Here is a 57671-nt window from a genome sequence, read left to right on the forward strand (position 1 = left end):
TTTTCGCTAATTTCTTTTCTTTGCGGCGATCGCGCAATGCCAGTAGCGTTGGCGTTAATACTAAGGTTAAAACGGTCGCAAACGCTAAGCCGCCAGCAATTGCCGTTGCTAACTGTGCCCACCATTGCGTTGACGGCGCGCCAACCACAGCAGTGCGGTTAAAGAAGTCTAAATTAACCTGCAATACCATCGGCATTAACCCCAAAATGGTTGTAATCGTGGTTAACATAACTGGGCGTAAGCGCTGTGCACCGGTGCGTAAAATCGCATCGGTAATTGGGAAACCTTGGCGACGCAGTACATTATAAGTGTCGATCAGCACGATATTGTTATTCACGACAATGCCTGCCAGTGAAATTACGCCAATACCGCCCATCACAATACCGAACGGCTTTTGCACTATCATCAACGCCAAGAACACGCCAACGGTTGAGAAAACAACGGCACTTAAGATCAAAAATGCTTGATAGAAGCTATTAAACTGGGTGACCAAAATAATCGCCATGACAAACAAAGCAACACCAAACGCATTAACCAAGAACTCTTGCGATTCTTGCTGATCTTCATTTTGGCCTTTAATGGCTATATCCACCAAGGGATCTAATCCTAAGGTCGGCAACTGGGCTTCAAGTTCAGGTAGCACTTGGATCAACTGAGCGCCGGGTATTAAGTTCGCTTGTACAGTCACCACGCGTTTGCCATCCACGCGGCGGATGGTATCAACTTTTGGCGCTGCGGTACGTTCAACAAAACTGCCAACTGGCACTAAGCCTTCATTAGTTTTGACACGAATGGTATCTAAACGGCCTAAGTTACGTTTGTCTTCAGGGAAGCGAACACGAATATCTAACTCGTCATCAGTGTCATCAGGACGATATTCCCCTAACTTCAAACCATTCGTCACCATTTGTACAGTTGAACCTAATAGCGCGGCATCTGCGCCGTAAATCGCGGCGAGTGCACGGTCAATATCCAACTGCCATTCAATACCCGGTTTAGAACCCGTATCTTCAATGTTGGTAAACTGGCCATTGGCAGCTAGGGCGTTGCGAACAATACGAACATTGTCATCTAGCTTGTCAGGGAAACGAGAGCTTAGCTCGACTACTAAGTCTTTACCTGACGATGGACCCGGCTCGTTTTTACGAGCTTCGATTTCGACACCGGCCATATCGGCGGTGCGTTGTTCAATATCTTTAATCACCTCGTCAGCAGTGCGACGCAACTGCCAATTCTTAAAGTTCAATCGGAAAGTACCGACTAAATCATTACCGCCGGTGCGAGTATATAAGGTTTCAATATCGTCAATCGGCAAGATACGTGTTTCAATTTCACGCATGATCTCGTCTTTTTCATGGATAGATAAATCACCATGTGAGCGCACCATCATCATCGCACTGGTCGGCTCTACTTCTGGGAAGAAAATCGCCCCTAAGCCTGATTTGCCATACCCCCACATCACAAGCATCGCGATGACAATAGTGCCAAGTAATACTTTAACTGGGTTGCGAATGGCTTTTGACAACACGCCAACGTATTTGCCAGTAAAACCTTTAAGCTTAGTTAGGTCGCCTGCTTCAGCTTCAATCATTTGCGCTTTTTCTTCAGCGCTAATCGCCCGCGATTTACCAAATACCGCGCCAATTGTTGGCACAAACACTAACGCCATAGCCAATGATGCCGTTAATACCGCAATCAAGGTGAACGGCAAGTACTTCATAAATTCACCCATAATGCCCGGCCAGAACATTAGCGGTGCAAAGGCAGCCAGCGTGGTTGCTGTTGAAGCGATAATCGGCCATGCCATGCGGCGCGCCGCCATTTGGTAGGCTTTAACTCGCTCGACCCCTTCGCTCATTTGGCGATCGGCAAATTCAGTAACCACAATGGCGCCGTCAACCAGCATACCAACCGCCATGATCAAACCGAACAGCACAACGATATTGACGGTTAAGCCGGCGATTGCAATCACTAAAATACCCGTTAAAAATGCGCCGGGAATCGCTAAACCTACCAGCATGGCACTGCGTGTGCCGAGCGCAGCGATGACCACGATCACGACCAGTAAAACGGCCGACAATACGTTGTTTTGTAGGTCGCTTAAGGTGTCTTTAACATCGACAGACTGATCGCCAACATAGTCCACCATCACTTGATTCGGCCATTTAGCCCGTTGCTCTTCAATTAAGGCTTTAACCTTATTGACGGTTTCAATAATGTTCTCGCCAGAGCGCTTTTTCACTTCCAATGAAATCGAACGCTCGCCGTTTAATCGGGCAAACGAAGAGGGATCTTTATACGCACGGCGAACAGTAGAGACATCGGCAAAAGTGATAACGCGATCGTCATTCACTTTAATTGGCAGTTCTAGTAAGTCATCAATAGTTTCAAATACTGACGGGACTTTAACAGCGAAACGCCCTTTGCCCGTATCCATAGTGCCGGCGGGCACTAAACGGTTGTTACGTTCAACTAAGTTAAAAATATCGTTTTGATCTAGGCCGTAGCTTTCCATTAGCAACGGATCGACAATGATTTCCACCATGTCTTCACGATCACCGCCGATTTCTACTTCCAGTACTTCTTGCAAGCTTTCAATGCGATCGCGCATATCACGCGCGAGTGTTACCAAGCCGCGCTCCGTCACAGGACCCGATAAAATCACGGTCACCGCTGGCTCTTCATTGGCCATGGTCACTTCGTGCACTTCCGGCTCTTCCGAGTCAGACGGCAATTTCGCTTTCGCTAGGGTGACTTTGTCGCGCACATCTGCCAGCGCTTCTTTTGGATCGAGGCCAGCGAGAAACTCTAGTGTTACTGAGGCATGTCCTTCACTGGCATTGGCGGTCATTTCCTTCACACCAGCAATCGATTTAAGCTCGCTTTCCATTGGCCTTACGAGCATGCGCTCAGCATCTTCAGGTGAAATGCCGTCGTGCACCATAGACACATAAATAAATGGAATGGTAACGTCAGGGTTCGATTCTTTGGCAATATTCGCGTAAGTAATGGCGCCAGAAATCAAAAGCAACACAAACACCATCAACACCGAACGGGTACGGGTTAACGCAGCATCTATCATAGATAACATAATGGTTAGCCCTTGTTCATGTCGCTAGATTGCTGAGCAAGCGCTTGTGCTGTATCAAAGACAGCTTCAACCATATCGCCCGCACGGACAAAACCTTGGCCAAGCACGATAATGTCAGCTTGTTTACCTAGCCCAGTTAGCCAAATACCATCGCTTTCACTTTTCACGATATTAATGCCAGTAAACACCACCTGGTTATCAACCACGGTTTTAATACCGATGTTGCCTTGTTCGTCTAACGCTAATAAGGCAGGCGATACTTTAATGGCATCTACTTCAGCTAGTGGCAAGGTCACTTCACCACTCATGCCCGCAAGTAGCTGGTTGTCAGCATTTTCAATCGCAACTTCAATTTTGAAGGTGTTTGTTGCATCATCGGCAACACTGGCAATGTAACGAATTTCGCCATCCGCTTGTTGATGGCTTAGCAGTTCAATATGCGCAACTTGCCCTGTTTGTAATTGGGTAATTTGATTTTCTGTGGCATGAGCACGAACAATCAAGGGATCGAGATCCGCAATCATCGCAATTTGATCGCCGTCTTTTACATAGTCACCTTGTTCGACATAACGGGTGTTCATTACGCCATCAAATGGCGCGCGAATCACAGTATTAGCAATATCAATTTCCAAGCGTTGAATGGTTGCTTTCACTGCTTCTAATTCAGCCACTGCACGTGCTAATTGTGCACGACCTTGGTAACCGTCTTTATGAAGTTTAGTGGCACCTTGGTGCTCAATTTCCCGCTGTGCACGCAACGCCTTGGCTTCTGTTAATCGCGCCTGTAAATCGTTGATGGCGATACGAGCAATTACATCACCTTGTTTTACCGTCGCACCACGTTTCGCCAATACTTCAACAATTTTACCGTCGACTTCTGCTTTTAACGTAGCGGTGCGATCAGGCTCAGTACGACCGTACAGCTCAACCGTGTCAAACACTGGCACTGCCATGCGTGTTTCAACTTTGACTTTAGGGATAGGTGCTTGTTGAGCTTTTTTAGATGTCTCTGCTACTACTGAGCTACTGTTGCCCTCAATGTTGGTTTGAAGCTTATTATCCTGACCTATACCTGACGCCATCCAAAGTACCAATAGCAAAGCGATGATAATAGCAATGACATAGGGACGTTCGGCGAACCATTGGCGATTTAACATGAGAGTTCTCTTATTAACTGTTAGCTATGGGCAATTCAAAAACTTACGGCGAAAGCACAAGAAAAGCGATATTACCCGACAAATACACTAGACCGTATAGTCTAAACGAGTATTAAATCGCATTCAAAATACGGTTGCTACAAAATGTTTCGACAATTGATTTTTGTACAGATTCAGTTACGTCATCATTTAATAGCAACGGAATTAACAAGGATTGTAGCTAAACAAAAGAGTAGCCATAGAAAAGAGCAGCTAAAGAAAAGGCTAACCCAGAAAAGAAACGAACTCGGGAAAACAAAAAGCCCGCTAATGTTAGTTAGCGGGCTTTTTATGTAACCTCAGGTTTGGATAAGAAATAGTGGATAACAAATCATTTCAAATGCTTATATTAATCGTTGTCTTCTAGCGAGAAATTTTTGCTGATATCAAGGCAAATTTGCGCGTCAATAGCTAGTCTATTGCAAGTAAATTTAACGCTGGTAGCAGTAAAAATAGCCGCTAGAAGCACATTAGTTATCCAGGGCTGAGGTTATTTAAAAAACTGAATTTCTGTGATGTGTTTAAATTGAGAACGATGAACCACAACCACAAGTTGTTGTTGCATTTGGGTTGCTCACAATAAAGCGGCTACCTTCTAAGCCTTCAATGTAGTCCACTTCGCCGCCGACCAAATATTGTAAGCTCATTGGATCTACCACCATAGTAACGCCCTGTTTTTCAATGGTCATATCCCCTTCATTAACTTTTTCGTCGAAGGTAAAGCCATATTGGAATCCCGAGCAACCACCACCGGTTACATAGACGCGCAGTTTAAGTGCAGGATTCTCTTCCTCTGTAACTAGCGCCAATACTTTTGTTGCCGCTGCATCGGTAAATTGGATCGGTAAATCAGGATTAGACATTGGACATAATTCTCACACAATATTTCAGGGGCGGATTATCTTAAACCTGAGTACTTTAATCAAGTATTAGCCCGCCTGAAAGGATTAGACTAAGTTGGTTTAACTAATGCCGACCAAGGATAACTTTCATTTAACTCGCTGTATTTTTGCCATTTTCCTTTCGGCAACACGGCTTTAATTTCCAGTGATTCAGGAATAAAGTCAGCAGGTACAGTTAAATCACCTTCAATACGTTGAAAGTACTTTAAACTAAACGAACGCTGTTCTTTGGAAAGTTGGCTAATTTGTTCAAGCTTTAATGTCGCTGGACGATTTGCTTGGCTGCCTTTTAACGAAAATTCAATATACCCTTTGGCATAGCGCTTTTTCAGCGTTTGCTGGATAAGTACGACACTTAATCGATAGTGGTTTTCACTTTCCGTTGGCTCCAACGCGACTTGATCAATAACGAGACCATCTGCCTGCTTCTCTGGTGCCATCACTTTTTCATAAAACGCCAACTGTTTTTTAACCGCAAAATGATCCACTTCCATGGCTTTAATGGTTTGCTGGGCACGCTGATTGGCAATGCGCTCAACTTCAAGTTCAAGCTCTAGTGTATGAATATGTTTGAGGTTTTCATTTTGCTGATGATAAAGTTCATCTAAGCGCAATTTTTGTTGACTGATTGTTTGCGTTTGGAAACTATGAAAATAGTTGCCAATTCTATAGCCAACGAATAGACACAAGGCAATTGTTGAAAACAATAAAAGTGCAGACTTGAATGCACCTAAGCGCTTCGCGACAACAGGTAGATTTATTTTTGCTAACCAATTCATTTATCAAGTATTATTGAAATTAAAAACAACATAAAAACGATTTTTCTTTGCTAAATATAACGCGCTTTAAAAACACGGTTAACTATCTAGACATTGCGATGCGCAAGCGTTTAGCACTGCCCATTACCTCATGGCAATTGTGTTTACTCGCCATCATTGGCGGCACGATATCGTCCTTACTGATTGCCTTATTTATTGGTGCGATTAATAGCATTCAACAATGGTTACTCGCAGATATCGGTCATTATACCAGCTTAACCGAGTTAAATCGTTTATTCTTGCCAATCATTGGCGCCTTGGCAATTTTATTAACGGCGTGGTTAACAGGTTACCAATATATTCGAACTGGTATCCCGTTTGTACTGCACCGCTTGAAAGTCGCCTACGGTGTGATTCCGTTGCGCAATACCATCAATCAGTTTTTCGGTGGCATTATCGCCCTTGCCAGCGGTTTTTCCGTGGGTAAAGAAGGTCCTGCCGTACATTTAGGTGCGGCCAGTAGTGCTTATTTAGGCAGCCGCTTTAATCTGCCTTCCAATGCGACTCGAACCTTGGCAGCATCAGGTGTTGCTGCGGGTATCGCGGCGTGTTTTAACACCCCTATTGCGGCGGTAATTTTTGTGATGGAAGTGATTCTGCGCGAATACAAAATTCACATGTTTATTCCGATCATGCTGGCCGCAATTGTTGGCTCTATGGTGACCAGCACGATTTTTGGTCCCGCCCATGGTTATGAATTTTTTAGCCCGGTTGCCTTAGATTTTGAGCACTACCCTTGGCTTATTCTATTGGGCTTAATGCTAGGTACACTGGCTGCTATTTTTAATCGTTTTATCGTTGCAGCCATTGAAAACGCTAAGCATTTTCACGTGGTTGCGCGCTTATTAATTGCCGGCCTAATTACCGGCTCAGTCGGCTTTATTATTCCCTATGCAATGGGTACAGATTTAGGCGCCATGCACTTTACCATGAGTGATGATGCCAGCACGGCGTTATTACTCGGCTTACTAGTAGCTAAATGTGGCTTAACTATTGTGGCGGTTGGTATGGGGATTCCTGGTGGCGTAATTGGCCCAATCTTCAGTATTGGCGCAATTGCTGGTGCTGTTGCTGCGGGCATGATGGGCATCGCCTTTGAAGATAAAATGACCAGTGACTTTGCCTTAATGGGCATGGCTGGCTTTATGGCAGCAACGCTCAATGCCCCGCTTGCCGCCTTGTTGGCCGTTGTTGAACTATCAAACCAGCTAGAGATTATTGCACCATCCATGTTGGTAATATCAACCGCTTGTCTATGCGCTGGTCAGCTATTTAATAATCGCTCCGTGTTTATTATGCAACTTAACGTTCAAGAGCTCTCGTATCGAACGCCACCATTGGAAAACACTCTCCACAATATTGGTGTATTAGGCATAATGCGCACTAATTTAGCCTTACTCGATGCCAGAGACACTGAGCAAGAAATGCAAGAAAAAGCGATGAAAAGCGAATACTTGATCATGCAAAGCAATGGCGAATTTTACTGGAATGAAGTGGTTTACGAGCCAGGCAAAGAGCGACGCTTCAGGCAACATAAGCTGATTCCAATTTCCAGCTGCGCAACACTTGCTGAAGCATACTTACAACTGAATGAGCAGCGTTTGGGTGGCGTGTACATTTATGACAAATCACCGGATAATATTATTGGTTTATTAACCTTCGAGCAGATTCGTGCGTATTTAACGAAAGGAAAAATTTAGTAATGACCACAATATTATGGCTTAAGGCTTTTCATGTAATTTTTATGGTTGCCTGGTTTGCCGGTATTTTCTATTTGCCTCGCTTATTTGTAAATCACGCTGAATCAAATAATCCCGATGTGATTGAACAGCTAAAAGGTATGGAGCGACGCCTACTCTATTTTATTACACCGTTTGCGATACTTACCTTAGCACTGGGGTTAGCCTTGATTATGGAATATGGTCGTGATTGGTTTGTGGCAGCTAAGTGGCTACATTACAAGCTGACCTTAGTGATTATATTATTCGCTTATCACGCCTATTGTTTTAAATTGCTGAAAGATTTTAAGCTAGATCGAAACACTCGCTCAGGCCGCTTTTACCGCATTTTTAATGAAGTTCCCGTACTGATTTTATTTGCTGTCATTATGCTTGCTTACGTCAAACCTATGTAATCTGCTCCAGTCAAATTCAACATTGGTATTTATACCTGCAAGCGATTTAAGTTAGCGTTAACCGCTCGCAAACACATTCAATTGTTTTGCTAACTATGCTATATTTCGCGCCGATAATTTTAGAGGCGCTAATGGCTGGTTAGCACACCGCATTCAGCGCAACCACTCATATCATGGCTGGATAAGCGTTATGATGAAATTCCAAGGTAGTCACATCTTGTCGGTATCGCAACTTGACCGCGATGCTATTGCTAAAATTCTTGATGTTTCCGCACAAATGGCACCCTATGCGGCACGCCAAAAGCGTTGTCATGTTCTTGATGGCGCCATCTTAAACAACCTATTTTTTGAACCGAGCACTCGCACACGCGTCAGCTTTGGTACAGCGTTCAATTTACTCGGCGGTTTTGTTCGCGAAACCGTAGGTGAGGAAAACTCGTCGCTGAGCAAAGGTGAGTCTTTATACGATACCGCACAGGTGATTAGCGGCTATTCCGATGTTATCGCGATGCGCCACCCGAAAATGCACTCTGTTGCAGAGTTTGCCGAAGGCTCTAGTGTTCCGGTGATAAACGGTGGTGACGGTGCAAATGAACACCCGACCCAAGCCTTATTGGACTTGTTTACCATTCAGTCTGAAATGTCACGATTTGGCAAAGGCTTAGACAATTTAAACATAGTGTTGATGGGTGATCTTAAGCATGGTCGCACCGTACATTCACTGTCTAAATTGCTGAGTTTATACAACAATGTGAAAGTGACGATGGTCTCGCCGGCAGCGCTACAAATGCCAGACAGTGTTATCTCAACGCTAACCAATGCTGGCCACCAAGTGATTGTAACTGACAAAATCGCTGGCAACCTCGCCTGTGATGTAATTTATCAAACTCGCATTCAACAAGAGCGCTTTGCCAGTGCTGATGAAGCTGATTTATATCGTGGTCACTTTAGCCTTAACAGGCAGGTTTATCAGCAGTATTGCAAAGAAAACACTGTGATTATGCACCCATTACCTCGCGACTCACGCCCAGAAGCTAATGAGCTAGACACTGATTTAAATGACTTAGCCAACTTAGCAATTTTCCGCCAAGCACAAAATGGTGTGCTGGTACGAATGGCGTTATTCGCACTAACCTTAGGTGTTGAAGATAAATTAACTGCATACGAAAAACCCGTGCTTTGGCATAGCAATAAAGCTTACTAGATGGCGGTTAATCCGCTCGCGCACGTATTGAAATAGAATTGACAGGAAACCACATGCAAAAATCTGCAGAACTTTTTGAACAAGCAAAATCCATTATCCCAGGCGGGGTGAACTCACCAGTACGTGCATTTAATGGCGTTGGCGGCACACCGTGTTTTATTGAACGTGCTGACGGTGCCTATATTTTTGATGCTGACGGCAAAAAGTACACAGATTACGTTGGGTCTTGGGGACCAATGATTCTAGGTCATAACCACCCTGCGATCCGCAACGCCGTACTAAAAGCGGTTGAAAACGGTTTGAGCTTTGGCGCGCCAACAGCGCTAGAAATTGAAATGGCTGAGAAAGTACGTGAAGTCGTGCCATCAATGGAATCGCTGCGTATGGTAAGTTCAGGCACCGAAGCGACCATGAGTGCCATTCGCCTAGCACGTGGCTACACAGGCCGTGATAAAATCTTAAAATTTGAAGGTTGCTACCACGGTCACGCAGATTCGTTATTAGTTAAAGCGGGCTCTGGCGCCTTAACCATGGGCGTACCAAACTCACCGGGTATTCCTGAAGACTTCGCTCAGCACACACTAACGGTTAGCTTTAATAACCTTGACGAAGTTAGGCAGGTATTTGCAGAGCTTGGCGATCAAATTGCCTGTATTATTGTTGAGCCTGTGGCCGGCAATATGAATTGTATTCCTCCAGTTGCTGGCTTCTTGGAAGGTTTACGCCAAGTCTGTGACGAACACGGCAGTGTGTTAATTTTTGATGAAGTAATGACGGGCTTCCGCGTTGCCCTAGGCGGCGCACAAGCACACTACCAAGTACAACCTGACTTAACAACGTTAGGTAAAGTCATCGGTGGTGGTATGCCAGTAGGTGCCTTTGGCGGCAAACAAGCCATTATGGATTACATTGCACCAGTAGGACCTGTTTACCAAGCGGGTACACTTTCAGGTAACCCTATTGCTATGGCTGCTGGCTTAGCTTCATTGAATGAATTATGCCAAGGTGATAAGCACCAGCAACTTGCCGCAAATACCGAAAAAGTGGCGAAAGGCTTTAAGGCCGCTGCTGAAAAACACGGTATTGCGTTAAGCATCAACTATGTCGGTGCAATGTTTGGCTTCTTCTTTACCGAGGAAGAAACTATTACTAGCTATGCGCAAGCGACAGCGTGCGACGGTGAGAAGTTTAAGCGCTTCTTCCATCTAATGTTGAAAGAAGGTTTCTACTTAGCGCCTTCAGCATTTGAAGCTAGCTTCTTATCGACTGCCCACACAGATGAAGATATCGAGAATACGATCGCGGCAGCGGAGCGCTGTTTTGCTAAATTAGCGGCCTAATTAGCAGCTTGCAAAGTAAAACTTAAAAGCAGCGCTAAGCGCTGCTTTTTTTATTGTCTAATTTGTTGTCTAAAGAAAGGGGTTACCCCTCGTCACGACCAAATAATTTTTCCAGCCAAGAGCGTTTATCAACAATCTTTTCCATACAGTTAGAATAGTTAAGCTCAATAGTAACCGCAGGGTAATACGCCATTTGCTGGCAAGTTTCTTCAACCGCGTTGCCCGTAGTTAGTTCAAAGCCAACGTCTTTTACATCATTAGGCACAGACCAGTTAAGATTGTTAACGCCTGCTTGTTTGAGGTAATTGGCAAACAGTACTAAGGCGCCGCTACTTCCTGTCAGTTGCATTGGTTTATTATCGTCATGCCCTATCCAACTGGTGATTAATTGCTGTTGATCATAACCAACAAACCAACTGTCTCTTTGGTCATTGGTTGTGCCGGTTTTACCCGCAACCTCAGCACCTTTTAAGCGCCAGCTAAGCGATTTTGCCGTGCCTCGCTCGGTCACTTGCTGCAACGCATAATTCATTAAATAAGCGCTTTGCGAAGAAATACGCTGCTCATGGCGAGGGCGATACTGCCACAAGGTTTCGCCGTTATGTGCGATAACATGAGTAATGGCATGAGTCCGCTCATAGTACCCTTGATTGGCAATGGGTAAATACAACTGGTTAATTTGATAGGGCGACATATTAACCGCACCCAGCAACATCGAGGGGCGCTCTGTCAGCGGCTTTTCATAACCCAGCATCGCCATGGATTGCACCACATTATCCAAGCCTAATGACATGCCTAAATTTACAGTTGGAATATTCAGTGATTCTACCAAGCCATCAATCAGTGGCACTTGACCTCTAAACTTTCCATCGTAATTTTTAGGGCGCCACTCTTTGCCTTGCTCAGAGCCAAGGGTGATCGGTTTATCTTCTATCGGACTGGCAAAGTTAAATTGCTGGTATCGCTCTAGCGCGGGCAAGTAAACCGCTGGCTTAATTAACGAGCCGATTGGTCTATGGGCATCTAACGCACGGTTGAAGCCGTTGTTATCAATATTTCTATCGCCCACTAGCGCCATAATCTCGCCAGTGTTCGATTCAGTCACCATAGCAGCAGCTTGCAGTGCACTTTGTTTATGTTTTCGTTCAAGCTCGGATAACGTCTGCGCAGTTGTTTGCTCTAACAATAACTGAGCTTTCATTGAGAAGCCGGTAAAGACTTTAATGCCTGCATTTTGTTGCTGATTTCCGAGCAACTCTGGCAATTCGCGCTTAACAAGCTGCATGTAATTGTAAAAGTGTTGGCGTGTCATGCGACGCTTACCGCGAATACCAAGGTTGGCTGCCATCGCTTGCTCGTATGTCGGCACATCAATCAAATGATGCTCAACCATAAGCTTGAGCACAAGATCACGACGCTTTCTAGCATTGTCTGGTTTGCGCCAAGGGTCGTAGTAGCTAGGCCCTTTAATAATCCCGATAAGCAATGCCATTTGCGCCGGGGTTAGCTGGTTAAGCGAGCGACCAAAATAAAATTCCGAGGCCAAACCAAAACCATACACGCCATTGGCAAAGTGTTGCCCTAAATAAACCTCGTTAACATAGGCTTCAAGTAGTTGATCTTTGCTATAGCGATATTCGAGCAACAATGCCATTAAGGCTTCATTAACCTTGCGAACGATGGTTTTTTCACGGGTTAAGTACATATTCTTAACCAGCTGTTGGGTCAGGGTACTGCCGCCCTGCACAGTGCGCCCAGCAACAATATTACTGTATAACGCTCGCAAAATGCCGAGTGGCGAGACACCGCTGTGAAAATAAAAATCACGGTCTTCAACCAACAACAGAGTATCTAACAAAGCTTCTGGCACTTGCTCTAAGCCGACTAACACTCGGTCTTCTTTACTGGATGGAATAATCCGTGCCACCAGCTGCGGTGCTAATGTCACCGACTTAGCTAGGCTGTTACCGTGGTAAACTTTAATTACCTTTCCATTAGCAATGTCGATGGTTAGTCGCGCCGCAGAAAATTCTTGGCCGCGATAACTAAATTCTGGCTGAAAAATAATGATGCGCGAAGACGATAAGGCAAACTGACCTGGTCGCCACACTTTCGAGACTTTTTGATAGCCGCCACGTGTTAATGATTTAGCAAGGTAAGTGAGCGATAGTGGTTCCCCTGCACTTAACAATTCAGCACGGCTAAACACTTGCACTGGTACTTGCCAGCGTTGCCCTTCGAATTTTTCTCGTACTTTAGCATCAAGATAAACCACATAAATGACTAAGAAACACAGCACAAATAAGCCTAGCTTAAAGCCAGTTGATAATAGCCAGCGGCCTATTGATTTACGTTTAGAACTGTTATTTGCAGGCTTAGATTGAGAAGAGCGAGAAGACTTTGACGACGATGACTTTTTAGCAGCGCCAGCAGATTTTACTGCTGGCTTGTCTGATTTCTTGGGCATGATAGCGGCTTATCAATTAACCGGTTAGCGGAGGTTAAGACTTTTCAGACTTAGCAGAAAATTTAGCTTTTAAACGGTGGCGATAATTCGCCTTGGCAAGTTTTTGCATATCTTCCACCTGATCACTTTCATCAACGATTTCACGACCTAAGAAAGTTTCAATACAGTCTTCCAAGGTGACAATTCCAGCAGTTTGACCAAAGTGATCTTCCACTAAAAAGATGTGTTCGTGACGCTTAATAAATACGTCTAACAAGTTCAATACAGGGAAGCTTTCTGAAATTCGATAAAGTGGTGAGGCAACTTCCTTGACGGGAATATCGCCTTTGCCTTGGCGCTCACTTTCATATAAATGAGCTTTTAGCAGTACCCCAGTAATATTGTCGATTGATTCGTGATACACAGGAATTCGCGTAAAGTTTGCGGTTTTGTCTGCACTTAATGCTTCACTTACCGTGATATCTTCCGGTAAAGCGTGAACGACACTACGAGGCGTTAGAATATCTTCTGTTTTCGCATCGCGAAGCTGCAAGATGTTTTCAACTAGCTGATTTTCCTGACCAACAATCGCCCCATCTTTATGGCTCAATGCCGCTAGTGCTAACACTTCTTCTCGGCTGATCACTTCGTTTTTGCCCTTGCTAAATAAACGCGTTAGGAACGAAGAAACCCATACCAGCGGATAGACTAATTTCACTAAAAAGCCAATGATATACGCTGAAGGCACAGCTAAATTACGCCAAAATGTTGCACCTAAGGTTTTTGGAATAATTTCAGAAAAATACAGAATGGCGAGCGTTAGTAAGAAAGCGACTAATGTTTCTTTTGACTCACCAAACACTTGAATAGCCTGCGCACCAACGCCGGCAGCGCCCATGGTATGGGCAAAAGTGTTTAAAATTAAGATACTAGAAATTGACTGATCTAGGTTAGTTTTCACATTTTCAAGCACTTTACCGCCGCGCGGCTTATTTTTTAGCACCTGCGCTACATAGCTCGGCGTAACCGATAATAAAACTGCTTCTAAAATGGAACAAAGAAAAGATACGCCAATGGCGACAGTAAGGTAGATTAAAAGTAGTGTCATTAATCCGAGAAAATAAGTTAACTAGTGAACCAACAATATACCTAAACATGATAGCTATTAATAGCGTAATCGCATAACAGGTTAGCGTAATGCTAATTGAATCAACGCATTGAAAGGCAAAATAGGGCTGAAAGAGAAGCTTTGGCTGAGCTATTTGCCAGCCGTTAACAACGTGGTGGCATCTTCACCTGCCATTGGTTTAGCAAAATAATAGCCTTGCCCATACAAGCATCCCATTTGGGTTAAGATGTCTGCCTCTTCTTGACACTCGATACCTTCGCTAATGGTTGCCAATTGTAAGTTAGCTGCCAAATCGATAATGGTTTTGATGATCGCTCGGTTACTCGTTTTTAAGTGAGCATCGGTAATAAACGAGCGATCAATTTTCACCACATCGAGAGGGAAACGGTGCACATAGCTTAAACTAGAGTAACCCGTGCCAAAATCATCCAGCAGCAGCTTGATGCCTAATTGTTTTAGCGCTTTCATATTGGCGAGCACAACTTCATTTTCCTCTAATAGCACGCGCTCGGTTAACTCAATTCTTAGGTGGGCCGGCTCTAACCCCGCGGAGTTAAGAATATGGCTAATGTCATCAGGTAGTGTCGGATTATAAAAATGATTACCAAATAAGTTACAGCTTACGTATTGTCGCTCACACAGGCCCTCCGCTTGCCACTGCTTAAGCTGGTCGCATGCTTTACGCATGATTTGTAAATCGATATCAACTACTAATCCTGTTTCTTCCGCCACCGGAATAAATTGGTTGGGCATCACCATGCCGCGCTTGCTGCTTTGCCAACGCGCAAGGGCCTCAAAGCCTATTACCTTTGCTGAATCCAATTGATAAATTGGCTGAAAATACGGTGTAAACTCGTCTTGCTCTATGGCTTGGCGAATATCGGCTTCAAGCGATAACTCTTCTTGAATCTTCTGGTGCATACTGGCGTCAAATTCTTCAAAACGCCCTTTACCACTGTCTTTAGCGTGATACATCGCAGTATCAGCATCGCGCAACATAGTTTCTGCTGATTCATAGCGATCATCGCTGAACAAAATACCAATGCTGGTCCCAATAAATACCGGCTGGTTATCGATGTTAAACGGCTGCGCTAGCGTAAAGGTAATACGCTGAGCAATTTCATACACTTCGCTTTTGTCGTCAATGTCTTCTATCAAGACCACGAATTCATCACCGCCTAAACGGGCGACGGTATCGTTGGCTCGGATTATACTTTTTAACTCTTTGGCAACCACCTTCAACAGCAGATCACCCGCGTGATGACCTAAACTGTCGTTAACCATTTTAAAGCGATCTAAATCGAGAAACAGCACCGCAAATTCCATCTCTGGACGACGCTTCATGTTATTAATCGCATGATCGAGCAGATCTAAAAACACCACACGATTTGGCAACCCGGTTAAATCATCATGTGAAGCGTTGTGCTTTAACATCTGCTCCACCTGTTTACGTTGGCGAATTTCTTCTTCCAACGCCTCAGTGCGCATTTTCACCTGCTTTTCGAGCATTTCATGTGTACGACGCTCATAGTCGAGAGTTTCGCGACGTTTAATTGCCATACTGACATGGTGAGAAACAAAGTTAAGTAATTCAGCATCTTGCTGATTGTAAGTGATGTGCTTTTGATAGCTTTGTAGCACTAGTACGCCAATAACATCATCATCGGCGATCAAAGGGACACCTAACCAAGAATTCGTTTCTTTTTGCGGTTTCTTCGTTTCGCCTTGGCGATAAAGCTCATACATTTCATCGTACGACAGCAAGCATGTTTGCTTACGCCTAATCACCAAGGCGGTATAAAGATCAGCTGACTTCTGCGGTAAGAAATCGCTGGCGGTATTACGCGAGTTTTGATCGAGGTAATAAACGAAGTCTATGGTATCGCTTTCTCTGTCATACTTGGCAATAAAGAAGTTTTCGGCGTTTATGAGCTGGCCAATAATATTGTGAACTTGCCCGTAAAAGTCGTTGATATCTAAACCAACTCTGTTGGTTAGCTCTGAAATCCTGTACAAAGACTCTTGCAATAATTCTGCTTTTTCACGTTCGCGAATTTGCTCCATTAACTCGCGAGTTCGAGAAGATACCGCTTTTTGCAATTGTTCATGATCTTGCAAGCGCACCAACGCCGACACCACATGCTGTGCGGTATAGGTTAATAGAGCTTTGTCTTCTTCCGTGTAACGGGTATTTTCGGTATAGCTTTGAATCGCCATTACACCGATAACATAACCGTCTTGCAGCAAAGGTACGCCAAGCCAGTCCATACCCGCAGTACCGATATGATTGAGCACGCCATCGTTTGCCATTTGCTTGATCATATTAGGCGTCGCCAAAAGCGGCTCTTTTGACTCAATCACATGGCTGGTTAATGAACCTCTAAAGCTTTCATAAGGTACCGGATCTTCAGGCACCTCATCTTCTTCATCTACATGATAAACAAATTCTAAGGTTGATAAGGTTTGGTCATACATGACGATATAGAAGTTTTCAGCCGTCATGATCGCTTTTATCACCCGATGAACTTGGGCGTAAAAGGTACTCAGTTCTTTACAGTCTTGGGAAAGTTGGTTGAGTTTAAATAACGCCGTGTGGCGTTGTTGTAGATTTTGGTAGGCGACTTTATATAACTCTAGCTCATCGTTCTGAAGCGATTGATCAGTATTAGACAACTTATCATCGGATGAATTATTCATGAATTTACACCTACCACCATACCTAAGAGTTTTTACAGCTACTTACTTTCTTTTTCAAGTGCTTCTTTCGCTTGCTCTAACTTGTCTTTATTACCGCAGATCGCTGGTTGTTTATCGTCTCGGTAATAACGCACTTGCACGCAGTCTTGTTCATAGCGGCGCTCTAATTCAGTACGTAGAATAGGTCGATCTTTAGCTTGTGTAATTTGGCGCTGTAATACTTGGCATTGCTGCACTTGCTCAGCTGCTAAGGTGACATCTTCACAGGCATTTTCATTAGCTGCACAGGCCGATAGCAGCGTTAAAACACCTGCTGATAGTAGTAAATTTCTTGTCATTTGTTGAATTTATCCCCAGTTACAACAAGCATTTATTATAACCAGCCTAGTTTATAAGTCATAGTACAAACAAAAAAGCTGACCATATGGTTAAGTAATGATATAATCAAAATCAACTATAGTTATCACATAATGCCTTAGCAGGAGAAAGCGATGCAAGTACAAGTTGTGGATTATCAATCACCTGATGCACCTGAACAATTTGTAAAAAGTTTACGAGAAACAGGTTTCGGTGTACTCGTTAATCACCCGATCAAACAAGAAGTTGTTGAGTCTATTTACAAAAATTGGTACGAGTTTTTCACCAGTGACGAAAAGCAGCAGTTTGCTTTCGATCCAGAAAAGCAAGACGGTTACTTTGCGCCAGAAATTTCTGAAGTTGCCAAAGGCCACACCAAAAAAGACATCAAAGAGTACTATCACGTGTACCCTTGGGGCCGCATTCCTGCGTCGCTTAAAGATGAGATTATGGCCTACTACGAGCTTGCATCGAACTTAGCAACTGAGCTACTTGATTGGGTTGAAAAGCACAGTCCAGCCGAAATTGCAGCTAAGTACTCTGAGCCGCTTTCAAACATGATCAAAGATACACCGAACACATTGCTACGTGTATTGCATTACCCGCCGTTAAAAGGTGATGAAGAGCCAGGCGCAATACGAGCGGCGGCACACGAAGACATTAACTTGCTGACTATTTTACCTGCAGCTAACGAGCCAGGTTTACAAGTTAAGCTAAATGACGGTACTTGGTCAGACGTTCCATGTGACTTCGGTAACTTAATTATCAACATTGGTGATATGCTGCAAGAAGTGACTGGTGGTTACTTCCCATCAACAAGTCACCGAGTGATCAATCCAACGGGTAAAGGTTCTGAGAACTCACGTATTTCGTTGCCACTTTTCTTGCACCCGCGTGACGAAGTTGTGTTGTCTGAACGCCACACCCAACGCACATACTTAGATGAGCGTTTAAAAGAGTTAGGTGTTAAGTAAACCAAGTATGGCTCACTTGTATTGAACTGCGCTTTTAAACGAGCAATAAAACTAAAAACCAGCATTATTTGCTGGTTTTTTTATATTTAATATTTGCTTATTTTTCACAAGCTTGTTCGGTAGTTTTCCAAATAACCGGCCCGGTATATTTACCCAGCGCTAAATCTGTGCCCCAATCATCGACCCAAGCTTTATTGTGTGTATAAGCAATGTAGTAGTTAGTGTTGGGGGCAACATAAAGGCTGAAGTCTCTAAAATCTCTTGGTGTATCGTACTTATTCCCCACTTTTAATCGATGCAAACCAACATCAACCCGCACGCGAGAGCTATCTTTCATCCACGGATGACCATCGATTTCTTTGATCTCAGAGGTATTTTTCAAACCACTATATTTTGATGGTGATATCGACAAACTGTTCACTAGAATTATGCGACCACAGTTTCCTTGGCTCGCCGTAATGTCACTATGCTGTTCTAGCCGGCTGGCAAAAATCGGGGCATTTTCCTCTAATTGCCAGTACGGTAAGTGACTACTATTTTTGTTATCTCCACTGCCGAGCGACTCCGCACTCATGAGTTGCCACTGCGGCAAATACTTAGCTTTAAGGTGGGTTTGCAAGCTTAGCGTTTTATCGCCACGCTTAACCTCCACCTTTACCAAAGAACCATTGGGTAAATACTGTAACTTGCGCGCTGCACCAACAACGCCATCATCAAATGGCATATCATTGATTGAAACAATAATATCGCCGCTCTGGATCCCCAATTGACTCGCTTGGCTGCGCGGTGTTACTGAGACGACACGCCCAGGCTGACTAGCATCTAGAATGGCACCAAAACGACCGCTATCAAAGCGCATACCTTGACTCAAATTCACTTTGATATCCTTAATTGGCACACCTTCAGCTACTTCCAAGGCAGTGATTTCAGCAAGTTTCTGGTTAATCGTTCTAACTAGCTGATCAGCGATCTGCTGTGCTTGAGCCGACTTCAATTCATTCGCATACGAGTTGGCCGCAACCAACAATAATACAGTAGCCAAATACTTCATTGGGCTTCCTCAAATCTCATACAAATCAAGTGGTCGAGTATAAAACTCAACCATCAACTTCAATAAACTAGTGCGTCGTTGCCAAAGCTCGACGTTGTATAAATTACCTTTACCGCGTTCTAGTGTTTGGTCTATTACCGACAACTCATGGTGCCAGTTAGCCATTATCGCGCTATGACGTTCTGATAATTCAACATCGGCATATTGCGCTAGTTGCTGTTCATACTGATGGCTCTGGGTAATATAGTCCGGCATAGCCATCGGCGTTTGCCCCCAATGATACCACCATAGGCTAAGCGCAATGAATGCCGCTAACACAGCCAAACCGACCGTTTGCGACAATTGTTTAAGTTGGTGAATGCGCCAAATGTCTTCAGCCAGTAGCGGCGCCTTGCTGTTCTCCAACATGTGTTCAGCGCTTTCAATACGCCATTCTAATTGGTCATTAAAGCGCGTCATTTGCAAACCTTACTAAACCAATTACGGATACTTTGAAGCGAGATCAAATCGAACAAGAATTGGTTTTTGGCTTCATTTTCTAAGCTGAGGTTAATCTTTTTGATAACGCTTTTTTGCTTTATGTTCTGGGCACTGTGCGAATAAACCATAGCGCGTTGTGTAGGGCTTATTTCCTCGAGTAAGCGATTGTTTACCGAATGTTCTTCGGCACTTGCTGAACGCAAATTTCCTTGGTGAGTATTACGAGCATTATGGTTTGAGCGTGCGTTACGATGTTGCCGTGCCTGTTCAGCGAGTACAAAATAATGACGACATGCTTTAACTGAGCAATCTTCTAACCAAGGGCCAACGTCTTGTGGCAGCTTAATGTAACGCAGTTGCTTGAGAAAGTGAGCAAAGACAAGGCGAAGCAGTTCAGCAGCGATTTCTTCATCACAAACAAGGTGCAGGCAGATTGAGTAAACATCATCAGCGTAGTGTTGGTATGCAGCCATAAAACCACTTTGCTTGCCTTGAATCAGCAATTCAAAGTCACGCTGTGTTAATGAGTGTGCAAACCTTGGTTGTTCCATTGTCCAATATCGTTATTTGCCATGCTGGTATGTTGTTTTTGACTATTTAGAGTCTTCCACTTTTTTACACTAAAGCCAAGCACAAAGCAAAAAGGGAGGATCTAAGATCCTCCCTTTTATCAGCACCTTATTCGACGCTTATTTTAATTTGACTCCAATGGTTTGGCTGCCAAAGCCTGAGCGCTTTTTTCAACATCTGATTTCGCGTTCTTGTTACGCTTAAACAAGCCACGGATATCTTCAATCACTAAATATAGCGCTGGTATCATTACCAAGGTGACAACAGTGGCAAACAATACGCCGAATGCTAATGAAACCGCCATTGGAATAACCATCTGTGCCTGCATACTCGTTTCTAGCATGATCGGAACTAGGCCAATAAAGGTGGTAAATGACGTTAACACAATCGCGCGGAAACGGCGGCAGCCAGAATGAATCACAGCATCTTTAAGCGCCATTCCTTGACGACGAGAATTGTTAACATAATCAACCATTACCAGTGAGTCATTAATCACTACACCCGCAGCTGCAATAATACCGAACATCGATAGCACATTTAGATCCATACCTAAGATCATATGCCCTGCCATCGCCCCAACAATACCAAACGGAATCACCGTCATAATCATTAATGGTTGCGAGTAACTTTTTAGCGGCACAGCCAGTAAGGTAAAAATCACCATCAGCGATAGAATAAAGTCGCGTAACTGTTTATTCGCACTTTCCATTTCTTCTTGAATACGACCAGACACTTGGCTTTGTACTTGCGGGTATTTGCGTAATAACTCTGGAATGTAGTTATCGCGAATATCTTTTGCCACCTCAAATGGTTCTACCTGCGCAGCATCAACACTGGCCCAAACATTAATCGTACGATTGCTATTTTCACGACGAATACTGGTAACACCATCAACAACAGAAATTGATGCTAGCTCCGACAGCGGCAGTTCTGCCCCATTTGGTGCTTGAATCATCACATCGTCAACATGCCCGACAGCATTTCGCTCTTCCAATGGGTAACGCACCATAACCTTGATTTCTTCACTGTCTCGTAAAATGCGTTGGGCTTCTAAGCCATAGAAACTGTAGCCAACTTGAGAAGCAATATCTGACAAGGTTAAGCCTAAGCTGTAGGCTAGCGGTTTAAGGGTGAACTGCACTTCCTTGGCGCTGGTTTGGCGACTGTCGTTCACATCACCGACCCCTTTAAGGCTATTTAACTTAGCTTTTAAGTCTTGTGCCGCAGCAAGCAGTTGATCATCATCTTGGCTTTCTAGTCTGAAGCTGATGTCGCCATCCTCGCGACCACCGCCAAACAAGTTATCATCAATCGAGAATTGCTTTACACCCGGTAAGTTAGGGATAGCTTCGCGCCAACGATCGGCTAACTCAAACGTGTTCATCGCGCGTTGTTCTGGTTCTACTAATTTCACCATAATTTGTGCACGTGTGCGGCTGCGCAAATCAACCTGCATATTGGCAATCATAGGTTTACCAAATTCTGCTTCAATATCTTGATCAACTTTTTTCAAGATATTCTCAACCGTCAGTACGGTATTTAAGGTCGCTTTTTCTGCCGCATCAGTATTCATTTCAATGCTGATACGAGGGAAATCATGTGGCACCTTAGGTTGACCAATAAAGCGCACCACACCACCACTGTATAAACCAGCACTGACCAGTAAGATGCTGATAAAGAACATGATCACACCGTAGCGATACTTCATTAGGGTCGTAATTGCTGGGCGATAGAAATGCTCAATGGTATGCTTCATGCCGTTGTCAACCGCACCACGTAATCTATGCAGCGGGTTGCGAGGGTTAGGCGGCTTAACTTTCATGCTAATTAAATGAGCAGGCAGTATCAGCTTAGATTCCACCAAAGAGAATAATAGACAGAAGATAACGACATAACCGATAGACTGACTCCAAGCCGAACCTGGGCCATCACCTAATACCAGCGGAACAAAGGCAGCAATTGTGGTTAACACGCCAAAAGTTGCAGGCATGGCAACGCGTTTAACGCCGCGAATTACGCTTTCTGGTGAGTGACCTTTGTCTTCAATTTCCGCATGAGCACTCTCGCCCATCACAATAGCGTCATCAACGACAATACCCAGCACTAAGATAAAGGCGAATAAACTCGTGATATTTATTGTCACGTTAATAAATTCGAGCGGCATGACCAGTAGTGTTCCCAAGAAACACACAGGTAAGCCCATCATCACCCAAAACGCCAAGCGGATGCGTAAGAACAGTGCCAACATCAAGAAAACAAGAATTGCACCGCTTTTCATGTTGTCTAACATCATGTCTAAGCGGCCTTCAAGGTAGTAGGTAAAATCTACCCAAGTTTCTAATTTAACGCCTTCAGGTAGCTCTTTTTGTTTGCGCTCAACAAAGTCACTCATCACCTTGGCAACATTAGTAATGCTTTGCTCACCCGCGGCGCCAACAAAGAAAGTTACCGAGTTTTTCCCATTAAACTTTGAGTATTGCAGACCTTCTTGGAAGCCGTCGTTAATGGTTGCGATATCCCCCAACAAGATTTTAGTACCATCGCCTAAGGTAATAACGGGAATTTGCTCGAATTGATGACCACGGTATGCCTGATTTTCAACGCGCAGGTTGATGTAACCATTTTCTGCACGAATTTGACCAGCCGACATATTACGAGAGTGATCGCGTACCGCTTGGGCAACATCGCGGAAGCTCAACCCGTATTCACGTAACCGATCTTTACTGACTTCAATTGAAATCTCATAGCCAAGGCCACTGTAAAATTCAGAAATATTAATCAGCGGCTGCTGCTGAATTTCATCGTGAATCTTCTTACCTAAGGCTTTCAATTCTTTATTGGTTAAATCGCCATACAAGCTAATGTACATTACCTCTTGGCGATATTTAATGCGCTCAACTACAGGGCGTTCCATACCGTCAGGAAATGAAGAAATAGAGTCAATTTGTGACTTCACTTCATCTAGTACCACTTGTGGGTCGTAGTCTTCATCAACACGGAAATAACCGCTAGAGCCATTTCGGTTTGAGTATGTGATGACGCGATCTAAGCCTTGAATGGTTTCTAAGGCTTCTTCGATTTTAATGGTAATGCCTTCCTCTACTTCCTGAGGCGCAGCACCTGGGTATGAGGCATTGAATTCAATCCAATTAATTTTGAATTGAGGAAACATTTGCTTGCTGATGGTACCAGCAGTTAGCAGGCCACCAATCAAGATAAAAGCCATCAATAAATTCGCTGCAACAGAGTTGCGCGCGAACCAAGCAATCAAGCCTTTATGTGTTTCGGCTATTTCGGCTGGGGTATATTTGCTCATCAGCTTATTCCCCTGCCGTTGCTACACTAGCTACCTGAGTTTCACTAGTACTTTCTTCAGGACTTTCTTGGCTATCGTCTTTCGGCTTGTCACTTTCTAATGCTAACGCCATGCCGTCAACTGGGTAATCCAGCGCAGAAACAATAATGCGGTCGCCATCAGTTAGGCCATCACCAATCACTAAACTGGCACCGTCTTGGCGAACAATATCAACATTCACGTAACGCAATTTTGAATCACTATCTAAAATCGCAATTCGATTATTCTCGACCAAATAGCGAGGCACCGTTGTCGCATTGGTCAGGGTTATGCCGTAAATATCAGCATTAACATAAGCACCAAAGCGCAGTGGCTTGTGCTCGCCTGACGACAGCGCGTAAGGGTCTTTCACCTCAGCAACTAAGTAACTCATGCGACTCGTATTATCCACTACGCCTTCGTTGCGAGCGATTTGCGCTTGCCACTGGGTTTCTTTACCAGCAAATGTGCCTTTTAACGTCACCGAAGCGGCATCACCTTCTGCGATCAAAAATTGCAATTGATTGTCGGCAACAGGTAAGCGTACCTCAGCGACCGCTGTGCCTAGCAATTTGCCAACTGAACTACCCGTGCCTACGTATGAGCCTAAACCAATTGAGCGCATTTCAATCATGGCATCATATGGCGCTCGAATTTCGGTACGCTCTAAATCACGCTTTGCTCTTAGCACGCGTGCTTCTGCCGCTTTAACATGTGCCAGCTCTTGTGCTAATTGCGGCTTACGCAAACTTAACTCAGTTGGCAAAGCGTCAGTAATTTTACGCCACTCACTTTCAGCAACTTTACCTTGTGCGCGCTCAGTTTCCAGCGAGGCATGAGAGGAAGCCAGATTAGCTTCAGCATCAATCAATGCAGCCTCGTAATCGCTTGGGTCAATGCGTGCTAATAGTTGGCCTTTTTCAACAAAACCACCACGGACAAACGCTGGCGATAACTCAACGATTTGACCATTAACTTGAGCGATAAGCTCGGTTTCGTATTTGGGTAAAACAACACCGTGAGATCCCACTTTCAGGTGCATTGAACCAACTGATACAGGCTCTATCGCGACGATTGGTGTGTTATCAATGGCTGGTTTTTCTTCTGGAGGTTTCTTCATACTCGACAATGCCATAAAGATTAAAATGCCACTGACCAAGATGATGATGGGTATGATTATTTGTTTTTTCCTTGTCACTGCTTTGCCCTCAATTTGCACGCAACTTCTTATGACTAAATGTAAATTTTATCGAACTTTTAATCATAAGCATGGTTAAAGTTGTAAACGGTTATTACAAAATACGCGCCAAGGCTTATTAACATTGCAAATAGCACAGGAAAAATTTTTTTATGCTTGCATTACAATAAGATAAATTAAAAATAAAGCCAGAGGTGAGCACTCAGTCGAAATAAGCAATACAATATAGCACCCCATTCAATTAGCTATTCTAGTCAACAATTAACTAAAAACTTAGTTATTTAGGCATAATCACTAACTCAAATAATCCTTAATACCGTAATTTCGCTTTACTGGTCATATGCACTTGTTTCAGCTCTCTATTGGATAATTGGGGCAGGCTTGTCTTGGTTACTAGACGCGCTAATATAGCGAGACCTATATTTCGATTTAGTTTAGCCATATTCAGGCATGTTTTGAGTCGTACTATGATGCTTAATAAAATCCAGCAATTTTTTAATGATGTTTTTCAGGAACAAGCAGTTGAAGAAGATAAACTTAATCTAGATATCGCTTGTGCCGTACTGCTAGTTGAAGTCATGAAAGCAGATGGCTTAATGGATGACAATGAGCAGCAACACATTAAGCAGATACTTGCAGGGCACTTCTCACTGACTGACAATGAAGTGAGTGATATCGTCACCCAGGCCATAGAGTTAAGCGAGAATGCAACAGACTTTCACCGCTTTACTTCAGTGTTAAACCAACATTACTCGCCCTCACAAAAAGTCACTATGGTTGAAACCTTGTGGCAACTAGCGCTTGCTGACGGTGAGCTTGCTGCGATTGAACAGCATGTGATTCGAAAAATTGCTGATTTACTGCATTTACGCCACAGTGAATATACGCAGGCTAAGCTGCAAGCTCTCGCGAAATAAGGGAAAGGTAAATTGGCTTTGCACTAAAACTCCAACGAAGTGCTGAGCTTACCGACTTTTTATTTTGCTTTGCAGCTAATGCTCACCTTCACTGATTTTGTTTTAAATTTTTTATAAATTTGTGACATTTTCGGCGACTTTCTCACGTTAGACTGAAGTTAACATTTATCTACTCAGTGGTCGTAGCGTGGCGAAACAAAGGATTTCATGTTATCTCGGGTTTGCACTAGCGATAGCCTCTCATCACAGTCTAGCGATAGACTGGGACATCATTTCATTACGAACCACCCTTTCTCGCCCCGATACGAGCCAGAGCCTGATTTACCGTTCGACCGACGGCGTAGAGCAAAAAGCGCTTTTCCATCTCTCGCCTACGAATAACGAACGCATAGGCTTTTTCCTCGACATTAATGATATTGAAATTGGCTATGCCGTTGACGCGAGAAAAGACGATATCGAAACCGACACGCAGAATATTCTGATTTCCTATAGAAAGCTTAAAAACACTCGAATAGTACTGAATTACCAAACACTTGAAGGCTTGCAAACTAGGGTCGAGAACCTCATAGGACCAGGCCAACAAAGTGATTTTTTTACGCAAACCAAATCAACCAAAATAGAGCTGTTCGGCCAACACAACCTTTACACTTTTGGTGGTAAAACGTCCGCATTTGAGCATTTCTTCCTTAATCGCCCTAAACTTAGTTCCCATTTTGACTGGTCGTTAAGCATTAATGGCGGCTGGTCTATTAAGCGGCTATCACTTGAATCAAACAGCTCCCTCATCTTTGATACAGATTTTGTCAATGTCGATGACCGCCCAAAAACCGAGCTCGATTCCATTTCTTATAGCGGCGATATTGGTCCATTTTTGTCGGTACAAGCGCCTAACAATATTCATTTTTTCGCCGAATACAAATTTGGCAAAGGAACGATTAAAAACCTCAGTAATGTAGACAATTTGAAAGAATCGGGCGACGAAAAAGCACGTGCTTATGGTGCTGGTCTTTCATGGACATCACAAAACGAAAAGTTTTTAGTATTGCTGCGCGCTTGGAAGCAAGAAGGCCGTCATATTCAAACATCGTTTGGCGACCTGTCTGTCGTCTACTTTTTCTAGCTTACGTATAGGTTTAGCCCGCTAAGAACGCTACTTTGGAGGAGTCAATTTATAAAAAGCTTTAATGGTTTTTTCAACCGGTTTGTTTTGAGGTGTGAAGCGATTGTTATTGATGCCACCTGATTTAGCATGATCTGGGAACCACTTCCAAAGGAACCCTCCTAGGAACCAGCTTTCACCCCAAAAGCGGCTAAAAATGGCGCGATACGCATTTTCCTGCGCGATACTGTTAAATGTTGAGTTTACCGCTTGGTTCCAAGGCTCTTTTCCTGTGTAGTCAATATTTCGATAGCCAAATTCAGTAAAAATAATTTTCTTTTGTTGAGAGTAACTGAATTTTTTAATGGCGCTGTAATGGCTAGACCAACCCGCATAAAAAGCGTCATGGCTAGGTGTTTTTGCTGTTGCTACCGGAAAATAGGCATCAATACCAATGTAATCGAGCTTATCCCAAAAAGAGACATTATTATAATTGTCCCAGTTAGCCGCGTAGGTTATTTTACCTGAGTATATTGTTCTAACTTTGTCGGACAATTCACGCCAAAAATCAGGGCGTAATATCACCGACTTTTTTAATTCGACGCCAATGGCAAAAATACCAACATTCAATTCTTCAGCAACTTTGGCAAATTCAAAAATATAATTTGTGTAACTATTTTCGAAAATTAGCCATTGTCCTTCAGTCGAAAACGATAAATCACCTATCCATTGATTCCGCATCCATACATGTGGTTTTAACATCACTTTCAACTGTTGCTGGTGCGCAAGCCTGATGGTCTGTTTTATGCCTGCTACGGTTTCTCCTTTCCATTGAAAATTGCTGTTATATAGCACCTCGGCACTATTGGGGCGAATGAAGCCAAATGGCATTACTGTGATCCAGTTGACATTAATATCTTTTACCGGATTTAAATCACTGCTGTTAAGCGTTTGGTTTGTGGCAACAAAACTGACGCCATTGATTTTTTCTACGCCATTTAAGTTTTGTGCCCAATTCAACAAAGGTGTAAATAGGAAAACACTGAAGATGATAGAAATAAAAGGTCTCATAATAAAAAAGTGATGTTATCTAATGGGTTAGCCACCTTAAATTGACCTGTTAAGAGGTATTTTCCTGACAAAATTAAAATATATAACGAGAAGTTCGAATGTTAACAGGCTCACAGGGATCAAATATAAAGATCGAATATAAAGGTGCAGCATGTCGCTACGGCTGCTTACTTTACATAAGCTCTGTCCCTCAAAAATCATCACGCTCTACATACTTGCTCATTATAAAGCTAGTGGTATTTAGTCGTATTTACACCCGAGCTTAGGTAAAATAGCGCGTTTTTCATTTTTGAGGCTAAAACTGTGGCTGACATCGGCAAATTCAATCAACTCAAGGTTATCGCGCATACCGCCAATGGCGTTTATTTAAATGGTGGTGACTTAGGCGAAATCTTGCTACCTAATCGCTATGTGCCAGAAACCTGTGAGTTAGACGATGTACTCGATGTATTTGTTTACACAGATTCTCTCGATCGACTTGTCGCGACCACAGATAAACCTTATGTCGAAGCCGGTGGCTTTGCCTCTCTCAACGTTAAGCAAGTTAACAAGCTTGGGGCTTTTCTTGATTGGGGGTTACCAAAAGACTTATTGGTACCTCACAATCTAATGCACAAAAAAATGGAGCTAGGTAAACGTTACTTAGTGCACGTATTTGTTGATACTCGCACCGAGCGTTTAGTGGCTTCATCTAAATTGGATAAGTACTTAGATATTTGGCCTGCTGACTACAAAGAAGGTCAAGCGGTTGAGCTTGTTATCGCAGGCCGCACTGACTTAGGCACGAAAGCCATTATCAATAACAAACACTGGGGATTAATTTTCACCAGTGAAATCCATCAAAAGCTGCATACTGGGCAAACTGTTCAAGGTTATATCAAGCGCGTGCGTGAAGATGGCCGTATCGATTTAACCCTTGCCCGCGCTGGCAAAGGTAAAGTGATCGATTTCACCGATAAGTTATTGGCTTATCTAAAAGATAATAATGGTTATTGTGCCTTACATGACAAATCATCACCGGCTGAAATTAGCCGTGAGTTTGGCGTCAGTAAAAAAGCATTTAAAGCGACCGTGGGTCACTTACTTAAGCAAAACAAAATTATCATTGGCGATGATGGAATTCGCTTAAAGTAAGCTATTATTGCTGCCAAGTGACTTCAGAATAAAACAGTTCAGAATGAAGCAGCTTAAGCTTAGAGTGAAAAAATAAAGCAGCTAATTTAGCTGCTTTATTGTTTTTTAGGCTAAGTCTCGGCTAACCCCGCTAAAACATTTAGGCTGGGGGCAAAAAAGGCAACACCAGTCTGTGCTTCTGTGTATTTAAGCATATGGTCAAAGTGCCCTTCGCCATCCCCTTGGATCATACTTTTCAACATCAAGGTAAAAGGCTCTGGTGAATGGCAGTACGACGTAAAGAATAAGCCTTGTACCTTCATATCACCGTAAGGCATGCTTTGGCGCAGTATTTCAATACTCTTACCATCAGCATCTTTTAGGTTAGTTCGCTTGGTATGCGCTGTTAGTGGTTTGTCTGCTGAAGCATATTCAACATTGTCGAGCTTAGTGCGACCAAATACGTCTTCCTGCGCTTTTTCTTTGAGCATATTCCACAGTTTCATATTGTGGCGATAACGCTGAATATGCAGATAACTACCGCCTGCAAATTCTGGGTCGGCTTCTTCTTTGACCAGTGCGACTTCACGGCGGTGCAAGCCTTGCGGGTTTTCGGTGCCATCAACAAAGCCGGTGAGATCTCGACCATCTAGGTAACGAAATGCGCGCGTTTGTTCAATTAGCTCAACTTTGTCTTCAAGCAGTTCTACAACTTTACTGCTGACAATGTGATTAACATCAGCACGGTCGCTGCGAATTTCAATATAAATATCGCCAGAAGTCGCCGGCGCAATACGATCATCCGATTGCAGCGTTGGAAATGGTGCTAATAGCTTAGGGCGCCCTTGCGGCACTAATTCATCCCAGTAGTTGGCACCGATAGCAACCACTCCATTGAGGTTGGCTTCTGAAAATCGATCCGCGTAATGGTCCAACATGGCGGGAATACGTGACAATGCTTGGCGAATAAACGCATTGCTGTCATCCATCGCATTAAAAATAAGATAAGTGCCATGTAAATTAGGTTCAGCACAAATACCAAATTGCTCTCTTGCCATAATCCGCTTTCTACTTCCGTTCAATCGTATTGATTAATTCTACACAAAAATGAGTGAAATAAACTATTTAGTGTTGATTCAGCGTTTACATCATAAAAAAAGCAGCCCTAAGGCTGCTTCTTGATATTAGGTTAATTAAACCTTGATTAGTTGCGAGTAAACTCTGGGTAAGCTTCTAAGCCACAATCAGACTTATCAACACCTTCGTACTCTTCTTCTTCGCTTACGCGGATACCCATAGTGACTTTCAACGCAAACCATACGATGAAGCTAGTCACGAATACCCAACCGAAGATAGTCGCTGCACCGATTAACTGACCAGAGAAAGTAGCACCTGTGTTAGTTAATGGCACAATAAGTAGACCGAATAAACCAACAACACCGTGTACTGAGATAGCACCTACTGGATCATCAATGCGTAACTTGTCTAAACCGATAATTGAGAATACTACGATGATACCACCAGCAGCACCGAATAAGGTTGCTAATAATGGCGTTGGCGTAGAAGGCTCAGCAGTAATTGCTACTAGACCTGCTAATGCACCGTTCAATGCCATGGTCAAATCTGCTTTCTTGAATAAGATTTTAGCCAAGATTAACGCTGCTACTGCACCGCCCGCTGCTGCTGCGTTAGTGTTAAGGAAAACCATAGCAACTGAATGTGCGTTACCGATATCACCTAATTTAAGTACTGAACCGCCGTTGAAGCCGAACCAACCCATCCATAAGATGAAAGTACCTAATGTCGCAAGTGGTAAGTTAGCACCTGGAATTGCGTTAACTTTACCGTCAGCAGTGTATTTACCTTTACGTGCACCTAGTAGTAATACACCAGCAAGTGCTGCTGCTGCGCCAGCCATGTGAACGATACCTGAACCTGCGAAGTCAGAGAAACCTAAGTCACCAAGTGTGTACAAACCAAATACTGCGTTACCACCCCAAGTCCAGCTACCTTCCATTGGGTAGATGAAGCCAGTAAGTACAACAGCAAATGCTAGGAAAGCCCAAAGCTTCATACGCTCTGCAACCGCGCCAGAAACAATCGACATTGCTGTTGCCACGAATACTACTTGGAAGAAGAAGTCAGATGCTGTTGAGTAAATAGCACCGCCAGTGAAGCCGTCATCACGCGCTGCAAAATCTTTTAATACAGCATCGGCATCAATAGCTTCGATACCTGATAAAAATGCACCTGCTGAACCGTACATAATGTTGTAACCAATCACTAAGTACATGATGCAAGAAATAGAATATAAGGCTACGTTCTTTGTTAAGATTTCAGTCGTGTTCTTCGAACGAACTAAGCCCGCTTCTAACATTGAGAAACCAGCTGCCATCCACATAACCAATGCACCACAAACTAAGAAATAGAATGTGTCCATTGCATATTGAAGGTGAAAAATATTTTGTTCCATGATTATCCCCTACAGTGCTGCTACGTCATTTTCGCCTGTACGGATACGCACAGCTTGCTCTAAGTTGTAAACGAAGATCTTACCGTCACCAATTTTGCCGGTGTAAGCGGCTTTAGTGATGGCTTCAACAAGACGTTCAACAACATCATCGTTTACAGCAATTTCTAATTTTACTTTTGGTAAGAAGTCGACTTGGTATTCGGCACCACGATATAGTTCTGTGTGTCCTTTTTGGCGACCAAAACCTTTAACTTCACTGACGGTTAAACCTTCGACACCGATCTCCGAGATAGCTTCTCGAACATCATCGAGCTTAAACGGCTTAATGATTGCGTTAACTAACTTCATTATTGTTATTCCCCTATCGTTTTTTGTAAAAATGTAACAATCCTTGTGCCAAACAATTTATTTACATAAAAAACAATCAGTTAACCATTTTAAAGTGATAACTCGAATTGTTGGTGCACTATAGTGGTGCGCCCCAAGCAAGGCAATGACCTGAAAGCGTGCACAAAGATTGAACAGCACTACTTTGGTACATTTTCGAACGTAAACGACATTGGTATTCACCAATGAGTTTGATAAATTGGTGGAAGCTATACCAATTGGTATAAGCAAACTTATCTATAACAAGTGATTACTACTCATACTGATGTAAGCATACTTATGAAAGCACATATCAAAAAAATGACACACCATGATAATTTCATGTACCTCACGTTTGCTTTAACCTTGTTACTGCTAAGTACGGCTATTGCCCAACAGTTTTTTGATGATTCAATTCAGCGGTTTGTGCAGTCAACAACCGTCGTGACCTTATTGCTGGCGGTTTGGGGGGTTAAAAGTGAGCATGTATTACTGACAAAAGCGGCAATATTTCCCAGTGCTATCATCCTCACGTCAATGATTGGCAACTATACCAACGCCTTTGGGATTGAGTTTACCCATCTGATCTTAATGCTGTTTTTCTTTATTTTTACTGCTTTTCAAACCTTAAAGCAGGTCATTTTTTCGGGAAAAATCGATGGTAATAAAATACTAGGCTCTATTTGCTTGTACTTGCTGCTTGGCTTGATCTGGGCGCTACTGTATACCTTGGCGCAACTGTATTTTGGCAATGCCTTTAGTGGTTTAGGCGAGAGCCAAGCTTGGTATATTCTGTTTCCTGATTTTATCTATTTTTCATTTGTCACCCTAACGACTTTAGGGTTTGGTGATATTAGCCCAACGTTACCATTAACCAGATTTCTAGTGTATTTTCAGGCAATTTCAGGACAATTTTACTTAGCGATTATTATCGCTAGCTTAGTAGGGGCAAGAATGTCGAGTATGACGCAGGAAGGCGATCAGCATAACCGCTAAGTTTATAGCTACATTTTAGCTAAACGTACAGCTAGACTGTGTAGCACTATCCGCACAGCTATAACAGCGACGAATAGAGCGGCTGATAGAAAGGCTAATAAATCATTAACGAGCTAGGCTTAAGTACCGACAGTACCGCAAGACGTTCTAAATCACAGTAGTTTACTGCTGCTCTAACCAACTCTTTATCCACAGTAAACGCTTCTAACTGCTCTTTAGCGATAAATTTATCAAGCGACTCTTTAGGGAAATGGCTGTTATGCCACATCAAGCGCTTGGCTAGATAGAGTAGTTTGGTTTCATCACTAGCATGGCTTAAATCGTCATTATCTTGCTCACGCACTGGCTCGATAAGCGAATAAGGTAACTGCCAAATTTTCAGCAACTCTGCGGTACACTCACCAAAGGTAAAGCCCAAGGTTTGCTGTTGCAGTTGCCATGGCATACTTTCAGCGCTATCAGGCTGGCAGGCTGCTAGTTGCTCAGGCATAAATTGTTTAACCACCAACTCGCCAAGGTTATGCAGTAAACCAAGAATAAACAAACGTTCAGCATTGGGCACTCTAAGTGACTCACCTAAGTATTTAATCAACAAGGCGCAATCAACCGAGCACTCCCAGTAATTTTCTAAATACTTAGCATCTGCATCAATCTTTTTGAACGCGTCAGTGGTGAAATAGGCAATGACCAAGTTATAGACTTCAGTAATACCAAGCACAAGCACGGCTTTAGAGATGGTGTCTATTTTGCCGGGATAGTTAAAGAAAGAGCTGTTGGCAAGTTTGAGTACAGTCGCAGAAAGTGCAGGGTCAATTAAAATGACTTCTGCAATATCGTCAATTGTTGATGTTTCGTCGTCAATTAATTCTTTAATGCGTAGAAACGAGTCAGATAAGACAAAAATTTCATTCGCTTTTTCCGCGTATTCGACAGCTTTCATGTAGTGCATTCCCAAACTTTGTCATCGTGAGTGATACCCAGCTAGGCGAGCCGAAAAATCCCTATTGTTCAAGCAAATACCAACGCTTGAGCTACTTGCTTGAATCCTCAGGTATTTTGTTGAAAGTATAGTATTTTTAAACAAAAAATAAACGATTAAAGCGTAATTAATTGTAGCCCGAGCGGTAATACTCCCATCATGCTCGCCTTTAATTAGAGCCACCAATAGTGCTTAGATGGTTAGCCTATTCGGCATATTGCGCACTGATGTGGTACGAGCCAAATTTACGAATATTGATCACACCAGAGTCAAAAATCAGGTACTGGCCCTTAATGCCTAATAAGGTACCGGAAACTATTGGTTGTTTGTCAAAGTTAAACGAACTAATTTTCGTCAAGTATTGCGCTACCGGAAAATGAAGGTCAACAACTGGTTCATCAAGTTGCTCAACAGCATCAACGCCGAACTTCAAGCGAATATCATCTAAGCGCTCACTGATTTGAGGAATAAGTTCAGCCGCTTTTTCTTTTAAATCCATGTCGTCGGCATTGCCTTTGAGCATTGCTCGCCAGTTGGTTTTATCCGCAATAAATTCCGCCAATGCGGTTTCCACTAGGCCTGATTGCAAACGTGTACTCACTTTAAAAATAGGTAACGCTTGCGTCGCCCCTTGATCAATCCAGCGGGTCGGAATTTGTGTATGGCGAGTAATGCCAACTTTTAAACCAGAGGTGTTAGCAAGGTAAACATAATGCGGGATCATGCAATGTGCTTCCCCCCACTCAGGCTCGCGACAAGTGCCTTGCTCAAAGTGGCAGGTCTCAGGCTTCATAATACACATATCGCACTGCGCTAGCTTTTGCATACACGGGTAACAAAAGCCTTGTGAGTAACTTTTTTTCGTTTTGCGATCACAGTGGCAACAGCGAATTTCTTGATGATAAATCAGTGTGAGTTCTTTACCAATGAGTGGGTTTAATTCAATTTTTTGCTCACCGATGGGTAGTTGATAGCTAATTTGACCGTCAGCGCTAAGCTGTGCCGTCATTTTCCGCAGCGCGCCGATCTCTGTAGTTATTGTCATATTGCCCTCTTAAAGAATGACCTTTTTTCGTTGTTGTTTAACTTGCTTACGATTATTTTTACTTTCCAAGCGTTTTCTAACCGAAGCTTTCGTTGGTTTAGTGGCACGGCGTACTTTCTGCACTTTATTGGCCTGCTGTATTATCACCACCAGTTTTTCAATGGCGACTTGCTTATTGAACTCTTGACTGCGCGACCCTTGCGATTTGATCACAATCCGACCATCACTGGTAATGCGATGATCGGATTGCTTCAGCAAATTCTCTTTTGTTTTTTCCGGCAAGCGAGAAGCGCGTATATCAAAGCGCAAATGAATCGCCGTTGCGACTTTGTTGACATGTTGCCCGCCAGCACCTTGCGCTCTTATCGCACTAAAACTGATATCATCTAGCAACAGATGACAAAATCGGTCAACTTGAATACTATTTTGCAACTTAACTCCATTTGCACTCTAAGTGCTTAAGTAATGAGAGGAAATAATAATGTCACAGCCGTGGTATGTGTATTTGCTGCGATGTGCAGACAACAGTTTGTATTGTGGCGTTACCACAGATCTTAACAGGCGTATTATTGAGCACAATCAATCGCCAACCCGTGGCGCTAAGTATACACGGGTACGCCGACCAGTTGAACTTGTCTATAGCGAAACTCACGCCAGTAAATCCCTTGCCTGCCAGCGCGAATACGCCATTAAACAACTGAGCAAAAGTAAGAAGGAAGCTCTAGTCAAAGATCAGCAGAAAAACAACCCCATTTAGCCTACACATGTACGCTAAGCCCTTATTTTTACTGGTCTGCTTTGTTATTGTCGCTTAGCTTTATCCGTGTTAGCTTGATAGAATGCGCGCCGTTAAAGAGTGTTAAATGGTCAATTTATGTTCGTAAATCAGTATTATAATCAATCACAAGAAAGCATATCTTTTACTCGTCAGCAGGCGAGTGATTTTGCCAAGCAAATTGCTGACGACTTTAATCCACTACACGATATTGATGCCAAGCGCTTTTGCGTTCCTGGTGACTTATTGTTTGCGGTAACCCTGGCCAAAGCTGGCCTCGCAACGCAGATGCGCTTTAACTTTTCAGGTATGGTGACCGATGGTATTGAGTTGATGATGCCAACCAAGTTGGTGGCCAGTAGTGAAGTCACTGATGCCAACGGCAAACAGTATTTAACCATTGAAACAAATGGTGAAACCACTGAAAACCCAGCACTGATTGAAGCCTTGATTCGCGCCTATGTTGGTTTTTCAGGACACACTTTCCCACATATATTGTGTGATTTAATGTCGAAAAATGACGTAATGATCAACCCTGCTCGCCCAATGATCATGTACGAAAGCATGAGTATCGAAATGCTAGACTTGAGCGCAACAGACGTTAGATTAGAACTAGCCTCATCAACTTTGTCCATTGAAGGTAAACGCGGCAATGCCGTACTCGCTTTTAATCTGTTTAATGGCGACACCTTAATTGGCACTGGTGAAAAACACATGGTACTGAGCGGTTTACGCCCATACTGCGCTGACACCATTAATCAAATTAGTGAAGATTATTTAACGATGAAAGCTAACTATCATCAAGCGGCATAACCATCACTCAAATAACGAACTCATCCTCTATCGTCATTAAATCATTAATTTGAGCGGCGTTTAAGGCGTACAACGAGATTATCCATTTGCTCGGCGCCTTTTCGCATCAATCGTTGGCATTTCTTCAGCCATTGCTTCGCCCACGGATACTCTAGGCTTAACAACGCCAGACCTGCTGGTAAAAACAAAATGGCAGGCCCCGGCACAATGACAAACATCACGCCAATAAAAACTAATAAGCCACCAATGACAGTGATCATTGTCTTTTTCGCTGTGTGCTTCATTTAAGTTCCTTATTTTCATTTCCTAACCAAAGCCCTATTCAAATCCTTATTCAAAGCCAAGCTAAGGTTAAAGTGGTCGTTAAAATAGTAAACAAAGCAAAATTGAAACCATCATAAAAAATCAATTTTTTCAGACACTTAAAACAAAGCCATTACTAACGATTGGTTATATTCGCCAATTGTCGTTATTTCAATTTACCTTGTTGGCATTTTCGCCACTTTTTAAAAGCCTTAAGTTCTTGCTCTTTGAGTTTATTGCTGCGTTTAACACTATTGGGCTGGCGTTGCTTAGATTGAATATTATCAAGTTTGGTTTTGTATTTAGCGCATTTGCTTCGTTTACTCGGCTGCGCCTCGACTAATGAACTGTGCATAACTAGCACGCATAAGCTAACTATTGTGACTAATTTGATCATCTCGACTTTCCTTGTCGTTATTGAGTGTTACTTTTATTGGTAAGATTGCATTTTGGCAAATGCTCTTGCCTTGGGCTCAGCATAACTATAGTAAAAAATTGAAAATATTGAATTTTATTCTAGGTTAAAGGTTGGAGATAAAATAACGCCAAGGAGGCATTATGCTCATCAGCACGAAGGCAAGGCTGCCGTTCGCCATTATTAGTTTTTACATCTTGAGTCTTTTCTGTACTCAATCCATCGCCAGTAAAAATCCGCTTAACTTGCAGCTCGCAAGCCATTATCAGCAAAACTCCAATATTCAAGATTATTGGGTCAGTGAAAAGCTCGATGGCGTCCGCGGTTATTGGGATGGCCAACACCTTTTTACCCGAGGAGGTCATCAAATAAACGTGCCCCACTTTTTTACACAAGATTGGCCGAACTTAGTAATGGAAGGTGAGCTCTGGATTGAGCGACAAGCATTCGAGCAAGTTGCAAGCGTTGTCCAAAAACAACAAGCAACAGATGCTGAATGGCAAGGCGTAAAGTTTATGGTTTTTGATTTACCTGAGCATTCTGGCACTTTTACCGAACGCATTAATCAAATGCGCTTTCTTGTCGTAAATGCCAATAGCCCACACTTACAAATGATTGAACAATATCGACTAACCGACAACGCGCAGTTAACCGCTTGGCTCGAACAAGCCATAGCCGTTGGTGGAGAGGGGCTAATGCTGCATAAAGGCTCAGCCCGCTACCAAGCTGGACGCACCGCTCACATCATGAAACTGAAGCCGTTATTTGATGACGAGGCAGAGGTTATTGCCCATTTACCAGGTAAAGGAAAATATGCTAATGAACTGGGCGCAATCAAGGTAAAAACACCGCAAGGGGTGACTTTTAAAATAGGCAGCGGTTTTTCTGATCTCGAACGCAAGAACCCGCCTCCCATTGGCAGTATTGTCACTTATCAATACAGTGGTAAAACAGCCAAAGGTGTGCCAAGATTCGCTAGTTTTCTACGTATAAAGTCTTCATTCTGAATAGGCGTTTAACATGCCGACAAAGTCAGTAGGAAGTTAGATTAAGGTATCACAATGGAATTACATTTATGGCTATCGCTCGTCGCTATTTGCATTATGGGCGCCCTTTCTCCTGGGCCTAGTCTAGCTTTAGTGGTAAAAAATACCATGGCTGGGGGTGCACCAGCAGGTTATGCCAGTGCCATTAGCCACGGTATAGGCGTGGCACTTTACGCCGCTATTACAACCACAGGTATTGGCATTATCTTAGTAAAATCGCCAACCCTGTTTAGTATTATTCAATATGGCGGCGCGGCGTTTTTACTTTATCTAGGAATTAATGCCCTGCTGAGTAAGAAGCAGCAACTAGACCTATCAGATTCAGATGAAAGTACAGCTAAAACAAGCGTTAATGGCTGGCGCGATGGCTTTTTAATTGCTTTTTTAAACCCCAAGTTAGCCATCTTTTTTCTCGCCTTATTTAGCCAATTTGTCGATGAAAACGCCACTATGACGCAAAAAGTGATCATGACAGCCACAGTCGGTGGCATTGATGCTCTTTGGTATTGTTTAATCACCTATTTGCTATCGCGCGGCCCTGTAATCAATAAATTGAAAGCTAACAGTCATATTATTGATCGTATTACCGGCAGCTTTTTAGTCTTGTTAGCAGCACGAGTTGTGATTAACTAGCGACTATTAACTTAAGTATTCAAAGCATCAAAGTTGATAACGAAACAACATCACTTTAAGCCCCTTTCCTTGATGCGCCTCCTTAAACACGGCTGGCGGCGCGATCTTATCGACAAAGTGCAGCGCTGGGCACTCTTGTTTAACTGTTTCTAATAAGAATTCGTCATCTAAATCAGGGCTGTTTAAACATAGCATGACATCAGCGTTTGGGCTGGCAAACTGTGGAATACGACGAATAATTTTGCCGTAGTCTCGCTCAATATTAACACTGCCTTTTTGGAATGATGGCGGGTCAACAATGATCATCTGATATGGACCAAACTTCTTTAATCGTCCGAATGATTTGAAGATATCAACCGCTTGAAAGAGGATATTGTCAGTCGCCTGCTCATTAAGTCGATGATTATCGCGGCCACGCGCCAGCGATGGCTTACTCATATCAATATTCACTACCTGTTTCGCGCCACCTTGACTCGCCGCAACAGAGAAAGCACAGGTGTATGAAAACAGGTTTAATACATTCTTGCCATTGGCATTCGCTTGCACCCAATCACGACCGTTTTTCATATCTAAAAACAAGCCGTGATTTTGTGCTCGGCCAAATTCGATATGATATTTGAGGCCCGACTCTAGTGCATGGAGCTGTCGAATATCATCACCCACTAAGCACTCTATGGGCGCCATTTGCTGCCAGCGGTGCTGAACCAATACCGACTGACATGCTCCTATTTTCTCATTTAAGCTGCGTGCAAGTGCTAGCAAGCTTTCATGCTCAACCTCGCGATAAAAGGTCACTAAAACGACAGGGGCAAACCAATCCACACAAATATGCTCAAGCCCCTCATAGGCATGGCCACGACCGTGGAAAAGTCGCTGCGTATTTGCGTCATCTGGTAGCTGGATATGGTCAATTAGAGTAGAAATAGAAGCGTTCATAGGAACTTTAGCCAAAGTTTTGAGGTTATCTGGGTGACAGATAATAAAAAGCCGCATCATACACAGGATGCGGCTTTTTCGCTATATGTGAGGTTAGGCTATTGGCTTTGACCTTTACTCAATCAGGCTAGCCGAAAATATTATAGCCAAAGAATTTTACCGCCACGGTATTTAAGAAAATACCCAGTAAAATAACCGGAATAAAAGTCCCTAAAGAAAAGTTAATGTACTTTTCCGCAAACGAGCCTTGGTAGTTATCGTTACCGACAGCAAGCTCTTCTGATAAACGATGCTTCTTCCAGCGGTAGCTAACAAACACACAAAGCAATAAACCGTTTAATGGCAAAATAGTGTCGTAGAAGACATCGTAAACCACATCAAAGAAAGAGCGAGTGCCACCTGCATAGCTGGTAAATTCAGTGAAAAAGCCAACCATACCAAAAGAAACAGTGGCGAAAAGCGTTAATACACCAGCGGTCATCATCAAAATAAACAAGGCTTTTTTACGGGTGTGATTTTTCTCAGTCACTAAGTAAGAAACCGGCACTTCAATAATCGACACCAGCGAGGTGATTGCTGCAAAGAACACCAACATAAAGAAAAATACCGCAATGCCGCTTGCCGCAACGTAGCCAATAGAGCCCTGCAGCGCTAAAAAGATTTTTGGCAAGAAGGTGAAAATTAGCGAAACTGAGCTATCACTTAACTCTTGCGGATTGACTTGTGGGTTAAATGAAAACACCGCAGGTAGAATCATTAAGCCCGCAGTAAAGGCAACCGCAGTATCTGTGATCGCAACCAGTTTTGCCGAACCGACAATATCCGCTTTTTTGCTAATATAAGAGCCATAGGTAATTAGAATCCCCATACCTAGCGACAGCGAGAAAAATGCTTGAGACAAAGCACCGTTGACCACTGACGGGGTAATTTTGCTAAAGTCAGGAATGACAAAGAACGCCACACCAGCAAAGGCATTGTCGCGAGTAAGCACGAAAACAACCATCAATACCAGCATGATAAACAAGGTCGGCATTAAGGTTTTCGCAGCTTTTTCGATCCCATTTTTCACGCCAGCCACCAGAATGAAATTAATAATGGCTGCAACTATCACCATAGCACCAAAAATATAAGGGCTATTGATAAACTCACCAAATGCTTGTGGCGTTGCTAAGTAATCTAATCCGCCGCCAAGCGTAATGGCAATATAACCAAATATCCATACCGTGATAACCATGTAGAATACGGCGATCATAAATGGCGTTAACACGCCGAGTAAGCCGGCTAAATTCCAACCAGTACCACCATTATTTAATGCTTTATAGGCACCGACAGGTTCTTTTTGTGTTTTGCGCCCCATGGCCATTTCAGCCACCATGACAGGTAAACACACTAAGAGTACAAATAGTGCATATACCAATAAGAAGGCGCCGCCGCCATTTTTCGCGGCATTAACCGGAAAGCCAACTAGGTTACCAATACCAACAGCAGAGCCAGCCGCCGCTAGTATGAACCCTAGTTTGGAACTAAATTGTTCTCTATTCGCGCTCATATGTTTCCTTTATTTATAGTTATTGTTATCTAAGTTTCAGGTAGCTCTCAAAAAGAACTCAACAAAGGTGTAAGGTTTGCCTTACTTCCTAACCACGACCTAGATAAGCGCTGATAATGTTATACCAATTGAAATAACTACTTAATCATTAAGCGAGAATTAAAAGGCTTAGAGGCAAGGCATTGATTGCAGAGAATGGTTATTCCCCTTTTTTTGCATGGAAAGCAAAATCAATAACGCCGCATATGAGCCTTTTAAACTCGCCCTTTGGGAGCGTGTCAGCGTCGCGATAACTGCACCAAATTGATGAGATGTAGAATAACTATATCAACAAAAATTTGGCTTGTTCTCCCACCGCTGACAGCGCTCTGAATTGATCAATTAATTAATTCAATTGGTATTAATCGCCAGATGCTATCAAGGTTTGCATAACTTGTCTGCTCTTACCTCGCACCAGCAGCAATAATTTTTAGTTAGTGCTTGCTAACCGCTGAATTTATACGCAGCTTGATGGATTGATAAACCTAACTCGCTGGCTTATCAAAAAACTTCGCTCCCATAATGCCTAAAACATTGTCAGCTTCGTCATGGGCAAACTCGGCTGCTGAAATTAACTCTTCAAACGTAATACCAAGCGACTGACATAAACCTTGGTCGACAATATCGTCGTAGGTAAACAGTTCAGGGTGACTGTCCACTAACGCCAAGCGCGACGCCAAATACATGACCTTCACATCTTTATTAATTTGGATATCTAATGCCTGATTAAAGTGACGGATCGGCAAAATAATCTTCTCAGGTATTTGCCACAGCTTTAATAACTCAGCGGAAACATCCGTATAGGTGAAATCAAGTGCCTGATACTGTCGTTGCCAAGGTAAGTCATTTTGGTTGTATTGCTCGCAGTGTTGCGCAATTTCAGGGGACACTTTCGCAACAATAAGCTCGCCAAAGTTTTGCAGTAAACCGGCCACAAACAAGCGTTCAATATCTCGAATACCAGCACTGATCGCTAAATTTTTAGCGGCTAAGCCACAATAAACACTCATTCGCCAAAAACGTTTTAAGTCAATCGCTTGGTTGGCAAAGTGTTTAAATGCAGAGCTGGCAACATCCACTAACATCATATTGTAAATGGATTGCGTGCCAATAATGGTGATCGCACGGGAAATAGTGCTTATTTCACCGGGAAAACTATAAACCGCACTATTGGCAATTTTGAGCAAACGTGAGGTCATCGACGGGTCAATACTTATGACGTTAGCAAAATCCTTTGCTGTGGAATTCTCATCTTCCATCAAAGTTTTCACTTTGAAGCAAGCATCGGGCAAAGCAAATGAGCCATTGGCTTGATTCGCATAATCGATAGCTTGCAGTTTTACAGCCTCATCTTTTAGTTGCTTAGTCATCAGACAAATATTTCCTGAGTAGGTATTTTCACAGGTTATGCTTAATACCAATTGAAATAAATACTTAATCATTCAGCGAGAATTAAAAGGCTCAGAGGCAAGGCATTGATTGCGGAGAATGGCTATTCCCTTGTCAAAATCAATAACACAGTATATGAGCCTTTTAAACTCGCCCTTCGGGAGCTTGTCAGCACTGCGATAATTACGCCAAATTTACTGGATGTAGAATAACTATATCGGCATAAATTTGGCTTATTCTCCCACCGCTGACAACGCTCTGAATTGATCAATTAATTAATTCAATTGGTATAACATTACGTTAACGTTAGCTCGCCATATTTTCAACTACAGGTCCACAATCCTTGTGCACCTGTCTGTATTTCTATCGAATGGAAAGCTTAATGCTAAAAAGTTTTACTGGGCAAAAGTATTACCGAAGAAATCACCATCATGCCATTTAGGGCGCTCTGCCTGATTCGCAATTTCTATACCTATCATCATGTTGACTTCTGCAAATGAAGCTGCAGCGTCGTAACGGATCGGTAGTTCTATTTCGTCACTGTGATTGTGGTAGTGCGTGGAAAGGAATTCCATAAACATTTTGCCACCATCAATTTCTGGATCTTTCGACTTAAAGCCTGTCATTAAAAATACTGACGGAATGCCCGCTTTGACAAAGCTGTAGTGATCACTTCGGGTAAACAAGGCTTGCTCCGGCAATGGATCTGGGCTTAGCGAGACATTCACTTTGCCTGCCGCCGATTCAACAATGCCACCTAGCGTCGAGTGCGTTGAACCAAAAGCAATGACATCCGCAAACGGATATAAAATCAATGGCATGTCCAGATTAACGTTGGCCACCATTTGCATGGCTGGCACGGTTGGATTGTTAGCGAAATAGCTAGAGCCTAATAAGCCTTTTTCTTCACCTGTGACTACCACAAATAAAATAGAACGTTGTGGTTTAGTGTCCATGCTGGCAATCATGCGCGCTGTTTCTAATAAAATCGACACACCTGAGGCGTTGTCTAATGCGCCATTATTGATGGTGTCTTGTTCTTCACTGTCTTGACCTTCATCACCATGACCACTGTGCGCTCGTACGCCAATATGGTCTAGGTGGGCACTAAAAACCACGTATTCATTTTTAAGCGCAGGGTCGCTACCTTCAATCGCCGCAACCACATTCGGGCTAGTAATTTCTGCCTGAGTACTTTGCTTAGTTAACGTGACACCTGCATTCAACGCAAAACCTTTTACCGGCTGGTTTTCGCTATCGGCAGCAAAGATCTGCTCAAGTGACATCTCGGCACCTTCAAATAATGGTAGAGCCGCATCACGGTCAATATACGCTGAACCTTTTAGCTCTGGGTACTTGCCAAAAGGTTGGCTGTTTTTATCTAACCAACTGTAGCTTGGCGTTGCCGCATATTTGGCAGAAACGGAAAACTTACGCACTTTTTCACGTTTTGGTGTGTGAATGGTAACGATACCGACTGCCCCACGCTCAGCAGCATGACGAGCTTTTTCGCGAGATGAGCCAATATGTGCCCCTTCTTCCGATGGCAATGATTCAGGACGGCCAGTGAGCATCACCACCACTTTACCTTTCACATCAAGGCCAGCGTAGTCATCTAAACCAAACGCTTTGTCCACCACTCCATAACCAACAAATACCGTATCAGCGGTAATTGCAGAGTCAGTGGTAAGTGCTGAGCCCGAAGTTAAAAACTGCTCTTTGAAAGCAACCGCATGCTCGCCAGACGGCGCATTGATGGTCATGGTCGCGCTGCTATCAACAAGTTGCGCTTTACGGAAGGTCACTTGTTGCTCAAAGCCACCATGTTCGCCCATAGGGGTTAAACCGTACTGCTTAAAGTATGAGGTTACGTAATTTGCCGCAATTTGGTAGCCATTGCTGCCGGTATCACGCCCCTCAAGGGTATCGTCAGCCAAAAACGCGATATGTGCTTTGATATTGTTTTCATTAACTTGCGGGTAGCTAGGTTGAGCAGCTTCAGGTGCTGTGTTGTCAGTCGCTTGATTACATGCCGACAAGCCAATGGTCGCTAACCCTGCAACGATAATGGGGGCTGCGAGCTTTTTAGAAAAGTGCTTCATAAAGAGTGCTATTGTTGTTATCAAAATAGCGAATCACTATAAAGCGGGCTTATTGAAAACACCAGCGAGCTAGCGATAACTGGTGCGAAATGAACGGTAAATAACCAATATAAGCGCTGAAGCCCCAGCCTTAATCTAAAATCGGTACACCAAAGTCTTTTTTGATGTGTTCCATCACCACATAAGTATGAGTTTGCGAAACCGCAGGCAGTTCAACAATTACCCCAAGCACTTCGCGATACGCCTGCATATTCTCAAAGCGTAATTTCAGCAAATAATCAAAGCCGCCAGCCACCATATGACATTCTGCCACTTCTTTGATTTTCACCACTTCATCACGAAAGCGGTTAAAGACATCGCCAGTGGTGCGATCTAATGTTACTTGAATAAAAGCCGACATACCGTATTTCAATTTGGCAGCATTGAGTGTTGCGCCGTAGCGCTCAATATACCCTTCCGCTTCTAAGCGTTTAACCCGATCTAAGCATGGGCTTGGGCTTAAATTAACGCGCTTGGCTAATTCAACATTAGAAATTCTGCCATGCTGCTGTAGGGTGTCTAAAATAGTAAGGTCGATTCGATCTAATTGGCGTGTTTTTGGGTCAGACATGTGGTTGTTCCAGTGCCGTCTCGCCAAAGCATTAACAGCATCTTTATCGGTTAAAAACAAATTAAACAGTATATTGTTTGGCATATTAGCAAATTAAGCCAAAAAATACTGAAGTAATTTACGTAAAATACCGCACCAACAATGTACAAAATTACTACAGGTGACACTATGCTTTTTAACGGCTCACTGACCGCACAATTTACTTCACACAGTGCGATTCGTCAGACAATTCGCGATCACTACCGCGCTGATGAAAATCAAGTATTAGCAAACCTTTTACCGATTGCCGAAATTAGCGTTGATGCCAAATCGCGCGCTTGGGATTATGCCCGCCAACTCGTGGTTAACATTCGTAAAGACCAAGTCGGCAAAGGCGGCGTTGACGCCCTACTTAACGAATTCTCATTATCCACCGAAGAAGGTGTGGTGCTGATGTGTTTAGCTGAGGCGTTATTACGCGTGCCAGACAAAGCCACGGCTGACAGTCTAATTCGCGACAAATTAGCAGAGGGCGATTGGTCATCACATATTGGTAATAGTGACTCCTTATTTGTTAACGCCTCATCTTGGGGACTATTGCTAACAGGTAAGTTAGTTAACTATTCAGATAAAAAGAAAAAAGCACAGTTTGGCTTGTTAAAACAAACCGTAGGTCGTTTGGGTGAGCCGGTAATTCGCAAAGCGGTGCGTTATGCCATGAAAATCATGGGTACCCAATTTGTTATGGGTCACACCATTGATGGTGCGATTGAGCGCGCAATTGAAACCGAAGCCAAAGGTTACACCTACTCCTACGATATGTTAGGTGAAGGTGCTCGTACTATGGCCGACGCTGACCGCTATTTTGACGCTTACATGACAGCGATTGATGCCATCGGTAAAGCGGCAAACCACAAAGGCCCACAGCGCAGCCCAGGCATTTCAATCAAGTTATCAGCCATTCACCCGCGCTATGAGTTTTCACATCGCGATCGCGTGATTGAAGAGCTTATTCCACGCCTGAAAAAATTGGCGCTAGCTGCTAAAGCTTACGATATTGGCTTTACTGTGGATGCCGAAGAAGCAGATCGCTTAGACATTTCTTTAGATATCATCGAAGCTGTATTTGCTGATGCAGAATTAGATGGCTGGAACGGTTTTGGTATTGCCGTACAAGCCTATCAAAAGCGCGGTTTGCATGTGATTGAATGGGTACGTGAGCTCACCCAAGAAGTCGGTCGCCAAATGATGGTGCGCTTAGTAAAAGGCGCTTACTGGGACAGCGAAATTAAAATCTCGCAAGCGGAAGGTTTTGAAGACTTCCCGGTATTCTCGCGCAAGCCATCAACTGATGTTTCTTACCAAGCGTGTGCGAAAAAACTGTTAGAGTATCGCGATACCATTTACCCACAATTCGCGACTCACAACGCCTACACAGTTGCCACTATTTTAGAGATGGCTGAACACCACCAAGGCTTTGAATTCCAACGCTTACACGGTATGGGTGAATCACTATACGACCAAGTAGTAACCGGCAAGCAAGTACCTTGTCGCGTTTATGCACCTGTTGGTGAACACTCAGACTTACTGGCCTACTTAGTACGTCGTCTACTTGAAAACGGTGCTAACAGCTCATTCGTGAACAATATTGTTGATGAAGATATTCCCGTAGAAAGTTTGCTGGCCGACCCAGTGGAAACCGTACAAAGTTGGCAAAACAAGTACAATCCTCAAATTCCACAATCCATTGAGCTATACGGCAACGAGCGCGCTAACTCGAAAGGGCTAGATTTGACCGATATCGACCAAATCACAGTAATGCGCGACAACATGCAAGCTTGGTTTGAAACCACCAAAGCGATTACCGCAATTGACGGCGCTGAGCCCGTCACCAACCCAGCTAATCACAATGAAGTGCTCGGTTATATTGAGCACGCCGATGAAGCGCAAATGTCAGCAATTGTTGAACGTGTTCATGGCGCGTTTGCCAGCTGGTCGGCAACACCTGTTGCTGAGCGCGCACAAGTGCTGCTAAAAACCGCCGACTTATTGGAAACACATCGCGATGAATTAATTGCGCTTTGTACCAAGGAAGCAGGTAAAACCATTGCCGACGGTATTGCCGAAGTGCGTGAAGCAGTTGATTTTTGTCGTTACTACGCGGCACGTGCTGAAGAGCTATTGGCCGACGGTACGCTGGAAGCGCGCGGTGTGGTGCTATGTATCAGCCCGTGGAACTTCCCACTAGCGATTTTCTTAGGCCAAGTTTCAGCAGCGCTAGTTGCTGGTAACACTGTGGTGGCAAAACCTGCTGAGCAAACCAGTTTAGTCGCATTGCGAACAATCGAACTAATGAAACAAGCCGGCTTACCTGATTCAGCGGTTGAAGCCGTGATTGCGCGCGGTAGCAAAGTTGGGCAAACCATAGTGCCAGACGAGCGCATTCAAGCCATTATGTTTACTGGTTCCACTGAAACCGGTAGTTGGATTTCACAAAAACTAGCAGAGCGCAGCGGTGATCCTGTGCCACTGATCGCCGAAACGGGTGGTCAAAACTGTATGATCGTCGATTCTACTGCCTTACCTGAGCAAGTGGTTGACGATGTCATCGCCTCAGGCTTCCAGAGCGCTGGTCAACGTTGTAGTGCGCTGCGCGTATTATTCTTGCAAGAAGATGTCGCCGATAAAATCATTGCAATGATCAAAGGTGCAATGCAAGAGCTACATATTGGTGACCCTGCGTTTTTAACCACTGACGTTGGCCCAGTGATCGATAAACGTGCGCTAACTGCCTTAAATGATCACGTTGACTACTTAAAATCGCGCGGTACTTTGCACTTTGCTTGTAAAGCACCTGAGCTAGCGATCAACGAAGACGAGCATAACTTCTTTGTACCTCGTTTGTATGAAATCAGCGACTTATCAGTATTAACTAAAGAAGTATTTGGTCCTGTGGTGCATGTCATTCGCTACAGAGCAGAAAACTTGGAAAACGTGATTGACCAAATCAATGGTACTGGTTTTGGCTTAACCATGGGTATTCACACACGTATTGAAGATAAAGCTAAATACCTAGCTGCGCGCTCACGTGCCGGTAATGTTTACGTTAATCGCAATATGATTGGCGCTGTTGTCGGTGTTCAGCCATTTGGTGGCCGTGGTCTTTCCGGCACAGGTCCAAAAGCGGGTGGCCCAATGTACTTAACGCGTTTAGTCAAAGAGAAGCTTGATACCAACAATGTTGAGCAAGCGCCAACGACCGAGCAACAAGCATCGCTAAACAGCTTATTCGAGCAAAGCAAAAACACAGTATCAAGTGTTGCCAGCAGTTTAGCCAACTTACCTAAAACGGAATTAATGTGGAGCTTTACGCCACTTAACGATCGTTTATCGGTATTACGCCAATTACTATCTCGTCTTGCTGATGGTAAAGTGAAGTTACAACAAGCTGATCAATTAGCACAAAGCTTAACAGATGCACGCAGCCAGTTACTGTTTGCTGAGAAAACACTAAGTAAGCCAACCGAGCTACCGGGGCCAACAGGTGAGTCGAATATTTTGTATTTGGAATCACGTGGCACATTAGCTTGTGTTCGCTGCCAAGACACCAGCTTTAACTTCTGGCTAGTGTCGATTATTTCAGCCTTAGCGGCAGGTAACTGCGTTGTTGCCGTGGTTGATAACGCTTATCTAAGCGAAGCCAATAATATTGCCTCACAGCTTAATTCAATTGGCCTACCTCACGGCGTGTTTACGGTGGCTCAACTAGGCCATTTACCGGCCGTGCTAAACCACACTCACTTAGCAGGCGCCGTGACTGACAACCAAAGCAGTGTTAAGAGCTATGTTGGTGAAACGATTGCAGCTCGCAAAGGCGCAATTTTACCGCTGATCACAGCGCACACTCACCAAGGCTTATTCCATCGTATGGTGACAGAAAAAACCATTACCATAGACACCACTGCCGCTGGCGGTAATGCGTCATTGATGACAATGGAAGCCAATGTCGGTTAAGCTCGATTAACAGGTGGTGCCCTGTATATTTTCAGAGGCGCACGAGTAAATTAAAAGGCCAGCTTTTATCGCTGGCCTTTTTATGGCCTTGTTTATGAAATAAAGCGGTTATAGCTATCGGAAAAACTAATGAAAAAATATGTCGCTGGCTTTTTATTTAGCCAAGATTCATCAAAGGTCGTGCTGATCAAGAAAATTAATCCCGCATGGCAAAATGGTCTTCTTAATGGCGTTGGCGGTAAGATTGAAATAGGTGAACAAGCCATCGACGCCATGACCCGTGAATTTGAAGAAGAAACGGGCGTGGCGACCAACGCAGCGCAATGGACTCACTTCGCGCAAGTTTATCGCCCAGATTGCTATGATGTTGCCTTTTTCTTTGCTCGCTCAGATCTTGCCTTTGAAGCCAGAACCATTGAGCAAGAAGAAGTCCAGTTAATTGATATCGCAAATCTGCCAGAAAACTTGCTGCCAAACCTACGCTGGCTTATTCCACTGGCACTTGACCAACAAGCAGACTTTTCAGCGCCAATAAAAATTACTGAAGTTACTGGTGAGCGGGTAAAAGCCTAGCACTGACAACCTAGCTTTTAGCAAGGCATAAAAAAAGCCAGCAAAATTGCTGGCTAGATTTCATCATATTGTGACATGGTTCATCTGAGCTGCTGTTATCTAGAGACTAAGCTAAGCGCTTGTCTTGGCACCCTTCTAACTCTAATACCCCAAATTGTAAATAAGCACATTAGCAGCCAAACATTCATGCTACCGCCACCACCTGAAGACGAACTGTCTGAAGAAGCTGGCGCTGCCGGAGCCACTGGCGCAGCGCGGACAGTAAGGGTCATTTTCGCCTGAGCACTATATTCACCATCAGACACTTGATAAGTAAATGAGTCCTCACCTGTGTAACCCGCATTTGGCGTGTAAGTGTAACTACCGTCGCTCTGCAACTCTAAGCTACCATTGGTAACATCTGAAACTACTGAATAAGTAAGTTCATCACCATCGACATCGTCAGCACTTAGGTTACCTGATAAGTTTCGACCTTCCGTTGCCGTAGCTGTGCTATCACTTACAGTTGGAGCATCATTAATTGGCGCAATTTCTATATTAATGGTAACGACGACATCATCAGTACCATCACTGACATTCACATCAAACGCCCCTAGACCTGAGGCATCTTTCGCTGGCGTAAAGGTAAACTCACCATCATTGTTAATAGTCGCACTGCCATTGACGCCCGAACCTGCAACAATAGAAAAGGTGATTGCTTCTGAATCTATATCAGTCACGTTTACTTTACCACCAACAGCAACTTCCTCATCGGTTTGTATGTCGTCTACCATTACCACAGGTAAATCATTCACTGCTTCAATAGTAATCTTAATTTCTTGACTAGTAACCTGACCATTTTCGTCAGTAAGCTCAATAACGAGTGTATCGTCACCCGATGTTTCGGCTTTGGGAGTGTAAGATAACTCGCCAGTATCACTGAGGGTAGCTGTTCCCAACGTCGGCTCTTCGCTAATACGGAAACTAAAACTGTCACCCTCAACATCAGCTATTTCTAACGATTGCTTTAACGATGTGTCTTCTTGGGTAAGGACTTCTGTTACGCCCACCTGAGGTAAGTCATTAACCGCCGTGATAGCGACGCTAACCTCAACTGTTTTACTATTACCTTTGTCATCCACTAGCTTAATTTCAAAGCTGTCAGCACCGTAAAAGTTCGTGTTCGGTGTATAACTGTTTACATCACCCAACTCCAGTACACCATTAGTTGGGGCAGTGACTTCTTCAATGGTGACTGAGTCGCCTTCCTGATCTTGAATATAATCAGTGATGGAAAGCACTTTATCTTCTTCAATAGTTAGTGAATCATTGCTTAAGTCTGGGGCGTAGTTGAATTGGTAGAAAAAAGCTTTAACACTATCTTGGCTAATCAAATAATTATTATCTAAGGTAAAGGAATATCCATTATCAAGAATGTTTAGTGAACTCTTAGCTAATTCAGGAAAGTTTGGGGCCGACAAATCGTAGATTACCATCTCCGTTTGATAAGGACTTTGCTTGCTCCTTTTGATATAAAGCTTGCTTTCATCAACAAAGCTGGTTTGGTTCGAATAGCCATTTTCAGTGGCATTAAACTCAACAAACTGAATTGTATTTTCAGCGGTAATTTCGGCGGTACGGATAAAGCTATCACCGATAAAATAAATTTTGTCTTGATGCGAAACGACTGACCTGTAGTTCTCATCAGACATATCTACAGTATTGATTTGTTCAAATGTGGTATTTTCGCCATTTGATAAGATATGAATGACACGTTTACACTGATCCAGCAAAAGCAAATGACTATCAGTAACGACCATGCGATCAGCACAACCAAATTCATCGTTTTTGATGATATCTGTGCTTTGTGGGGTAACGTTTAGCCCAGCAGCACTCGATAGATCATACTTGTAAATAACCCTATCATTGTTTTGCGAGTCGTAGGCGTTAACAAATAGAAAACTACCAGCAACCTGATAATTCCAAAGCGGATGAGAAATAGCTATTGTACTGGTTTCGGTTGCTGCGCCTGACTCGTCAAACTCCAAATAGGCCAAGCTGTTGTAACCTACCGCTAGCATTCGATCACCAACTTTGATCAAATCATACTGAGGCAAATCAATCTCGCTGGACAACGAAACTTCGCTATTGGCTAAACTAAGAAAAAAGCCCTTATTGTCAAAGCTTTGAGAAGACTTAGGCAATACAAACTGATCATTAGAGATCAAGGCACCGCGTGACTTATAGCCACTTTGGTTAAACAAGAAACTTAATTCAACATCATCAGCAATAGAAAGCTCAACAATGCCCTTATCGGAAGTAGACATATAAAACTCGCTATTGCTTCCTTTCGCACGATTAACGTGGAAACTATTAAACCTACCGCTTGAATCTTGCCCAAAACTAAACCGCTCGATAGCGAGGTTTAGTATATCTTCCACTCCTAATTTAACCGCTTCAAACGAACGAAATACCCACAGCACTTCATCATCTTTCAACATTTTTCCGTTGAAAACAGAGAATGAATTAACCCGAGTTAATTCGTCATTCGTTAGTTGATAAAAATTAAGGCGTTGATAAGTATTAATGGCAAATAGGTCATCACTCATGACCTCAAAGCCAGTCATATCAGAGCCTAAATCAATAGTTAACGCATCAGACTGCGTCATATCGCTTAAATTATAGACATCCAAGTACGAGTAATAAGCGTTATCACTGTAGGTGTAATATTGATAAAGAGCATGCAATTTACCATCGTTAATACGAATATCTTGATGGCGGTAGTAGCCATCAGATTGCTCAACTCGTACTTCCAAAGTTGAAATAGTTTGCAAACTAAATTCGTCGTCGACAAAGCTCAATTTATTCAACTGGAAGCTTCGCGTTAGAAAGTAAAGTTCGCCGTCATAAACAGTTGCGGTTCCAACAGCCTCATCGTTATAAGTGCCAGTAAACACACTTGTGGGACTTTGTGGATCAGACACATCAAATACTTCTAGCTCTCGATAACCCAATACAACCAAATGTTGCTGGTATTCCGCTAATATTTTAGTGCAACACGTTTTAACCATCTGATTGATAAGTGACTCGTTGCCAGATAGCGATGGGTCAATAACATCGATGTAATCACCCGAATCAACGTAATATATGTCATTAATATTGATCACATCTTGATATTCACCAGAGCCCCAAGAATCGTAATATTCTAGCGAGAACTCTTGATCTGAATTGGCATAAGACAGGCAGCTAAAAAAAGCCACAGTAAGGCAGAGAAACCAGTGTTTCATTAATACAGTCCTTTGTTTTTAATTGTTTTTATTTTTGATTAAATAGTATGCACAACTGTAAATGAACTGTAAATGCCCAGTTTATGAACAATTAAAAATTCTATACCTTGATAACTCACTCATTATATTCAACGAGTGTTTTTATTCGTCATATAAAAAAAGCCCTAACTTTTATCAAATTAAGGCTTTAGCACAGAAAGGATTATTTAATCTAAGCAGCTATATCTTCGCCGCTAATTCCGCCCCTTGGCGAATAGCACGTTTAGCATCAAGCTCTGCGGCAACATCGGCACCACCGATAATATGGCAGCTTTGGCCTAAGTCCACCAGTCCTTGTTGCAAGTCGCGATTAGGCTCTTGGCCAGCACAAACAATCACGTTGTCTACTTCAATTAACTGCTGATCGCCATTAATTTCAATCACAATACCGCGATCGTTAATCTCTTTGTAGCTGCAGCCTGGCATCATATTAACGCCTTTCTTTTGCAGTGATGCTCTGTGGATCCAGCCAGTGGTTTTACCTAAACCAGCACCAACTTTTGTCGTTTTACGCTGCATTAAGTAAACTTGACGCTCTGCTTGGTGCGACACCATAGGAGCCAGCGCACCGCCCGTTTCATAATTGCGGTCTACGCCCCATTCTTTTAACCACTCGTCAATGTTATCAACTAAGCCTGATTTTTCCGTTAAGAACATCGACACGTCAAAGCCAATACCGCCAGCACCAATTACTGCTACTTTCTGGCCTACTGGCTTTTTATCACGCAGCACTTCTAGGTAGGTCATGACCTTGTCATTATCAATACCTGGAATATCCAACTCACGAGGTTTAATACCCGTTGCTAGCACCACTTCATCAAAACCTGCTTCAGCTAAGCTTTCAGCTGTCTGCCAAGTATTTAGGTGCACAGGAACGTTCAAATTCTCTAACTGCACTCGGAAGTAGCGCAAGGTCTCGTAAAACTCTTCCTTACCTGGAACTTGTTTCGCGAAATTGAACTGGCCACCAATCTCACTGGCGGCGTCGAATATTTCTACTGAATGACCGCGCTTAGAGGCATAAACACTAAACGCTAGACCCGCAGGACCTGCCCCAACCACAGCAATACGTTTTTGCTGCTTCGTGTTGCTAAAGGTGAGTTCTGTTTCATAACAGGCTTCAGGGTTTACCAAGCAAGATGCTCGCTGCTGTTTGAATACGTGATCTAAACACGCTTGGTTACAGCCGATACAAGTATTAATTTCATCCGCTTTTCCTGCTGCAGCCTTATTAACAAAGTGAGCATCAGCAAGGAACGGACGCGCCATCGACACCATATCTGCATGGCCATCTGCCAATACCTGCTCTGCAACTTCAGGAGTATTAATACGGTTAGTCGTAATTAAAGGAATGGTCACTTCATTCTTCATGCGTTCAGTGATCCACGTAAACGCTGCTCGTGGTACCGACGTTGCAATTGTAGGCACGCGTGCTTCGTGCCAACCAATACCTGTATTAATAATGGTTGCACCGGCAGCTTCAATGGCTTTTGCCATCGTCACCACTTCGTGCCACTCGTTACCACCTTCAACCAGATCTAACATAGATAAGCGGAAAATAATGATGAAGTTCTCGCCCACTTTCTCGCGAACAGCGCGCACTGTTTCAACACCTAAGCGCATTCTATTTTCAAGCGAACCACCCCACTCATCAGTGCGATGGTTAGTGCGCTTACAGCTAAATTGGTTAATCAAATAACCTTCAGAACCCATAATTTCAACGCCGTCGTAGCCTGCTTTCTGCGCAAGACGAGAGCCTTTGGCATAGTCTTTAATCGTGCCGCGAATATCGCGTACCGACATTTCTTTCGGTTTAAATGGGTTGATTGGCGCTTTAATTGCACTCGGTGCAACACTAAATGGGTGATAAGCGTAGCGACCCGTATGAAGTAACTGCAAACAAATTTTGCCGCCCTCTTTATGAACGGCGTCAGTAACTTCACGGTGTTTGTTAACATGCCAGAAGCGACTCATCTCACTACCGAAAGGTTCAACACGACCACGGGTGTTCGGGCTAACACCACCTGTTACAATAAGGCCACAACCCCCTTTTGCGCGCTCAGCATAAAATGCTGCTAGCTTTTTGAAGCCGCCTTTTTCTTCTTCAAGGCCAGTATGCATTGAGCCCATCAAAACGCGGTTTTTAAGTGTCGTAAAACCAAGATCTAATGGTTCGAGCATATGTGGATATTGAGTTGCAGTTGCCGTCGCAGTTGTCGTTGCAGATGTCATAATAAAGTCACTTATTCGTTAAGGTCTAACCACTTTGTTATTTAAAATACGCATGCTAATAGTAAAACTCAAGCTAATTTTGACACCTGTCAGATTAAATTTTCACAAGTAAAAATGATAACTATTTACATTAATTTAAGTGCATGAATAAAAAAGAAATTTTAGCAAAAGTCATTACTGAAGTTGAGCACCTATTGGCGCAAGCCTTAACCGCTGCGCAGCAAGCTCACAACGCTGCAATTGACGACCAATCAGTGGCGGAAACTCAATACGACACCTTGGCAATCGAAGCGGCTTATCTTGCGGAAGGGCAAAGCAGGCGCATTACACAATTAAAAGAGCAACTGCACATACTCAGTAAGCAAAGTAGTGACGCTAAACAGCAAATCACTATCGGCGCATTATTTACGTTAGAGTACGATAACGAATCGGCAAGTGGGTCATCTGTTAACAAACATTTTTATCTACTGCCATGCGCGGCTGGCACCTGTATAACATTAACTAATAAAGAATTTTTAGACGGGCAAAAAGTATACGTACTAACACCAGAGTCGCCACTTGGCAAAGCGCTAATCGGCCTAAGTATTGACGACGACTTTTCAGTTGCGATCGGAGCTAACGTGCAATCAGGTGTTGTCAGCGCAGTATATTAACGCCGGAGCGTTTTTCGATATGTTTGACGTAACAAATACAAAAAAGCCACCGTTGGCTGGTGGCTTATTTTCATTTTTTGATTTTTTCACAAAAAAAATTAAGAATTTAGCAGCGCCTTAATTTCTTTAATATCAGCCACTTTATCATCCAGTTTTAGGTAGGCGACAGCTTCCGAATAAACTAATGTCGCTTCAACCACGCCTGGCATATTAACAAGCTGCTCTGCCACTTCGTCGGCCTGCTGCTCAGAGCTAAAATGCGCCGCAAAGCTAAAACTCTTTGATTTCGCTTGGCGTTTCATGCCACTAGCAGCGAATAGCCAAATAGTAACGATCAAGGCCATCACTAAAAAGACGACAGTTGCATCAAAACTATTGGCTAACCAGCCACCAATAGCACCGCCGGCAAAGGCACCAAAAAACTGACTCGATGAAAAGATTCCCATGGCACTGCCTTTAACACCTGCTGGCGCAATACGCGAGAGAATCGACGGCATGGTCGCTTCTAAATAGTTAAAGGCCACAAAGAATAATAAAATAAGTACGATTAACGTTGTGGTTGTGTTGGGCAACACACCAAACATTAATAAGGTCACCGCCAATAGCGTAATGGCAGCCATAAACATTTCTTTTTCTTTGCCTTTTTTAATGCCGAAAATCATAAATGGCACCATTAAAAAGAATGAGCCAAGCAAGGTTGGCAAATACAAACGCCAGTGCTGTTCTAGCGCTAAACCGCTATCAACCAGTCGTGTGGGTAGGTAAATGAAGCAAGCGGTAAGCGCCATATGTAAAACAAACACACCGATATTCAGCCTTGCCAATTGTGGATGTTTAACTAAATGGCCTAACTGATCCAACATCGCAACATTGTCGCCCTTAGGCGCTTTATGCACGGAATTTGGCACCATAAATTGGATCATTAGCATGGCGAAAATGGTTAAGATACCAGTGAACCAAAACAGACCACTGAGCCCAAAGCTTTCACCCACTAGCGGGCCAACCACTAAGGCCAAGGTAAAAGACAAACCAATAAACATGCCTATGGTGGCCATCACCTTCGGGCGCTGCTCTTCCCGGGTAAGGTCGGCCGCTAGCGCAAGAATAGCGCTGGCAATAGCGCCCATTCCTTGTAGTGCCCGCCCAAGCACCACACCATAAATTGAGTCAGACATTGCCGCCACGACACTGCCGATAGCAAACACCACTAAGCCACTCATAATGATTGGCTTACGGCCAAATTTATCCGACAAAATCCCCATGGGAATTTGCAGCAAGGCTTGTGTTAACCCATAAGCACCAATCGCCAGACCTAACCAAATTGG

At 43.4% G+C, this 57671-nt stretch carries 45 protein-coding genes (2 of these 45 cut by a window edge); 16 read left to right on the forward strand and 29 right to left on the reverse strand.

Translation table 11 applies throughout. From position 1 onward, the window contains the following. The 4 genes from ACSLUR_RS08105 to ACSLUR_RS08120 all read right to left on the reverse strand — a co-directional run. On the reverse strand, positions 1–3091 hold the 5' portion of the coding sequence (locus ACSLUR_RS08105) for an efflux RND transporter permease subunit (protein WP_448553478.1). Its footprint begins 50 nt before the window's first position; only the first 3091 of its 3141 coding nucleotides appear in the window; the start codon lies at positions 3089–3091; its stop codon lies off the left edge, out of view. Positions 3092–3096: 5 nt separating this feature from the next. Continuing rightward, a complete protein-coding gene (locus ACSLUR_RS08110) occupies positions 3097–4248 on the reverse strand; it encodes an efflux RND transporter periplasmic adaptor subunit (protein WP_448553480.1) in 1152 nt (383 codons plus the stop codon). A gap of 560 nt (positions 4249–4808) precedes the next feature. Further along, positions 4809–5150: an iron-sulfur cluster insertion protein ErpA gene (erpA, locus tag ACSLUR_RS08115; protein ID WP_448553482.1), complete on the reverse strand. Its 342-nt coding sequence runs from the start codon at positions 5148–5150 to the stop codon at positions 4809–4811. 89 nt (positions 5151–5239) lie between these two features. Further along, a complete protein-coding gene (locus ACSLUR_RS08120) occupies positions 5240–5968 on the reverse strand; it encodes a DUF6776 family protein (RefSeq protein WP_448553484.1) in 729 nt (242 codons plus the stop codon). A 47-nt stretch (positions 5969–6015) separates the two neighbouring features. Here ACSLUR_RS08120 and ACSLUR_RS08125 point away from each other — a divergent pair, with 47 nt between their 5' ends. From ACSLUR_RS08125 to hemL, 4 genes are all read left to right on the forward strand, one after another. After that, a complete protein-coding gene (locus ACSLUR_RS08125) occupies positions 6016–7707 on the forward strand; it encodes a chloride channel protein (protein WP_258872174.1) in 1692 nt (563 codons plus the stop codon). A gap of 2 nt (positions 7708–7709) precedes the next feature. Then, positions 7710–8141, forward strand: a complete 432-nt coding sequence (locus ACSLUR_RS08130; protein ID WP_448553487.1) for a CopD family protein — start codon at positions 7710–7712, stop codon at positions 8139–8141. 190 nt (positions 8142–8331) lie between these two features. Further along, positions 8332–9345, forward strand: coding sequence for an aspartate carbamoyltransferase (locus ACSLUR_RS08135; protein WP_220347669.1), 1014 nt, complete (start codon positions 8332–8334; stop codon positions 9343–9345). 53 nt (positions 9346–9398) lie between these two features. Next, on the forward strand, positions 9399–10685 hold the full coding sequence (gene hemL, locus ACSLUR_RS08140; RefSeq protein WP_448553489.1) for a glutamate-1-semialdehyde 2,1-aminomutase: 1287 nt from the start codon (positions 9399–9401) through the stop codon (positions 10683–10685). Between the two features lie 82 nt (positions 10686–10767). Here hemL and mrcB read toward each other — a convergent pair whose 3' ends face one another. From mrcB to ACSLUR_RS08160, 4 genes are all read right to left on the reverse strand, one after another. Then, positions 10768–13152, reverse strand: a complete 2385-nt coding sequence (gene mrcB / locus ACSLUR_RS08145; protein ID WP_448553491.1) for a penicillin-binding protein 1B — start codon at positions 13150–13152, stop codon at positions 10768–10770. 34 nt (positions 13153–13186) lie between these two features. Continuing rightward, positions 13187–14239: a CNNM domain-containing protein gene (locus ACSLUR_RS08150; RefSeq protein ID WP_448553493.1), complete on the reverse strand. Its 1053-nt coding sequence runs from the start codon at positions 14237–14239 to the stop codon at positions 13187–13189. Between the two features lie 150 nt (positions 14240–14389). Beyond that, positions 14390–16957 carry a sensor domain-containing diguanylate cyclase gene (locus ACSLUR_RS08155; protein WP_448553495.1) on the reverse strand — a complete coding sequence of 856 codons (2568 nt, stop codon included), beginning with the start codon at positions 16955–16957 and terminating at the stop codon, positions 14390–14392. Positions 16958–16995: 38 nt separating this feature from the next. Next, on the reverse strand, positions 16996–17295 hold the full coding sequence (locus tag ACSLUR_RS08160; protein ID WP_116001739.1) for a hypothetical protein: 300 nt from the start codon (positions 17293–17295) through the stop codon (positions 16996–16998). A gap of 153 nt (positions 17296–17448) precedes the next feature. On the opposite strand from ACSLUR_RS08160, the gene ACSLUR_RS08165 reads away from it, so the two are divergent. Then, positions 17449–18288, forward strand: coding sequence for a 2OG-Fe(II) oxygenase family protein (locus ACSLUR_RS08165; RefSeq protein ID WP_448553498.1), 840 nt, complete (start codon positions 17449–17451; stop codon positions 18286–18288). Between the two features lie 97 nt (positions 18289–18385). Here ACSLUR_RS08165 and ACSLUR_RS08170 read toward each other — a convergent pair whose 3' ends face one another. The 5 genes from ACSLUR_RS08170 to ACSLUR_RS08190 form a co-directional block, all read right to left on the reverse strand. Then, positions 18386–19339: a PDZ domain-containing protein gene (locus ACSLUR_RS08170; protein ID WP_448553500.1), complete on the reverse strand. Its 954-nt coding sequence runs from the start codon at positions 19337–19339 to the stop codon at positions 18386–18388. Between the two features lie 9 nt (positions 19340–19348). Then, positions 19349–19798 carry a hypothetical protein gene (locus tag ACSLUR_RS08175; RefSeq protein WP_116001745.1) on the reverse strand — a complete coding sequence of 150 codons (450 nt, stop codon included), beginning with the start codon at positions 19796–19798 and terminating at the stop codon, positions 19349–19351. Beyond that, on the reverse strand, positions 19795–20370 hold the full coding sequence (locus ACSLUR_RS08180; protein ID WP_448553503.1) for a hypothetical protein: 576 nt from the start codon (positions 20368–20370) through the stop codon (positions 19795–19797). Before ACSLUR_RS08180 ends, ACSLUR_RS08175 begins: the two co-directional genes overlap by 4 nt. A 143-nt stretch (positions 20371–20513) precedes the next feature. Then, positions 20514–23705 carry an efflux RND transporter permease subunit gene (locus ACSLUR_RS08185; RefSeq protein WP_448553505.1) on the reverse strand — a complete coding sequence of 1064 codons (3192 nt, stop codon included), beginning with the start codon at positions 23703–23705 and terminating at the stop codon, positions 20514–20516. A 4-nt stretch (positions 23706–23709) separates the two neighbouring features. Then, positions 23710–24921, reverse strand: coding sequence for an efflux RND transporter periplasmic adaptor subunit (locus ACSLUR_RS08190; protein WP_448553506.1), 1212 nt, complete (start codon positions 24919–24921; stop codon positions 23710–23712). A gap of 467 nt (positions 24922–25388) precedes the next feature. Here ACSLUR_RS08190 and ACSLUR_RS08195 point away from each other — a divergent pair, with 467 nt between their 5' ends. Further along, positions 25389–25838, forward strand: coding sequence for a tellurite resistance TerB family protein (locus tag ACSLUR_RS08195; RefSeq protein ID WP_448553508.1), 450 nt, complete (start codon positions 25389–25391; stop codon positions 25836–25838). A 187-nt stretch (positions 25839–26025) separates the two neighbouring features. Beyond that, positions 26026–26958 (forward strand): hypothetical protein, encoded by a 933-nt coding sequence (locus ACSLUR_RS08200; RefSeq protein ID WP_448553510.1) that lies wholly within the window; start codon positions 26026–26028, stop codon positions 26956–26958. A gap of 30 nt (positions 26959–26988) precedes the next feature. Here the strand turns inward: ACSLUR_RS08200 and ACSLUR_RS08205 are convergent, their stop codons facing one another. Then, on the reverse strand, positions 26989–28008 hold the full coding sequence (locus ACSLUR_RS08205; RefSeq protein WP_448553512.1) for a glycoside hydrolase family 113: 1020 nt from the start codon (positions 28006–28008) through the stop codon (positions 26989–26991). Positions 28009–28311: 303 nt separating this feature from the next. On the opposite strand from ACSLUR_RS08205, the gene ACSLUR_RS08210 reads away from it, so the two are divergent. Then, complete coding sequence (locus tag ACSLUR_RS08210; RefSeq protein ID WP_448553514.1) at positions 28312–29142, forward strand: CvfB family protein; 831 nt, start codon at positions 28312–28314, stop codon at positions 29140–29142. 110 nt (positions 29143–29252) lie between these two features. On the opposite strand, the gene ACSLUR_RS08215 is transcribed toward ACSLUR_RS08210, so the two are convergent. The 3 genes from ACSLUR_RS08215 to glnK all read right to left on the reverse strand — a co-directional run bounded on the left by ACSLUR_RS08215 (position 29253) and on the right by glnK (position 31942). After that, entirely contained in the window at positions 29253–30179 is a 927-nt protein-coding gene (locus ACSLUR_RS08215) for a Dyp-type peroxidase (protein ID WP_448553516.1), read from the reverse strand. A 146-nt stretch (positions 30180–30325) separates the two neighbouring features. Further along, on the reverse strand, positions 30326–31594 hold the full coding sequence (gene amtB, locus ACSLUR_RS08220) for an ammonium transporter AmtB (protein WP_116001761.1): 1269 nt from the start codon (positions 31592–31594) through the stop codon (positions 30326–30328). Positions 31595–31603: 9 nt separating this feature from the next. Further along, positions 31604–31942 (reverse strand): P-II family nitrogen regulator, encoded by a 339-nt coding sequence (gene glnK, locus ACSLUR_RS08225; RefSeq protein WP_116001763.1) that lies wholly within the window; start codon positions 31940–31942, stop codon positions 31604–31606. Positions 31943–32260: 318 nt separating this feature from the next. Here glnK and ACSLUR_RS08230 point away from each other — a divergent pair, with 318 nt between their 5' ends. After that, entirely contained in the window at positions 32261–32956 is a 696-nt protein-coding gene (locus tag ACSLUR_RS08230; protein ID WP_245961511.1) for a potassium channel family protein, read from the forward strand. A 94-nt stretch (positions 32957–33050) separates the two neighbouring features. Here ACSLUR_RS08230 and ACSLUR_RS08235 read toward each other — a convergent pair whose 3' ends face one another. The 3 genes from ACSLUR_RS08235 to arfB all read right to left on the reverse strand — a co-directional run bounded on the left by ACSLUR_RS08235 (position 33051) and on the right by arfB (position 35412). Next, on the reverse strand, positions 33051–33896 hold the full coding sequence (locus tag ACSLUR_RS08235; RefSeq protein WP_448553520.1) for an HDOD domain-containing protein: 846 nt from the start codon (positions 33894–33896) through the stop codon (positions 33051–33053). A gap of 244 nt (positions 33897–34140) precedes the next feature. After that, positions 34141–34980 (reverse strand): DUF2797 domain-containing protein, encoded by an 840-nt coding sequence (locus ACSLUR_RS08240; protein ID WP_448553522.1) that lies wholly within the window; start codon positions 34978–34980, stop codon positions 34141–34143. A gap of 9 nt (positions 34981–34989) precedes the next feature. Next, complete coding sequence (gene arfB, locus ACSLUR_RS08245) at positions 34990–35412, reverse strand: alternative ribosome rescue aminoacyl-tRNA hydrolase ArfB (RefSeq protein WP_448553524.1); 423 nt, start codon at positions 35410–35412, stop codon at positions 34990–34992. A 49-nt stretch (positions 35413–35461) separates the two neighbouring features. Between arfB and ACSLUR_RS08250 the strand changes: the two genes are divergently transcribed. Together ACSLUR_RS08250 and ACSLUR_RS08255 are read left to right on the forward strand one after the other, a co-directional pair. Next, entirely contained in the window at positions 35462–35737 is a 276-nt protein-coding gene (locus ACSLUR_RS08250) for a GIY-YIG nuclease family protein (RefSeq protein WP_448553526.1), read from the forward strand. Positions 35738–35854: 117 nt separating this feature from the next. Beyond that, positions 35855–36568, forward strand: a complete 714-nt coding sequence (locus ACSLUR_RS08255; RefSeq protein WP_448553528.1) for a DUF3581 family protein — start codon at positions 35855–35857, stop codon at positions 36566–36568. 44 nt (positions 36569–36612) lie between these two features. On the opposite strand, the gene ACSLUR_RS08260 is transcribed toward ACSLUR_RS08255, so the two are convergent. Beyond that, the gene (locus tag ACSLUR_RS08260) at positions 36613–36852 is read right to left on the reverse strand and encodes a PGPGW domain-containing protein (RefSeq protein WP_116016724.1); all 240 of its coding nucleotides are present in this window, start codon (positions 36850–36852) and stop codon (positions 36613–36615) included. A 577-nt stretch (positions 36853–37429) separates the two neighbouring features. On the opposite strand from ACSLUR_RS08260, the gene ACSLUR_RS08265 reads away from it, so the two are divergent. Both ACSLUR_RS08265 and ACSLUR_RS08270 read left to right on the forward strand, forming a co-directional pair. Then, on the forward strand, positions 37430–38293 hold the full coding sequence (locus ACSLUR_RS08265) for a DNA ligase (protein ID WP_448553530.1): 864 nt from the start codon (positions 37430–37432) through the stop codon (positions 38291–38293). A gap of 54 nt (positions 38294–38347) precedes the next feature. Next, complete coding sequence (locus tag ACSLUR_RS08270) at positions 38348–38965, forward strand: LysE family translocator (protein WP_448553532.1); 618 nt, start codon at positions 38348–38350, stop codon at positions 38963–38965. Positions 38966–38992: 27 nt separating this feature from the next. On the opposite strand, the gene ACSLUR_RS08275 is transcribed toward ACSLUR_RS08270, so the two are convergent. From ACSLUR_RS08275 to ACSLUR_RS08295, 5 genes are all read right to left on the reverse strand, one after another. Then, the gene (locus tag ACSLUR_RS08275) at positions 38993–39901 is read right to left on the reverse strand and encodes a class I SAM-dependent methyltransferase (RefSeq protein WP_448553534.1); all 909 of its coding nucleotides are present in this window, start codon (positions 39899–39901) and stop codon (positions 38993–38995) included. A gap of 127 nt (positions 39902–40028) precedes the next feature. Continuing rightward, positions 40029–41450, reverse strand: a complete 1422-nt coding sequence (locus ACSLUR_RS08280) for a sodium-dependent transporter (RefSeq protein WP_448553536.1) — start codon at positions 41448–41450, stop codon at positions 40029–40031. 524 nt (positions 41451–41974) lie between these two features. Beyond that, positions 41975–42859, reverse strand: coding sequence for an HDOD domain-containing protein (locus ACSLUR_RS08285; RefSeq protein ID WP_448553538.1), 885 nt, complete (start codon positions 42857–42859; stop codon positions 41975–41977). Positions 42860–43273: 414 nt separating this feature from the next. Beyond that, on the reverse strand, positions 43274–44980 hold the full coding sequence (locus tag ACSLUR_RS08290; RefSeq protein ID WP_448553540.1) for a M28 family metallopeptidase: 1707 nt from the start codon (positions 44978–44980) through the stop codon (positions 43274–43276). Between the two features lie 130 nt (positions 44981–45110). Further along, positions 45111–45590, reverse strand: a complete 480-nt coding sequence (locus ACSLUR_RS08295) for an Lrp/AsnC ligand binding domain-containing protein (RefSeq protein WP_448553542.1) — start codon at positions 45588–45590, stop codon at positions 45111–45113. A gap of 168 nt (positions 45591–45758) precedes the next feature. Between ACSLUR_RS08295 and putA the strand changes: the two genes are divergently transcribed. Further along, positions 45759–49583: a bifunctional proline dehydrogenase/L-glutamate gamma-semialdehyde dehydrogenase PutA gene (gene putA / locus ACSLUR_RS08300; RefSeq protein WP_448554349.1), complete on the forward strand. Its 3825-nt coding sequence runs from the start codon at positions 45759–45761 to the stop codon at positions 49581–49583. A 129-nt stretch (positions 49584–49712) separates the two neighbouring features. Then, complete coding sequence (locus ACSLUR_RS08305) at positions 49713–50156, forward strand: NUDIX hydrolase (RefSeq protein WP_448553544.1); 444 nt, start codon at positions 49713–49715, stop codon at positions 50154–50156. A gap of 95 nt (positions 50157–50251) precedes the next feature. Here the strand turns inward: ACSLUR_RS08305 and ACSLUR_RS08310 are convergent, their stop codons facing one another. Together ACSLUR_RS08310 and ACSLUR_RS08315 are read right to left on the reverse strand one after the other, a co-directional pair. After that, positions 50252–53422 (reverse strand): Ig-like domain-containing protein, encoded by a 3171-nt coding sequence (locus tag ACSLUR_RS08310; protein ID WP_448553546.1) that lies wholly within the window; start codon positions 53420–53422, stop codon positions 50252–50254. 219 nt (positions 53423–53641) lie between these two features. After that, positions 53642–55693, reverse strand: coding sequence for an oxidoreductase (locus ACSLUR_RS08315; protein ID WP_448553548.1), 2052 nt, complete (start codon positions 55691–55693; stop codon positions 53642–53644). A gap of 143 nt (positions 55694–55836) precedes the next feature. Here ACSLUR_RS08315 and ACSLUR_RS08320 point away from each other — a divergent pair, with 143 nt between their 5' ends. Then, positions 55837–56346, forward strand: coding sequence for a hypothetical protein (locus ACSLUR_RS08320; RefSeq protein ID WP_448553550.1), 510 nt, complete (start codon positions 55837–55839; stop codon positions 56344–56346). Positions 56347–56444: 98 nt separating this feature from the next. On the opposite strand, the gene ACSLUR_RS08325 is transcribed toward ACSLUR_RS08320, so the two are convergent. Further along, a protein-coding gene (locus tag ACSLUR_RS08325) for an MFS transporter (RefSeq protein WP_448553552.1) crosses the window boundary here: on the reverse strand, positions 56445–57671 show its 3' portion. Its footprint extends 138 nt past the window's final position; only the last 1227 of its 1365 coding nucleotides appear in the window; its start codon lies off the right edge, out of view; its stop codon occupies positions 56445–56447.

This window comes from Thalassotalea montiporae (genome assembly GCF_053485855.1).

Bases quoted from the DNA above. Each gene is read 5' to 3' on its own strand.
- ACSLUR_RS08285 (WP_448553538.1), bottom strand. From the start codon at position 42,859: ATGACTAAGCAACTAAAAGATGAGGCTGTAAAACTGCAAGCTATCGAT.
- ACSLUR_RS08110 (WP_448553480.1), bottom strand. From the start codon at position 4,248: ATGTTAAATCGCCAATGGTTCGCCGAACGTCCCTATGTCATTGCTATT.
- ACSLUR_RS08320 (WP_448553550.1), top strand. From the start codon at position 55,837: ATGAATAAAAAAGAAATTTTAGCAAAAGTCATTACTGAAGTTGAGCAC.
- ACSLUR_RS08265 (WP_448553530.1), top strand. From the start codon at position 37,430: ATGCTCATCAGCACGAAGGCAAGGCTGCCGTTCGCCATTATTAGTTTT.
- ACSLUR_RS08240 (WP_448553522.1), bottom strand. From the start codon at position 34,980: ATGACAATAACTACAGAGATCGGCGCGCTGCGGAAAATGACGGCACAG.
- erpA (WP_448553482.1), bottom strand. From the start codon at position 5,150: ATGTCTAATCCTGATTTACCGATCCAATTTACCGATGCAGCGGCAACA.
- ACSLUR_RS08315 (WP_448553548.1), bottom strand. From the start codon at position 55,693: ATGACATCTGCAACGACAACTGCGACGGCAACTGCAACTCAATATCCA.
- ACSLUR_RS08215 (WP_448553516.1), bottom strand. From the start codon at position 30,179: ATGGCAAGAGAGCAATTTGGTATTTGTGCTGAACCTAATTTACATGGC.
- mrcB (WP_448553491.1), bottom strand. From the start codon at position 13,152: ATGCCCAAGAAATCAGACAAGCCAGCAGTAAAATCTGCTGGCGCTGCT.
- ACSLUR_RS08130 (WP_448553487.1), top strand. From the start codon at position 7,710: ATGACCACAATATTATGGCTTAAGGCTTTTCATGTAATTTTTATGGTT.
- ACSLUR_RS08235 (WP_448553520.1), bottom strand. From the start codon at position 33,896: ATGAAAGCTGTCGAATACGCGGAAAAAGCGAATGAAATTTTTGTCTTA.
- ACSLUR_RS08270 (WP_448553532.1), top strand. From the start codon at position 38,348: ATGGAATTACATTTATGGCTATCGCTCGTCGCTATTTGCATTATGGGC.
- putA (WP_448554349.1), top strand. From the start codon at position 45,759: ATGCTTTTTAACGGCTCACTGACCGCACAATTTACTTCACACAGTGCG.
- ACSLUR_RS08250 (WP_448553526.1), top strand. From the start codon at position 35,462: ATGTCACAGCCGTGGTATGTGTATTTGCTGCGATGTGCAGACAACAGT.
- ACSLUR_RS08305 (WP_448553544.1), top strand. From the start codon at position 49,713: ATGAAAAAATATGTCGCTGGCTTTTTATTTAGCCAAGATTCATCAAAG.
- ACSLUR_RS08310 (WP_448553546.1), bottom strand. From the start codon at position 53,422: ATGAAACACTGGTTTCTCTGCCTTACTGTGGCTTTTTTTAGCTGCCTG.
- ACSLUR_RS08170 (WP_448553500.1), bottom strand. From the start codon at position 19,339: ATGAAGTATTTGGCTACTGTATTATTGTTGGTTGCGGCCAACTCGTAT.
- ACSLUR_RS08275 (WP_448553534.1), bottom strand. From the start codon at position 39,901: ATGAACGCTTCTATTTCTACTCTAATTGACCATATCCAGCTACCAGAT.
- ACSLUR_RS08280 (WP_448553536.1), bottom strand. From the start codon at position 41,450: ATGAGCGCGAATAGAGAACAATTTAGTTCCAAACTAGGGTTCATACTA.
- ACSLUR_RS08180 (WP_448553503.1), bottom strand. From the start codon at position 20,370: ATGGAACAACCAAGGTTTGCACACTCATTAACACAGCGTGACTTTGAA.
- ACSLUR_RS08290 (WP_448553540.1), bottom strand. From the start codon at position 44,980: ATGAAGCACTTTTCTAAAAAGCTCGCAGCCCCCATTATCGTTGCAGGG.
- amtB (WP_116001761.1), bottom strand. From the start codon at position 31,594: ATGGAACAAAATATTTTTCACCTTCAATATGCAATGGACACATTCTAT.
- ACSLUR_RS08255 (WP_448553528.1), top strand. From the start codon at position 35,855: ATGTTCGTAAATCAGTATTATAATCAATCACAAGAAAGCATATCTTTT.
- ACSLUR_RS08175 (WP_116001745.1), bottom strand. From the start codon at position 19,798: ATGACGCGCTTTAATGACCAATTAGAATGGCGTATTGAAAGCGCTGAA.
- ACSLUR_RS08120 (WP_448553484.1), bottom strand. From the start codon at position 5,968: ATGAATTGGTTAGCAAAAATAAATCTACCTGTTGTCGCGAAGCGCTTA.
- ACSLUR_RS08135 (WP_220347669.1), top strand. From the start codon at position 8,332: ATGATGAAATTCCAAGGTAGTCACATCTTGTCGGTATCGCAACTTGAC.
- ACSLUR_RS08155 (WP_448553495.1), bottom strand. From the start codon at position 16,957: ATGAATAATTCATCCGATGATAAGTTGTCTAATACTGATCAATCGCTT.
- glnK (WP_116001763.1), bottom strand. From the start codon at position 31,942: ATGAAGTTAGTTAACGCAATCATTAAGCCGTTTAAGCTCGATGATGTT.
- ACSLUR_RS08205 (WP_448553512.1), bottom strand. From the start codon at position 28,008: ATGAGACCTTTTATTTCTATCATCTTCAGTGTTTTCCTATTTACACCT.
- ACSLUR_RS08260 (WP_116016724.1), bottom strand. From the start codon at position 36,852: ATGAAGCACACAGCGAAAAAGACAATGATCACTGTCATTGGTGGCTTA.
- ACSLUR_RS08150 (WP_448553493.1), bottom strand. From the start codon at position 14,239: ATGACACTACTTTTAATCTACCTTACTGTCGCCATTGGCGTATCTTTT.
- ACSLUR_RS08165 (WP_448553498.1), top strand. From the start codon at position 17,449: ATGCAAGTACAAGTTGTGGATTATCAATCACCTGATGCACCTGAACAA.
- ACSLUR_RS08185 (WP_448553505.1), bottom strand. From the start codon at position 23,705: ATGAGCAAATATACCCCAGCCGAAATAGCCGAAACACATAAAGGCTTG.
- ACSLUR_RS08230 (WP_245961511.1), top strand. From the start codon at position 32,261: ATGAAAGCACATATCAAAAAAATGACACACCATGATAATTTCATGTAC.
- ACSLUR_RS08295 (WP_448553542.1), bottom strand. From the start codon at position 45,590: ATGTCTGACCCAAAAACACGCCAATTAGATCGAATCGACCTTACTATT.
- ACSLUR_RS08160 (WP_116001739.1), bottom strand. From the start codon at position 17,295: ATGACAAGAAATTTACTACTATCAGCAGGTGTTTTAACGCTGCTATCG.
- hemL (WP_448553489.1), top strand. From the start codon at position 9,399: ATGCAAAAATCTGCAGAACTTTTTGAACAAGCAAAATCCATTATCCCA.
- ACSLUR_RS08195 (WP_448553508.1), top strand. From the start codon at position 25,389: ATGATGCTTAATAAAATCCAGCAATTTTTTAATGATGTTTTTCAGGAA.